The organism is Azospirillum halopraeferens DSM 3675, from assembly GCF_000429625.1.
In the GTDB taxonomy this organism is placed as follows: Bacteria; Pseudomonadota; Alphaproteobacteria; order Azospirillales; family Azospirillaceae; genus Azospirillum; species Azospirillum halopraeferens.
The window spans coordinates 115344-170854 of sequence record NZ_AUCF01000006.1 but is presented as its reverse complement, the minus strand read 5'-3'; the positions used below and the strand labels follow the sequence as shown (position 1 = coordinate 170854).

The following is a 55511-nucleotide window of genomic DNA, read 5'->3' as shown; positions in this document are numbered from 1 at the left end:
TGGTGCAGTACATCACCTACGGCCCCGACGAGGTGCTGCGGCTGGTCGATCTCAGCCGCCGCGGCGTGGTTCCCGAACCCGCACCGTCGGTGCTGTTCGTGCTCGGCCGCTACGGCGGCGGGGCGGACGGGCGGCCCAGCGACCTCTGCCCCTTTCTGACGGCCTGGACGGATGGCGGCGGGGACTGGGCGGTGTGCGCCTTCGGTGCCGAGGAAGCCGCCTGCGCCGGCGCCGCCATAGCCATGGGCGGGCACGCCCGCGTCGGGTTCGAGAACAACCTTCGGCTGCCGGATGGAACGCCGGCGGCCGGCAACGCCGACCTGGTGTCGGTCGTCGCCGGAGCGGCCCGCGCCATCGGGCGGCCGCCGGCCGATGCCGACACCGCCCGGCGCATCCTGGCGCACCACTCCCGGTAGCGCCCAAAACCGCCCGGCGGGCACGCCGCGGGCGGACCATCGACGATCACGGAGGGAGACCACGATGACCATCACGAAACTGTTCGCCGGCGCCGGCCTGGCCGTTGCGCTTGCCGCGGGGACCGCCCTGGTGGCGCCCGAAGCCGTGGCGCAGGATCGGTTCATCACCATCGGCACCGGCGGCGTGACCGGCGTCTATTACCCCGCCGGCGGCGCCATCTGCCGCCTGGTGAACAAGGACCGCCGGGAGCACGGCGTGCGCTGCTCGGCCGAATCCACGGGTGGCTCCATCTACAACCTGAACGCCATCCAGCAGGGCGAGATCGAGTTCGGCGTCGTCCAGTCGGACTGGCAGTATCACGCCTATGAGGGCACCTCGCAGTTCGAGGGCAAGAAGAACGAGAAGCTGCGCGCCGTCTTCTCGCTGCATCCCGAGCCCTACACCGTCGTCGCCCGCGCCGACGCCAACGCCCGCAACTTCGAGGAGCTGCGGGGCAAGCGCGTCAACGTCGGCAACCCCGGTTCCGGCCAGCGCGGCACCACCGAAGTGCTGCTCAGCGCCATGGGCTGGACCATGAGCGACTTCTCCCTGGCCTCGGAGCTGCGGCCGGCCGAGCAGGCGCAGGCGCTGTGCGACAACAAGGTGGACGCCATCGTCTACGCCGTCGGCCATCCCAACGGTTCGATCCAGGAGGCGACGACCGCCTGCGACACCGTGCTGGTCAACGTCGCCAACGACGCGGTGAGCAAGCTGGTGTCGGACAATCCCTACTACGCCGAGGCGACGATCCCCGGCGGCATGTACCGCAACAACCCGGACGATGCGCGGACCTTCGGCGTGCGCGCCACGCTGGTCACGTCGGCCGACACGCCGGAGGAGCACGTCTATGTCCTCACCAAGGCGGTGTTCGAGAACTTCGCCGACTTCCAGCAGCTCCACCCCGCGTTCGCGTCGCTGGACAGGAAGGAGATGACGCAGGCCTCCCTGTCGGTGCCGCTGCATCCCGGCGCCGAGCGCTACTTCCGGGAAGCCGGCCTTCTGAACGGCGCCGCGCAGCAGTGACGCCGACCACCCGCTCCCTCCCCCGGCCACGCCGGGGGAGGGATCCTTTGACGACCGCCCCGGACGCCCCCTATGAGTGACCCCAGGAACGAGGCCGCTTCGCGCGAGGACTTGCAGGATCTGGTGGCCCGGGCCGACACGGGCGCGCGCACGCCTCCGGGCTGGTCGGGAAAGGTGCTGGTGGGCGTGGCGCTGGCCTGGTCGCTGTTCCAGCTCTGGTACGCCTCGCCGCTGCCCTTCGTGTTCAGCGTCTTCATCCTGAACGACACCGAGGCGCGGGCCATCCATCTGGCCTTCGCGGTGTTCCTGGCCTTCACGGCGTTTCCCGCCTTCAAACGCTCGCCGCGCTGGACGGTGCCGGTCATCGACTGGGTGCTGGCGGCGGTTGCCGCCTTCTGCGCCGCCTATCTCTGGCTGTTCTATGCCGAGCTGTCGCGGCGGCCGGGCCTGCCGACCACCATGGACCTGGTGGTCGGCGTCACCGGCATGGTGCTGCTGCTGGAAGCGACCCGCCGTGCGCTCGGGCCCCCGCTGACCATCGTGGCCCTGGTGTTCCTGACCTACACCTTCTTCGGCCCCTGGATGCCCGACGTGATCGCCCACCGCGGCGCTTCGCTGACCAAGGGGGTCACCCATTACTGGCTGACCACCGAAGGCGTGTACGGCGTGGCGCTGGGCGTGTCCACCAGCATGGTGTTCCTGTTCGTGCTGTTCGGCGCGTTGCTGGAGCGGGCGGGGGCCGGCAACTACTTCATCCGTGTGGCGTTCTCGCTGCTCGGCCACATGCGCGGCGGGCCGGCCAAGGCGGCGGTGGTGTCGTCGGCGATGACCGGGCTGATCTCCGGCTCCTCCATCGCCAACGTGGTGACCACCGGCACCTTCACCATCCCGCTGATGAAGAAGGTGGGCTTCCCGGCCGAGAAGGCCGGGGCGGTGGAGGTGGCGTCCTCCACCAACGGCCAGCTCACGCCGCCGGTCATGGGGGCCGCCGCCTTCCTGATGGTGGAGTTCGTCGGCATCTCCTACACAGAGGTCATCAAGCACGCGCTGCTGCCGGCGCTGATCTCCTACGTCGCGCTGATCTACATCGTGCATCTGGAGGCGCTGAAGGCCGGCATGAAGGGCCTGCCGCGCCGCCGCGCCACCACGGTGACGCAAAGCCTGCTGTCGTTCCTGACCGTCTTCCTCGGCCTTCTGGTGGTCACCGCGGTGGTCTATTACGGCGTCGGCTGGATGAAGGACGTGTTCGGCGACAACGCCGCGCCCATCCTGTCCGTGGCGGTGCTGTTCGCCTATCTGGGCCTGCTGTGGTACGCCACCCGCTATCCCGAACTGGAGACGACCGAAGACCTGACCGAACTGCCGGATCCGGGGCCGACCGTCAAGGCGGGGCTCTATTTCCTGCTGCCGGTGGCGGTGCTGGTGTGGTCGCTGACGGTGGAGCGGCTGTCGCCCGGCCTGTCGGCCTTCTGGGCGGCGGTGTTCATGATGGCGATCGTGGTCACCCACCGGCCGCTGAAGGCGCTGATGCGCGGCCGCGCCGACGCCGGGCACGAACTGACCGCGGGTTTTCGCGACCTGTTCGACGGGCTGGTCACCGGTGCCCGCAACATGATCGGCATCGGCGTCGCCACGGCCGCCGCCGGCATCGTCGTGGGAACCGTCACCCTGACCGGAATCGGCCTGGTGATGACCGATTTCGTGGAGTTCATCTCCGGCGGCAACCTCATGCTGCTGCTGATCTTCACCGCCATCATCAGCCTGATCCTCGGCATGGGGCTGCCGACCACCGCGAACTACATCGTGGTGTCGACCCTGATGGCGCCGGTGATCGTCAACGTGGGCGCCGAGGCCGGGTTGATCGTGCCGCTGATCGCGGTCCATCTCTTCGTCTTCTATTTCGGCATCCTGGCCGACGACACGCCGCCGGTGGGGTTGGCCGCCTTTGCCGCCGCCGCCATCGCCGGAGGCGACCCGATCCGCACGGGCATCCAGGGATTCATGTACGACATCCGCACGGCCATCCTGCCGTTCCTGTTCATCTTCAACACCGAGTTGCTGCTGATCGGCGTCGACAGCGTGTGGATGGCGATGTTCATCTTCGCCGCCGCGCTGATCGCCATGCTGGCCTTCGCCGCGGCCACCCAGGGCTGGTTCCTCATCCGCACCCGCTGGTGGGAGGTGGTGCTCCTGCTGCTGGCCGCCTTCACCCTGTTCCGCCCCGGATTCTGGATGGACATGGTGATCCCGCAGTACGAGACGGTGCCTGGGGCGCAGGTGTTCGAGATCGCGGAGCGGGTGCCGGAGCGGGGACGCCTGCGCCTGAACGTCACCGGTGAGACATTGGAGGGCCGGGCGGTCGACCGGGTGGCGGTGCTGACCCTGGGCTCGCCGGGGCCGGGGCGCCAGCGCCTGGAGCAGGCCGGCCTGTTCCTGGCCGAAGAGCCGGACGGCACCGTGGTGGTCGACCGCATCGGCTTCGGCAGTCAGGCGGAGCGGGCGGGCATCGATTTCGACTTTGTGGTGCAGGGCATCGTCGTGGAGGCGCAGCGCCCGCCCAAGCACATCTTCTACGCTCCGGCCCTGGTGGTGCTGGGGATCGTCATCTGGTCCCAGCGTCGCCGCATGCGCACGCAGCCCGCGCCCGAAGCCCGTTACGCCGCACGAGGAGGAACGCCATGAAGGACATCCTGGTGGCCGTCGACGTGGACGCCGACGTCGACTGGACCGCCACCCTGCCGGCCGCCGTCCGCCAGGCACAGGCCATGGACGCGCGGCTGCACGTGATGACCGTCATGCCCGATTTCGGCATGAGCATCGTCGGCCAGTTCTTTCCGCGCGGTTACGAAAAGGATGTGGCGGACAGGATCATGAAGCGGCTGCACGAACGGGTGGCCGCCGTGGTCCCGGCGGGAATGGCGGTGCAGCACATCGTGGCGGAGGGCACCGTCTACGAATCGATCCTGAAGATGGCCGAGCGCACCCGGGCCGACCTTATCGTCCTGGGTGCCCACCGGCCGGAACTCAGCGACTATCTGCTGGGCCCCAACGCCGCGCGCGTGGTGCGGCACGCCCGCTGCTCCGTGCTGGTGGTGCGGGAGCGGGACGACGACCGCTCCCCCTGATGGCCGGCCGCGCCGCCGTCAGGGGAACGGGCAGCGGTCGGCCGTCACCTCGACGAAGGAGCGGGGGCCGGCGGCGATGGTGAAGCGGTGCTCGGTCTGGTCGATCACCACCGCGTGGTGCAGCGGCAGCCGCCCGGTCGTCACCTCCTCCACGCCGCCGTGGGCGGTGATGCGCAGGGTCACCGGCTCGTTGGGATCGAACCAGGCTTCCGGCGCCCCCTGGGCGTTGCGGGCCGATTCGCCCTCGCCGGTCACCGTGACGGCGCCGCCGGCGAAGGAGGCGGAGCGGTTGCCCGTCTTGACCAGCGGGGTGGTGATGACGAAGCGCTTGGTCTCCGCCGCCTGACAGTTGCGCGGGTTCTGCGCGTTCTCGATGACGAAGGCCAGGCGCTGCGGCGCCAGTCCGTCCGACAGCCGCTTGCGCACGAGGCCGGCGAGCGCCGCCAGGTCGCCGGTCGGCACCTCGCGGGCGAGGCGGGCCTCCAGGTCGTGGACGCGCCCCTCGGCGGCGCGGGCGGCGTGCTGCATCTGGCCGGCCAGCAGTTCCAGCTCCGCCTTCTGGCGGGACAGGCTGGCCACCTCCTCGCGCAGGGCGACGTCGCGGCCCTTGAGCTGCTCGATTCCCATCTGGTAGGCGAACAGGCCGGTGCCCAGCAGGATCACGGCGAAGAACGCCAGCTTGCCGAACCCGCTCCAGAAGCGGCGGCGGTAGCGGCGGTCGTAGTCGTAGCGGCCAAGGCCCATGGCGATCCGGTCGGTGTCTCGGGGTGGGGAGTGTGCGGGTGGGGTAATGGCTAACGGCATCGGCCGCCGGTTTCAACCCCAAGCGACCGACGGGCTGTGCTAAGACGTGGCCGTTCCCCACACTTGTCATCGCCCGAGGACCCCCATGCCGGAGAAGGCCCTGCTGCTCGACCGTGACGGCGTCGTCAATCTCGATCACGGCTACGTGTGCAGCGTCGAGCGGTTCACCTTCGTCGACGGCATCTTCGCGCTGGCCCGCCGGGCGGTCGACCGCGGCTATCGCGTCGTCGTGGTCACCAACCAGTCGGGCATCGCCCGCGGCTTTTATGACGAGGCGGAGTTCCGCGCGCTCACCGCATGGATGGCTGGGGCGTTCGAGGCACAGGGCGTGGCGCTGGCCGGGGTCTTCCATTGTCCCTGCCATCGCGACGGCACGGTGGCGCGCTACAGCCGCGACAGCTTCTGGCGCAAGCCGGCGCCGGGCATGATCCTGGAAGCGCAGCGCCGGCTCGGCCTCGACCTCGGCCGCTCGCTGTTCGTCGGCGATCAGCCCACCGACATGGCCGCGGCGCGGGCCGCCGGGATCCCCGCCCGCGTCCTGCTGGCGCCGCCCGGCACCCCGCCGGGCGATGCCACGCGGGTGGTGACGCGGCTGGACGAGGTGGAAGCCTTGCTGTGACGGCCGCCCGCCATCAGTCCCGTTGCGAGCCGCCGCCGATGAAGCCGGTGCTGATGCCGGGGGTGCGGACCTCGCCGATGTTTTTGAACACCAGGCGGAACAGGATCGTGCTGCCCTCGTTGACGTCGTCGCCGGGGACATCGGTGAAGTCGCGCCGGGCGATGGTCTCGAAGGTGAAGCACTCGTCCTGATAGGTCAGCACCAGGGCGGCCGAGCGCGGCCCCGGATCCGGTTCGAACGCCTGGATGTAGCCGGCGCTGAGCGTCCACAGCGGCGACAGGCGGGAATGGAAGCCGAACGACGCCTGCTCGATCTCGTTGCGCTGCACGGCGTTGCGGTCGGTGGTCTGATCCACGTAGGTGTAGGAGGTGAAGGCCCGGAACTGCGGCACGCCGGCCGATGCCGTCAAATTGTGGCGGCGCGGGCGCAGCCCGTCCTGGTCCAGGCGGAAGCCGTAGTTGACGTCCAGCCAGGGGGCAGGCGCCAGGTCGAGTCGGCCGACGTAGTCGGACAGGCGCTCCTCCAGGCCGGAACCGGCGGCGAAATCCGCCTCCTTGGTCAGGCGGTAGCTCTGACCGATGAACAGGCTGGCCGAGCCGGTGCGATAGCCGTAGATGCCGGTCCGGAAGCCGTAGGTGACGCGCGAGCCCCCCTCCAGCCGGTCGATGCCGGTGAAGCGGTTGGGGCGGAACAGCACCGTCTCGTCGAACTCGACGTCACGGCTGTCCTCGTTGGGTATGTCGTCGTTGTCGATGTTGGGCGCCGCCGTGAAGGCGACCAGCGGCTCGATGAGCTGGCTGGAGCTTTCGCCGTAGCGCACGAACGGATAGCGGAACATCGCCTGCACCTGCGGGAACAGGCGGAACCGGTTGGACGAGTCGTCGCCGGTCATGTAGTCGGGCGCCCGGCCGGCCCGCTCGGTGTGGTAGCCGGCGACCAGCACGCTGGCGTCGATGGTGGTGACCAGGCCGAAGGACGAGACCATCTCCCGCCGCCAGCCGGGCTGCACCGCGATGCGCTGGGTGGTGCGCCCGTCCTTGCGGTAGAGACCCAGCACGCTGGCGTCCACCGACCAGCGCCCGCCGAAGGTGGCGTTGGGCTGGCCCAGGGCGCGGTACTGCGCCAGGGGCAGCACCAGCGGCTCCTCCGTGGTGTTGCCGTAGCGCAGATCCTGGAAGGCGTAGGCGTTGAGTGCCGCGTAGTTGCGGCCGCGGAACCCTTCGACGAAGGCGCGGCTGACCAGGAAGTCCTCGCGGACGTCGTAGTAGCGGCGCAGGTACGTCTCGTCGCTGGCGCGGTTGACGTCGAAGCCCCAGCGCCAGGTCGGGTCGATGTCGAACAGGCCGCGCGCCGCGATGTGGCCGCGCCAGTCGTCGCGCCGCTCCGAAGGGACGGCGGAGGGAAGCTCGCTGCGGGTGACGCTGCCGTTGAGTTGCAGCGTGCCGTTCTCGAAGCGCTTGCGGTACTCGCCGCCCAGCAGCAGCCCTTCCTTGGAGAAGACGCCGACCTCCACCGTGGCGTCCTGGTCGGGGGCGATGTCCACATAGTAGCGGCTGCGCAGGAACAGGCCGAGGTCGGAGCTGTTGCCGAACGTCGGGGTCAGGAACCCGGTCTTGCGGTCCACCGTGGGGTCGGGGTGCGACAGGTAAGGCGTGTAGGCCACCGGCACCCCGAACATCTCCAGCACGGCGTCCTTGTAGCGGACCTCCTTCTCCTCGGTGTCGTGCACCACGCGCACGGCACGGATCTGCCACAGGGGCGGCCGGGTGCGGTCGGTGGGGCACAGTTCGCAGGGGCTGTAGACGGCCCGGTTGACCCTGGTGAGGACGCCGCCGCGCCGTTCCGCCTCCGTGCCGGCCATGCGGCCGTCATCGGTCATCAGCATGCGGATGTTGTTGATGAAGGCGTTGCGCAGGTCGTCGGTCAGTTCCGCGTAGTCGGCGAACAGGATGTCGCCCGACGGCTCCACCAGCCGGATGTTGCCGGTGGCCGTGACCACCCGGGTGCGCTGGTTGTACACGATGGAGTCCGCGCGCACGGTGCGCAGGCCCTGCGACAGCTCCACGTTGCCCCGGGCGGTGACGATGCCGCCCTCCTCGTCGAAGGTCACCTGATCGGCGACCAGCAGCACCGGCGACTGGTCGCGGGTCGGTGCCTGGGCGCGCGACGGTGCCGCGGCGGCCACGCTGACGGCGACCGTCAGGGCGATCAGACCGGTGCGCAGCGCCAGCGGGCGGCGGGAGCGTCGGGACCCGTGACGCCCCTTGCGGCGCGGGCGGGAGGGCGGCGTGGAATGCTGTGCCATGCCCGAACGTTTGAGGTAACACCGCTGTCAAGTCAACGGTTTCGCGGGTCCCCGCCGTGCGTCGGCGTGCGGGTGCGTCCGGCATGCCGCACGCCGCAAGGGGGGCGCCCGGCGCCCCGCGGCGGACCCGTGCCGACGGGCCGTCAGGCGAACGCTTTGAAGGCGATCAGGGTGAAGGTGTCACGCACGCCGGGAAGGGTCTGGATGTTCTCGGTCACGAATCGGCCGATGTCCGTGTCCTGCGCCAGGTAACACTTCATCAGGAGGTCGTACTGGCCGGAGATGGAGTGCACCTCCGACACCGGTTCGATCCCCTGCACGGCGGCGTCCGCCACCGTGTATGCCTTGCCGAGTTCGCACTTGACCATCACGAAGATCGTCTGCACGGGCTCAGCCCTCCTGGTTGGACTCGGACTCCGGGGCCGACCGCATGCGCGTCGGGGCCAGCATGAAAGCCGGCAGATGGTCGCCGAAGCCGATCACCGGCGAGTCGTCGTCGTCGTCCTCGTCGCGGCGGCGACGGCGGTCGCGTTCACGCCGCGGCGGCCCCTCGCTGCGGGGCGGCAGAGCCGTCTCGGCCTCGGGGCGTTCCCGCTCCGGTCCCCGTTCCGCACGCTCGCGTTCCGGACGCTCCCGCTCGCTGCGGTCCCGCTCGCCGCGGCTGCGCGACGGCCGCGCCTCGCGCGATTCGCGGGCCTCGTCCTTGGGCTTGCCGCGTCCGCGGCCGCGACGGCTGCGTACGGTGTCCTCATCCTCGAACCCCGGAGTCTCCAGGCCGTCGATGGCGATCAAGGGGATCTCCCGGCCGATCAGGCGGGCGATGGCGCCGACCAGCTTCCCGTCCTCCGGCGTTGCGATGGTGAAGGCGCGGCCGCTGCGGCCGGCCCGTCCGGTACGGCCGATCCGGTGGACATAGTCCTCGGCGTTGATCGGCACGTCGAAGTTGAAGACGTGGCTCAGCCCCTGCACGTCGAGGCCGCGGGCCGCCACGTCGGAGCAGACCAGCAGGGTGATCTTGCCCTGTTTGAACTCCTCCAGCGTCTCGGTCCGCTTGGATTGGACCATGTCGCCGTGCAGCGCGCCGGCGTTGAAGCCGTGCCGCTCCAGCGACTTCTGCAGGACGCCGATATCGCGCTTGCGGTTGCAGAAGATGAAGGCGTTCCTGACATCCTCGGTGCGCAGCAGGTGGCGCAGGGCGTTGCGCTTGTCCTCGGGATGGACGATGCACAGCGCCTGGGTCACCGTCTCCGCCGGCGAGGCCGGCGGGGCGACCGTCACTTCCTTCGGGTTCATCAGGAAGGCGTCCGCCAGACGGCGGATTTCCGGCGGCATGGTGGCCGAGAAGAACAGCGTCTGGCGGATCTTCGGCAGCTTGGCGACGATGCGCTCGATGTCGGGGATGAACCCCATGTCGAGCATGCGGTCCGCCTCGTCAATCACGAAGACCTTGATGTCGTTCAGCATGATGTTGCCGCGCTCGAACAGGTCGAGCAGGCGGCCGGGCGTGGCGATCAGCACGTCGACCCCGCGGTCGAGACGCTTCACCTGTTCGGTGAAGGTTTCGCCGCCGATCAGCAGCGCCATGCTCAGCTTGTGATAGCGCCCGTAGGTTTCGAAGCTCTCCGCCACCTGTGCCGCCAGCTCGCGCGTCGGCTCCAGGATCAGGGAGCGCGGCATGCGTGCCCTCGCCCGGCCCGCGGCCAGGATGTCGATCATCGGCAGGGTGAACGATGCCGTCTTGCCGGTGCCGGTCTGTGCGCAGCCCAGCACGTCCCGACCCCGCAGAACCCAGGGGATCGCCTGTTCCTGAATGGGGGTGGGTTGGGTGTAACCCTTGTCTTCGATGGCGCGCAGGACGTCAGGTCCGAGCCCAATTTCCGAGAATAGCATCCAGTTGGTTTCTGGTTGGAGAACGAAAAGCCGGCCCTTCGGCCCGCCTTTAGATGGCATCGCAGAATAGGAAGTCAAACCCGACTGTCAATACGCCAATGACGTCTGAGGTGAAAACGGTGCCGATTTTCTCGCCGGGCATCGTCCCGGTGGCGGGGTGGCGGCGGAGCGCCGCATCGGTTAGGGTTGGCGGACACCGCGAGGGGAATGGCGTCATGTTGCTGTCGAGCGAACGATCCGTGCTGCTTCTGATCGACATCCAGGAGAAGCTGGCCCCCGCCGTCAGCGGGGCCGACGCGGTGGTGCGCAACGCCGGCATCCTTCTGGACGCCGCCGCCGCCGTCGCCGTCCCGGTGCTGGCGAGCGAGCACTATCCCAAGGGAATCGGTGTCACTGTGTCCGCCCTGCGGGAGCGGCTGGCGCCGGAGTCGGTGTTCGAGAAGATCCATTTTTCGTGCTGCGGCGAGGCCGGCTTCCTCGACCGGCTCGACGCCACCGGCCGCGACCAGATCGTCATCATGGGGACCGAGGCGCACGTCTGCGTCCTGCAGACGGCCCTGGCCCTGGCGGGGCAAGGCCGCAACGTCTTTCTCGTCGCCGACGCCGTCGGCTCGCGCGATCCGCGCAACGCCGAACTGGCGGTGGCGCGCATGCGCGCGGCGGGCATCACCATCGTGTCCACCGAGATGGTGGTGTTCGAGTGGGCGCAGCGCGGAGGCACGCCGGTGTTCAAGTCCCTGTTGTCCCTGATCCGCTGACGAGGGGAGTCTCCGCCATGGACCGTCCCGCCCTGATCCTGCTGCCTGGCATGCCGCTGGACGCTGCCCTGTGGGAGCACCAGACCCGCCACCTGGCGGAGATCGCCGACGTGAGCGTCGGGGACCTGACCGGCGCCGACTCCATGGCGGGGCTGGCCGCCGCCGTGCTGGCCGCGGCACCGCCGCGCTTCGCCCTGGCCGGCCTGTCGCTGGGCGGCTACGTGGCCATGGAGATCCTGCGCCGCGCGCCCGACAGGGTGGAGCGCGTGGCCCTGCTCGACACCAACCCCTACGCCGACACGGCGGAACAGAGCGCCAATCGCCGCGCCGCCGCTGAACTGGCCGGCCGCGGCCGCTTGCGCCAGGTCGTGGCCGGCCATCTTCCCCGGCTGGTCCATCCCGACCGTCTCGGAGACCGGCCGCTGGTCGAGTCCGTGTACGCCCAGGCCGAGCGCATCGGTGCGGACGCGTACGCGCGCCAGCAGGCCGCCATCATCGGCCGACCGGACAGCCGGGCCTCTCTGAAGGCCGTCTCCTGTCCGGCGCTGGTGGTGTGCGGGCGCCAGGACGCTCTGTCCCCGGTGGAGGTGCACGCGGAGATGGCCGGGTTGATCCCCGGCGCCCGCCTCGCCGTGGTGGAGGACTGCGGCCATCTCGCGGCCATGGAGCAGCCGCAGGCGGTCACCGCGCTGCTGCGCCTGTGGATGCTCTACGACTGATCGGCGGTTCGGGCCGGTCAGCAGTTGGCGCCGACGCAGATGTTGGTATCGCTGTCGCGATAGGCCGGGAACAGGGCGAAGGTGATGTCGCCGATCAGACCGCGGAACTCCGGGTCGTCCGGGCCCGCGGAGGACTCCAGGGTGCCGCGGGCCGCCGTCAGCGCGCCGCCGCCGCGGCAGAACGCCGCCTCCACCACCAGGCCGCCACCGGCGGCGGCCGGGGCGCGCGTCGGCACGGGGCCGGAGGCGCACAGCGCGGAGGACAGCAGCGGCTCCACCGGATTGAACGCCATCACCACCCGGTAGTCGGGCCGGGCGGACTCGCCGGGCGTGGTGGTGAAGTTGGTCCGCACACCCATGATCCGTCCCTGCATGGCCGCGGTGACCGCGGGGCCGAGCGTTGCCGGATCGGTGCCCGGCGGGGCGCCGTGCAGCACCACGGCCAGGTCGCGGTCGGACGCGGCGTACGCCACCTCGCCGGGGGTGTAGGCGGGGGCGGGGTGATCGGCGACCACGCGTCCTCCGGCACAGCCCCACAGGGTGATGGCGCACAGGGCGGGCAAGACGAGGGCGGCGGGGACGCAGCGGCGACGGGTGGTCATGGCGGGCTTCGCATGGTGAGCACCTCCGCAAGGATGGAGCGCCGGCCCTCCCGCGGCAAGGGGGGCCGCGATTGTCCCGTACGCCCGCCGGGTGACGAAACCGGCGCGGGGCTGTTGACCATGGGGACACCGCGACGACCATGCCCCTAATCCTGGGGCCCCTCATCCCGGGGACGGAGGTGCGCCATGCTGACGCTCGACCGCCGGACGCTGCTCGCCGGAGCCGCGGGAGCCGGCCTTCTGGGGGCCATGCCGGCCGGCCGGTCCATCGCACAGACCATGCCGCCGGCGCCGATGCGATTCGTGATCCGGGTCGACGGCTCCGAATCGGGTGAACATACCTTGCGCTTCGTGCGCACGCCCGCCGGTTTCGACGCCTTCGGGACCACCAGTATCCGCGTGCGGATCGCGTTCATCAACGCCTACCGCTTCTCCCAGAACACCGAGGAGCGGTGGGAGAACGGCACCTGGACGCAGTACCGCAGCACCGGCGCCGAGAACGGCAACGGCTATGAGGTGCAGGCACGCAACACGCCGCAGGGGGCGCTGTTGCAGGGGCGCCCGGTGCGGGCACGGGACCTGATGCCCGCCAGTTTCTGGACGCCGCGGGTACTCGACAGCGGCAGCGTGATCGACCCGGTGAAGGGGACCGTGGTCAGTCAGTCGGTTCAGCCGCGCGGGCGCGATTCCCTGACCCTCGGCGGGCAACGGGTCGCTGCGACGGCCTATGCCGTCGATAACTTTCTCGGGGGCACGATCTGGTATTCCCCCGAGGGGCGGTGGCTGGCGGCGACCTTCGACCGGCGCGGCCATGCGGTGGAGTACATCCGCACGGCCTGACCGGAACCGACATCAATCCTCGCGCAGCCAGTGGGTGGCGCGGGCGATGAGGTCGGGGTAGTCGGGCACCTCCGCGGGACCGATCAGCGGCAGGCGCGTGGCCGCCACGGCGTCGGCGACGGACGCGTGATCGATCGGCCTGCCCGCTTTGCGGGCGTGGCGGGCGATCACCATCTCCTGCCCCCAGAAATAGACCCGCCGCGCTCCGGTGTTGGCCTGCATGCGCCGCACCTGCTCCACCCGCTCGTCGCCGTTCAGCGGCAGCCAGATGTCGGCCAGCAGCGTCTCGGCCGGGGCGTCGGGCACGTACTCCATGGCGTCGCCCGCCACCACCGTGACCTTGGCCCGTTCGGCTTCGGGAAGCTGCTCGATGATGCCCTGGGCGGCGATCATGGAGCGCACCTCGTCATCCATCTCGACCACGGTGACGCGGTCCACCGCCGGGTTGACCGCGGCGTTGACCGTTGCCCACCCCATACCCAGCCCCATGACGACGGTGTGGCCCGAGGCGAACCGGCAGCCGATCTCCTGGCTTTCGATCTCCATGGGGGTGATGGACATCCAGGTCCGGCGGGCGCCCCGATCGTCGGTCCGCGTCAGCACGGCCATATCGGTGATCATCATCGGACCGCTCCAGTACCCGCGGCTGAGTAGGTATGGAACCACCTGAAGGCGCCAGCGCTCGCCGGCCATCGCCCGGTAGGTGGGGCGGAAACCGGCCTTGTCGAAGCGCCCGAGCACCTCTTCCAGCGTTCCGGCGATCTGCGCGTCCGTCATGGGACTCCCTTCTCTGAAGCGGCGGCCGGAGTGTCTGCCGGACACGCAACGGATGCAAGGGGAAGTGGATGGGCCGCCGCTGGTCCCGTTGCCGCTGCCGTGGTCCGCTGGTACCATGGCGGTGACGACGCATCGTGGACTGCTGCCAGAGGAGGCGGGCGATGATCGGGGGCGTCACCTCCGGGTCGACGTTCCGGCCGATTCCCCTGCGGACCAGCCGGGCCGAAGGCGTGACGGCGGCCGACGCCGCACCGGAAGAGGCGGTCGCGTCCGCGGCGCGGGGATTCCCCGGTTCCGGCGCCGAACGTTCCCCCGAAGAACAGGACGTGATCCGCAAGCTGCAGAAGGCGGATACGGATGTGCGCCGGCACGAGGCGGCGCACCAGTCGGCCGGTGGGCCGTACGCGGGGGCCGCCTCCTTCACGTTCCAGAAGGGGCCGGACGGCCGTGCCTACGCGGTGGCCGGCGAGGTGTCCATCGACATCAGCCGCGAATCGACGCCGGCCGCCACCGTGACCAAGATGGAGACGGTCAAGCGGGCGGCCCTGGCGCCCGCCGACCCGTCGCCCCAGGACCTCCGCGTCGCCGCGCAGGCCGACGCCATCAAGGCGCAGGCCAAAGCGGAGATGCGCAAGGACGGTGAGGACGCCGGGGCCGAGGGCGGCACGGGCGGCGCTGCGTCCGAAGCGTCCGGTGCACCCTCGTCCGCGCTGGCCGCCCGCGCCGCCGCCGCCTACCGCACCGCGGCGGCTTCGGGCGGCGGGCGCACGGCGGCGGCGGCGATCATCGCCTGATCGTCACCGGCGTGCCGGCGTCGATCCGTCCAGGGTGAGGAGCGGACCGTACAGGTCCGGCCGGCGGTCGCGGAACACGCCCCAGGAGGCGCGTTGCGCGGCCAGGGCGTCCAGATCGAAGGTGGCGGTCAGCACCGCCTCGCCCTCGCGACCGGCGGCGGCCACCAGTTCGCCCTGCGGCCCGGCGATGAAGGACGAGCCGTAGAAGGTGATCCCGCAGGTCTCTCCCTCCTCGCGGCCGAAGCGGTTGGACGCCACCAGCGGCATCAGGTTGGCGCCGGCGTGTCCCTGCATGACGCGCGTCCAGTGGCCCTGACTGTCGATCCCGGCGTCCTGCGGCTCCGAGCCGATGGCGGTGGGGTAGAGCAACACCTCCGCCCCCTGAAGCGCGAGAATCCGCGCGGTCTCGGGAAACCACTGGTCCCAGCACACCGCGGCGCCGATGGTGGCGTAGCGCGTCCTGTAGACCCGGAAACCGGTGTCGCCGGGGTTGAAGTAGTACTTCTCCTGGTAACCGGGGCCGTCGGGGATGTGGGACTTGCGATAGACGCCGAGCATCGCGCCGTCGGCATCGATGATCGCCAGGGAGTTGTAGTAGGCGGTGTTGGCGCGTTCGAAGAAGCTGACGGGGATGACCACCTCCAGCTCCCGGGCCAGCCGGCTCATGCGCTCGATGACGGGATGGCCGTCGGCGGGGGCGGCGAGGGCGAACAGGTCTTGCTTCTGGTCCTTGCAGAAATAGGGCGTCTCGAACAGTTCCTGCGGCAGGATGATGCGCGCACCCTGCGCCGCGGCCGCGCGCACCAGCGCCTCGATCCGGTCGACGTTGGCGGCCCGATCCCACGTGCAGAAGGTCTGGGTGGCGGCGACGGTGACGGTCCTCATGGGATAAGCGCTCCTCTCTGGTCGGTCGTGGCGCTGCGGTCGCAGGCTATGTGATACGGCCGGAAAATGCTCACTTCCATCAGTTTCCGGCCGGCGCAGGCAAGCGCGCTCCCGGCGAAGCGGTGCCTGCTCCGCATTCGGGTATAAATTTAATAGTAACTATAACTATCCACCAGCGTTTGCCGGGAAAACATACCCGGATATGGACGTGCACCGTGTGTAGATCGATGACGGAAAGGCAAGGATCAGGGCACCGCAGCGGATCTCAAATACTTTGTTTGCGGATAGTTGAACATATTGTCGCATGCGATTGCAAAGGCCGACAAATTTTATTTGTCAGTCCGCTACCATCTAGATATGATCCGGGAAATAGCCAAACAAGCATGGAGCCGGCCGGGATGCCGCGCCGGCCGATCACCGAACGGTTGCCGAAAGATCGTTTCGATGCATGCATGTTTCAAGAGGCGGACGGAGAATGTCGATTTGATGAAGGGGTGTGACAACAGGGCTGACGTCGATGCCGGGGAAACTCTTTCGTTTGTGATTCGCGACGTTCATCGTTCCTTTTCGCGCGCGTTGCAGGCCAGGGCCGGCGGGCATGGCGTCAGCATGGCGCAATGGTACTTCCTGCGCGCCCTATGGGAGGAAGACGGGCTGACCCAGCGGGAGCTGAGCCAGCGGGTCGGCATGATGGAACCGACCACCGTCGCCGCGGTCAACGCGATGGAGCGGCGGGGCTTCGTCCGGCGCGTGCGCAACGAGTATGATCGGCGCAAGGTCAACATCCACCTGACGGCCAAGGGACGGTCTCTGCGCCCGGCGCTGACCGTGGCCGCTGCCGAACTGAACGGCCATGCCGTGGCCGGAATCGACCCGGTGGAGGTGGAGCGCGCGGTCGGCGTGCTGAACCGCGTCGTCGCCAACCTGGCCTCCCTGTCGGATTCGGGGGCGGCCGAGTCGCCGCTCGAAGACCGTGCGGGCGACGAGCCGATCTGAAGCGCCGGCCGGCTTCAGACCAGGCGGCCGCGCGTGCGCAGGACCAGGGCCAGGAAGAAGGGCGCGCCGACCAGCGCCGTGGCGACGCCCAGCTTGAGTTCGCCCGACGGCCCCGGCAGGCGGACCGCCACGTCGGCGGCCAGGGTCAGCGCGGCACCGCCCAGCGCGCTCGGCAACAGCAGCCGGCCCGGCTGCCAGCCCACCAGCGGGCGCAGCAGGTGCGGCACTACCAGCCCGACGAATCCGATGGTGCCGCTGACCGCCACCGCCGCCCCCACGGCCAGCGCGGTGCCGAGGATGACGCGCAGCCGCGCCCCCCGCAGGTCGACCCCCATGGAGCGCGCGGTCAGTTCCCCCAGGCTCAGGGCGTCGAGTGCCCGGCCGGTGGAGCCCAGCAGCAGCCAACCCGCGGCCATGAACGGAAAGGCGATGGCCACGTGTTGCAGGCTGCGGTCGCTGAGCGAGCCCAGCAGCCAAAACACGATCTCCGCCAGCGCGAAGGGGTTGGGCGACAGGCTGAGCGCCAGGGAGGTCATTGCGCCGGCCAGGCTGGACAGGGCGATGCCGGCCAGCACCAGCGTCAGCACCCCGGCCGTCCGCCCGGCCAGGGCGTAGAGCAGGGCCACGGCCAGCAGCGCCCCGGCGATGCCGCCGATCGGCAGGGCCAGGGGGACCGTCTGCGCCCAGCCGCCGTAGAAGGCCACGACCGCCCCCAGCGCGGCGAACGGCGAGACGCCGACCACCCCCGGCTCGGCCAGCGGATTGCGCAGCAGCCCCTGCAACGCCGCCCCCGCCAGCCCCAGGGTGGCCCCGACGCCGACCCCCAGCAGGGCGCGGGGCAGGCGGATCTCGGCCAGGATCACCGCCGCTGTGGTGTCGGCACCGGCCCAGAGGTCGGCCAGCGCGGTGGCCGGGGACACCGCGGCGGGGCCCACGCTCAGCGACAGGGCGAACAGCAGGACGACCGCCGCCGCCAGCGCCGCCACCATCAGGCGTTCCCGCGCCATCATGGCGCCGCCGCGGCCTGCCGCAGCAGGCGCACCGCCTCGGCCGTGAAGGGGGCGCCGCAGGACAGCAGCGGCGGCGGGATGTCCACCCGCCGCCCCACGGCACCCGACCGCGCCAGCGCCGGGTGCATCAGCAGGGCCTGGCGCAGGGACGGCCGGTCGGGCATGGCCGTCTCGGCGATCAGCAGGTCGGGGCGCCCGGCCACCACCGTCTCCAGCGCCAGATAGCCGTACCCGGTGAGGCCGCTGCGGGTCGCCAGATTGTCGAGCCCGGCGGCGTCCAGCACGGCGTCCGGCAGGGTGCCCGCCCCGGCCGTGAAGCCGCCGGCCTGCAGCGTCACCGCCACCGGCCGCCGGCCGCGGGGTCCGGCGTCGACCCCTTCCGCCCCTTCCGACAGGGTGCGGTCCATGGCAGCCAGCAGGTCCTCCGCCCGCGGCTCCGCCCCCAGCGCCTGCGCGACCCGGCGGACCTGGTCGCGGATCGCCGCGAAGTCGCGGGGAATGTCGAGGAGGAGCACCGGCACCCCCTTGGCACGCAGCAGCGCCACGGCGGGCTTGGCCGTGTAGCGGCCGGCCATCACCAGATCGGGGCGCAGGGGCAGCACCTCTTCCGCCGTCCCGGCGGTGCGGGGAATGCCGGCCACCCGGTCGGCCACATAGGACAAAGATGGGGAATCGGCCAGCTCGGACAGAGCCGCGATGCGCTCCCGCTCCACCAGCAGGACGACGAGCTGGTCGGCGCACAGATTCAGCGACACGATGCGCTGTGGTGCCGCCTCCGGCGCGGCGGCGGATGCCGCACCCGCCCACAGGGCGATCCATAGGACCGCCGCCGGAACGGCGATGCGAAAGGCGGCGAAGCACGCCATGGGCCGATGGCACTCCCGATGGAACCGGCGCTTGCGGCGGCGCGGAGCGGACAGTACGGGACGGCCGCGCACCCTGGCAAGCGGTGCCGCATCCCTCTATGCTGCACCGCCGCAGGCGGGCGTGGCGGGATCAGGCAAAGGGGGCGGGCAATGCGCATCGGGCTGACGGGCAGCGCCGGCACCGGCAAGACCACGCTGGCGCTCACCATGGCCGGGACGCTCGGCGTTCCCGTTCTGCACGAACGCATGCGCGAGCGCCTGCGGGCCGGCTTCAGCCTGCACGCCCTGACCCGCGCCGAACACCGGGCCCTGCTGCGCGACGACGCGGAGGATCTGGAGGCCCGCGCCGCCGCCGCCCCCGCCGGCTTCGTCGCCGACCGCACGCCTCTGGACTTCCTGGCGTTCTGGCTGTGCAACGGCTACGCCGCCGACGACCCCGCCGGCACCGACGCCTTCGCCGCGCAGGCGCGCGCCGCCGTGGCCGCCTGGGATCTCATCGTCGTTCTGCCCTGGGGGAGCCTGCCTCTGGAGGATGACGGAATACGCTACGCCAACCCCTGGCACCAGCTCCACGCCCAAACGGTGATCGAGGGGCTGTGCCGCCGCTGGGTGGCGGCGGACCGCCTGGCCTTCCTGCCCGACACCGTGCGCGAGCCCGACGGCCGCTGCGCCTGGGTGCTGCGCCGGGCGCAGGCGCGGTAGGCGGATCAATCGTCCGGATCGGGCGGCGGCGGCAGGCTGGCGCCGGTGAGGTTGGCGCCGGCGAATCGCGTGTCGCGGATGTTCGCGTCGGTCAGCACGGCGCCGGACAGGTCGGCCCCGGAGAAGTCCGCACCCGCCAGGTTGGCCCCGCGCAGATTGGCGCGCACCAGCGACGCGCCGGCGAAACGGCAGCCCGTCAGGTTGGCGGCCCATAACCGGCCGGTGGGTTTGCCGTCCGGCCCCTTGATGTCGACCCAGCCGAGGCCGGCGCCGTCCAGCCGGGCGCCGGAGAGGTCGGCGCCGCGCAGGCTGGCCCCGTCGAGGATGGCGCCGGTGAAATCGGCGTCGCGCAGATCGGCCTCCGCCATCTCGCACATGATCAGCAGGCTGTCGCGCATCTTGGCGCCGACGAGCTGCACCCCCCGCAGGGAGGCACCGCTGAGGTTCACCCCGTGCAGGTCGATATGGGACATGTCGGCGCCGTTCAGTTCGGCCCGCCCGCCCATGGCGCCGTTGGTGTTGATCCAGGTGTAGTGGCTGTGCAGGGCATCCTGGATGCGGGTCGAGAAATTCTCGGCGGAGCGGGCGAGGTTGGCGCCGGTGGTGTCGGCGCCGGCCAGGTCCACGCCCTCCAGCTTGGCGCCGTGCAGGTCGGCGTTGCGCAGGTTGGCGCCGGCCAGCACCGCGCCGGTCAGATTCGCGTCGCGCAGGACCGCGCCTTGCAGGTTCACGCCCGACAGGTTGCAGCCCCGGAGGTCGGCCCGCACCAGGTTGCAGTTCTTCATGGCCGCGCGCATCAGTGTCGCACCGGTCAGCAGCGCCCCTTCACAGTCGGCGCCGTTCATCGACACGTCGGTCAGGTCGGCGCCGGCCAGGTTGGCGTTGGCCAGGGACGCGTCGTCGAAGTCGCTGCCCGTCAGGTCGGAGCGCACGAAGTCGAGCCCGCTGCCGCCCTGGTTGCCGCCGTACAGCAGGGCGCCGCCGCGCAGGTCCGCCTCTTTCAGGATGGCGCGCTTCAGCTTGGCCCCGCGCATGCGCGCACCGCGCAGATCCGCCCGGTAGAGGTTGCAGCCGGACAGGTCGGCCTTGGTCAGGTGGGCGGCGAACAGGTCGGCGTGGCTGAGGTCGGCGTTGGTGAAGTCGCAATGGGCCAGCTTGGCGCCCGACAGCTTGCCCGACGTGAGGTTGACGCCGGAGAGGTTCGCCCCCTCCAGATTGGCCATGGTCAGGTTGGCGCGGCTTCCGCCCTGCCTGTTCTTCAGCCAGCGCTCGTGCTTTTCCAGCACGGCGACCAATTCATGCGGCGTCATGCATCCCGCCCGGCCCCGATTCCCGTCCCGTGCGGGGCACGGGGCGATTCTTCCACCCGCCCCGTGCGGGGCACGGGGCGATCCTTCCAATGGTGGACTAGTTTCTTAAAACAATCTGCTTTAATCGTTAAGGCGTTTCCCGGCGGCAGGGCTGAAGACGAGGAGCAGGGGATGACTGGCGGTCACACCGTGGTGGCGTTCGACGCCGAAATGCGACGCCTTCATGGCACGGTCGAACGCATGGGACGCCTGGCGGAAGAGCAGCTGGCCACGGCCCTGCGCGCCATCGCCGGCGTCGATGCCGACCTGGCGGCGGAGGTGATCCGGCGCGATCCGGAGATCGACCGCATGGAGGCGGAGGTCGAAAGCCTGGCGATCCGCCTGCTGGCCCTGCGCCAGCCCATGGCCCGCGACCTGCGTGAGATCGTCGCGGCGTTCAAGGTTGCATCCAACATCGAGCGGATCGGCGATTTCGCCGCCTCGGTGGCCAAGCGGACGGTGACGCTGAGCGGGCTGCCGGGCGCCGCCCCGGTGCAGTCGCTGGCCCCCATCGGCGAGATGGTGGTGGCCATGGTCCGCGATGTGGTCACGGCGTATGTGGACCAGGACGCGACCCTGGCCCTGGACGTGCGCAACCGCGACACCCGTGTCGACCACGCCTACACGGCCCTGTTCCGCGAGTTCCTCACCTACATGATGGAATCGCCGCAGCACATCACCGGCTGTACCCATCTGCTGTTCGTCGCCAAGTCGATCGAGCGCATCGGCGACCACGCCACCAACGTGGCGGAGAACGTGTGTTTCCTGGTGCAGGGCCATGCCCCGGCCGACGAGCGCGACAAGGACGACCGCAGCAGCTTCGTCATGCCGGAGCCGCCCGACACGACCCCCTGAAAAGGCGGGGAACCGCCGGGCGCGACGCCGGTTCTCCTCCCGTGAAGGTGCAGACGGGATGGTCGTTCCATGATCGCGCAACTGTTCGAATCCGACCACCTCGCGGGGCAGGAGGTGTTCAGCGTCGTCGGCAACGCCACTCAACCCGCCTGGGACGAGCGGGCCGGAGAGATGAGCGGCCTGGCGGAGCTGTGGCGGGCCCACGGCGCCATGCTGGACCGGGTCGTGGTGCCGGCCCTTCACCGCTGCGGCGTCGCCGCCGCCGACCTGGAGGAGGTGGGTGCGCTCCAGCGCCGGGTGGCGGAGTTGGCCGGTGACCTGGCGGCGCGCGCCGGTCGCGGCGGCGACGCCGGCTGGATCACCGATTTCGAACGGCTGAAAAGCCTGTTCGATGCCCAGTGCCTGCACGAGAGCAGCGGGCTGATGACCCTGATCGCCGGGCGGCTGCCCCCCGACGCCATCGCCGAGGCCACTCGTGCCGCCCGCGCCCTGCGCGGCCTGGCACCCCGGGCCGATGCGGCGGGCGTGGGGGTGGGGGCCGGGGAGGCCGGGCAGCACCGTTCCTGAAACGGGGCGGCGCCCCCGGTGCTCAGGGCGCCGCCGCCTTCTCCGCGTCGATCAGATCGACGATCCGCTTCAGCGCCGCGGCGTCCAGCGGGCTGTCCATGTCCAGGTCGTTGGCGAACTTGCGGATCTGGCCGATGGCGCGGCGCTTGGCGATGCGGGCGGCATCACCGTCGCGTTCCGGCTCCACGAACGGGCCCTTGTAGAAGGACCCGCGGAAGCTCCACTGCCGTTTGCCGTCCGCTCGCCATTCCGAGCCGTCCGACAGCTCCATGCGGCGGCCGTCGTGGGTGAACCGGGCGACCGTCGCCAGCGCCTGCGGGCCGCCCTGGGAGGTGTGCACGGTAACGCGGTCGCCGACCTTGAATTCGCTCATTCGGCAAACAGCCCTTCGGGATTTGGGGGTGGCGGGGAACATGGCGCAAGCCGGGGCGAACGTCCAGTAAAGGGCACCGCCGACAGGCGGTGCGCGATGCACCATGCGAAAGGAGGTCCCATGCCGGCCATACCGCGGGACGACCGTCCGGACAGCACGTGGGCGCTGCTGTCCGAGGGCTATCCCTTCATCATGAACCGCTGCCGCCGCTTCGGCTCGGACCTGTTCACGGCGCGGCTGATGTTCACCCCCGCCATCTGCATGTCCGGACCGGAGGCCGCACGGGTCTTCTACGAGCCCGGGCGCTTCACCCGCAACGGTGCCCTCCCGACCACTGCCCTGCGGGCGCTCCAGGACAAGGGCAGCGTGCAGACTCTGGACGGAGACGCGCACCGCCGGCGCAAAGCCATGTTCATGGAACTGATGACACCCCCGGCCATCGCCCGGCTGCAGGATCTGGTGGCCGCGGAGTGGGCCGCCGCGGCGGAGCGCTGGCACGGGGCGCCCAACGGCGTGGTTCTTCTGGCGGAGGCGCGGGGTGTCCTGTGCCGCGCCGCCGGCCGCTGGATCGGGCTGCCCCTGACCGACGCGGAAGCCGACCGCCGCACGGCGGAGATCGGCGCCATGATCGACGGCGCCGCCTCGGTCGGGCCGCGCAACTGGCGGGCCCTGTGGCTGCGCCGGCGCACCGAGCGGTGGCTGCGCGCCGTGGTCGCCGAGGTCCGCGCCGGTCGCCGGGCGGCGGAGCCGGACGGCGCGCTGGCCGTCGTCGCCGCGTACCGGGAGCCCGACGGCCGCCCGTTGGACCTGCCGGTGGCGGCGGTGGAGCTGCTCAACGTCCTGCGGCCCATCGTGGCGGTGGCCCGCTTCATCGTCTTCGCCGCCCTGGCGCTGCACGAACACCCGCACTGGCGGGACCGCATCCGCGACGGCGACGGCGACGGCGACAGCGACGCGACCGAGTGGTTCGTCCAGGAGGTGCGCCGGCTGGCTCCCTTCTTCCCCATGGTCGGCGGACGGGTGCGCGAGCCGTTCGCATGGCACGGCCATGACTTCGCCCCCGGGACGTGGGTGCTGCTGGACCTCTTCGGCACCAACCGCGACCCCCGCGCCTGGGAGGACCCGGAGGCGTTCCGGCCCGAGCGGTTCCGCGATCGCGCCATCAGCGCCTACGAGATGATTCCCCAGGGCGGCGGCGGCTTCGAAACCGGCCACCGCTGCCCCGGTGAATGGATCACCATCGCGCTGATGAAGACGTCGGTGCGCGTGCTGGCCGCCGGGCTGGACTACCGTGTGCCCGACCAGGACCTCAGCGTCGACCTCACCCGCATGCCCGCGGCGCCGCGCAGCCGCTTCATCATCGCCGATGTCCGCCGCCGGCTTACGGTGTGACGGCGATATCGGTGCGCAGGATCACCAGGTCGAAGTCGCCGATCCGCACGTCCAGGCGCAGCGACCAGGTGCCGGGAAGGGGCAATGTCAGGTCGGCGGTGTAGCCCCCGGCCTCCTGCCGGTCCAGCGGACGGGCCAGCGGCTCCACACCCGCCTCGGGCAGGGACAGGGCGGCGTCGACCGCGGCGGCGTCGACGGGGACGCCCGCGGCGTCGGTCAGGGTCACCCCCAGCCGGTTGGGGCCGACACGACCGGGGTGCATGCGCACCGCGGCCGTGACGCCCTGCGCCGTCGCCGTCAATGCAACGCCGGCGGGTGCCGCGGCCTCCGTCGCCCGCGGCGGCTCCGTCTGGGTGAGCCAGCCGGTGGCGGCGAGGATGCCGGCGACCAGCGCCAGTTCCGCCGCGATGCTGCGGCGCAGGGCGCCGGCCCCGGCTCCGGGGGGCCGGGTGAGCCGCGGCGTCAGGACGACCCGATTGAGCACCGCCAGGGTCAGCAGCACCGCGACGAGGCCGACCTTGACCAGCCAGACCCCGCCATAGCCGGTGCCGGGAAAGGCGGCGATGGCGCCGGCCTGCATGACCGTCAGCGCCGCGCCCGCCGCCACCAGAACCCCGACCGCGCCGACCGCCAGGGCGGAGAACCGCCCCACGACCGCCGCGTCCGCGGGAAGCCGCGCCAGCGCCATCGCCAGGGGCGGGAGCGCGCCCACCCAGAACGCCGCCGCCGCGGTGTGCAGGAGGATCGCCGGAACCGCCGCCCACGCCGGCGGTGCGGAGGCGGCGTGGCCGGTCATGGCGAAGGCGGCGACGCACAGGCCGGCACCGCCGGCCAGGGCCGCGGCGGCGCGGTCCGGTCGGATGGCGCCGGCCGCGATCGCCGCCAGTCCGGCCAGGGTCACCGCCAGACTGCGGGCCGGCGGCCCAGCCAACACGGCGCGCCAGACCTCCGGGCCGCCGAGACGGACGCCATGGAGGATCAGCGCGGCGACTCCGGCCACCGCCGCCACCGCCGCGGCGGCGAGCAGGACCGGCGCCACCCGGCCGGCCAGGGGATGACTGCGCCCCGGCACGAGCAGCACGAACAGGGCGCCGCCCGCCGCCGCCAGCACGCCGCCGACGTGGAAGGCGCGCAGCACCGCGGCGAGCGGGCGCAGCGGTGCCGCCTCCGCGGCGCCCGCCGGGGTGACCGGTGCGGTGCCGATGCCGAAGGCCAGGGACCCGCCCACCGGGTGGCCATCGGCCGACGTCACCCGGTAGCTGACCAGATAGCCGCCGTCCGCGGCGCCGGCGGGCAGGGCGAACCGCACCACCGTGCCGTCCGGTCCCGGCTCCGCGGTTCCGGGCAGCGGTTGGCCGTCCGGCGCGATGACCCGCAGGGCGATGAGATGCACGGGTTCGTTGAAGCGCAGCGTGACCGCCGCCGGCGGGGCCGTCAGCACGGCTCCGTCGGCGGGGATCGCCTCGACCGGCACGGCGTGCGCCCGTGCGCCGGCGCACAGGGCCAGCAGCAGGGCACACGCCAGGGCGAGGCGCAGCGGCAGGGATGCCACGGCGCCCCTGCGGGTCAGGGCTTGGGCATCAGCACGACGGCGGGGGCCGGCTCGTCATGGTCGGCCGCCGTCTTCCCCGGTTCGGGAATGGCGATCCAGCGGTGGGCGCCGGTTTCGCAGTCCTGGACCACGGGGAAATGGATGGCGGTGCCGGGAGCCCCGTCGGGCAGGCGGGCGCGGAACACGAACTCGTCATACCAGGCGTCGGGCAGCGGGCCGCCGGTCCAGGTGATCTCGGTGATCCCCCGGGTGACCGTGCGGCCGTGTTCCGTGTAGCTGCCGGAATAGGGGCCTTCGGTGGTCTGCAGCGTCCAGCCGGGCTTGGGCATCGGCTTGACGGCGATGACGCCCTCGGGGATGCGGACGCGGATGGCTGTGGTGGGTGACCCCTTGCAGCCATGGCCGACTCGCAGGACGGCCTTGTAGGTGCTGCCGGCCGGAGCCTTGGCGGTTTCCAGGGTGACGTGGGCGTGCGCGGCGGCGGATGCCGCGATCAGGGCGGCGGCAACGGCGGCCGCAGCGGACAGGCGCATGTTCGGCGCTCCGATGAACGGGTAGGACCGGGCGCGGGCAGGAAGCCCGCGCCATGGAAAAGGGGTGGTCAAACCGTGATCGGTGGAGCGCGCGAGCGGTAGGCGGCCGGCCGGACGGTGGCGCGGATGCTCTGCGCGACGGCTGCGACCGATTCCGACCGTGCCGACGGCAGCGGCGCGGCGACGGCGTCGGGCGGCAGCAGCAGCGACCCGGCGGCGGCCTGGCAGATCAGGCAGCGGGCATGGCCGGCGTGGTCGCGATCCTCGCCGTGCCCCGGTGCCCCGGCGTCGGGAACGGCATCGGGGTGGGCGGTGCAGATCGACGCGGCGTCGAACCCGGCGGGGCCGGCGTGGCCAACCGCCATCCGCAGGGCCAGCGGGCCGACCAGAACGGCCTGCAGCACCAGCGCCAGGACCGCCAGCCAGGCGACCGGACGCGTGGCGCACGGGGTGCGCGGCGGGCGGGTCGGTCGTCCGGACGGGGTGGCCATGGCGCCACCTTAGCCGTGAATGCGACCTGTTCGCAACGTGCCGCCGTTCCGCGCTGCGGAATTCCGCCGGGGATCAGGCGGCGCCGGTGCGCGAGCGGCCGAAGACGACCGCCGTCGCCGCGGCGAGACCGGCGGCCAGATAGATCGCCCCCATGGGCACCCACATGATCAGCCCGGCCAGTTGCTGGTCCTCCAGCGGCGTCAGGCCCCAGGCGGCGGTGCGGTCGGCGAAGACCGGGTACCAGGGGCTGGGCGCGAAGGTGAGCAGGGCGCCCAGCACCCCGGTCTGAATCAGCGCGCAGAGGATGGCGATCACCGCCGCACCGGGCGCCGCGGCGCCGGCGTCCGGCCGCACGGCACCACCGATGGCCGCGTACCAGAACAGCGCGCTGACCGCCAGCAGGCCGAACACCAGCAGCACATGGGCGGTCGCCCCGTCCAGCGCCCCCTGGTAGACCACCGGCGCGTGCGCGCCCCAGATGGCCACGGCGTACAGGGCGCCGGCGGCCAGCGGCCCGCAACGGGGCAGCCGCCGGTGCGCCGGCAAGGCCAGCAGCGCGCCGATGACCAGCAGAGGCGGCGCCAGGGCCACCAGAATGACGTGCTGCACCATGTGCGCCCACGCCAGCGCCGCTGCCATGCGGCACAGCGGCGACACCAGCGCGAGCGCCACGAGCGTCCAGCCCGTCAGAAAACACGCCGGGCCCGCGGCGGAGCCGCGCCCGCTCTGCCCGTGCCCGCGGACCAGCACCCCGAGGTAGGCGGCGAGCATCAGCACCAGCGGACCGACGACCGCGGGGGCGAAGCTCCACGCCTGCCATAGGGTCTGCGGGGTCACCGCCGGGCGGGTGGCCAGACACAGCGACAGCAGCGCGAAATCGTCGGGGGGCAGCATGGTGTCGGTACTCCCTGGCCGGAAAGGGGCCTGCCGGGCGCGGCGCCGCCCGCACCGGTGCAACGGCGCACGCCGTGATCGGTTCCGCCGTCCGGTGCAGCTTGCCCCCCGCGGGTTGTCGGGGATAAAAGCGATCCGGCCGGTCCGACAGGCCGGCGGCGGGGCAGGGCGCGGGGGAACGGTCCGGGATGGCGGTTGACACGACGCTGGCGCGCCGCGCCTCGCTGGTGATCGCGGCGACCGTCTGCCTGGCGGTGGTCCTCACCCTGGTGCTCGCTTACTACAAATTCCAGCGGACCCTGATCGAGGTCGCCACCTCCCGCCTGACGGTGGTGGTGGAGGAGGTCCGCCGCAAGACCGAGTACGGCCTGACGCTGGGTCTCGACCTGGCCGAGCTGGAGGATGCCCGCGCCCTGCTGGACCGTGCCGCGGCCACCGCGCCGGAGGTGGTGGGGCTGGTCATCGTCGCCGAAGACGGCAGCGTGCTGTTCGCCACGGACGACGGGCGCAGCGAAACGCAGGCTGCGGCGGGCGGCGGCCCATCGGTCACCATCGACGGGGACTCCGCCCGCCTGTCCGCGGACATCCGCAACAGCTTCGGCCAGGTGGTCGGGGCCGTCGTTCTGCACGCCACGCTCGCCACCCTGCGCGCCGAGGTAGCCGGCGTGCGCGACCGGCTGGTGCAGGTCGGGCTGGGCCTGCTGGCCCTGGGGGGACTGGTGACGCTGGTGGCGGTGCGGGTCCTGCTGGGGCGGGCGCGGTTCGACGGTGTGGAGGGGCAGGGTGAACGCCTCGCCGCCGCCGTGCGCGAGGCGGAGGAGTCGATGGACGAGGCCGAGCGCCTGCTCGACCGGGCGCAGCGGTCATGAACGCACGGACGCGCGATCCGGTCCGGGCGCTGGTCTACCGCCTGACGGTGGCGACGCTGGCGGTGCTGCTGGTGATGGCGGGGCTCGCCTCGTGGGCGGCGCTCGACCGGTTCGAGCGGGTGTTCGCGCCGGAACTGGAGCGCAAGGCGCACACCGTGGGCGAGGTCCTGGCGGCCCAGATCAACCGGGCGCTGGGCTTCGGCATCCCGCTGGACCGGCTGCCCGGCATCCATGACGCGCTGGAGGCCGAGATCGGCGCCCACGCGGACATCGCCTACGCCGCGGTGACCGACGCTGACGGCCGGGTCATCGCCGCCGCCGGCCGCCCCGCCGCGGTGGGCGACCGACTGTCCGCCACCGCCGGGTCGGAGGTGTATCCCGGATTTGTCGACGTGGCGGTACCGCTGGGCGACGCGGACGGGACGGCGGAGGCGCGGCTGCACGTGGGCGTCGACCGGGCGTACCTGGCCAAGGCATCGGTCGACCTGATGCTGGACGTGCTGTCGGTGCTGCTCGTCTCGGTGCTGCTGACGTTCGAGGTGCTGCTGGTGGTGGTCAATCTGGCCATGCGCCGCACCACCGCCCGCCTGCGCCTGATCGAACTGGCGGAGGCCGGGGATTTCCGCGGCGATCCGGCGGTGGCGTTGCGGGCGCACGCGGCGATCCTGGCCGGGGTCAACGCACGCTTCGCCGAACTGTCGCGCCGGGCCGCGGCGGCCGGCGGCCGGGCCGCGGCGGAGGCGGCGGAGCGGCTGCACGCGCTGGGCCGGCGCTTCGTGTTCCGCACCCCCGGCACGCCGCCGGTGCCGTCCGCCAACCTCGTCTATCTCCGCCTGCCCGTCTTCCTGTTCTGCCTGTCGGAGGAGCTGTCGCGCCCCTTCCTGCCGGCGTACGCCCGCAGCTTCGCCTCGTCCGCGCCGTGGCTGACGCCCGACATGGTGGTCGGGCTGCCGATCACCCTGTTCATGCTGGTGTGGGCCCTGTCGCAGCCCAGCGGGGCCGCCTGGTCGGAACGGTGGGGGCGGCGGCGCGCCTTCGTGGCGGGCGCGCTGCTCGGCTCCGTCAGTCTGGCCATGACCGCCTTCGCGGCCACCCTGTGGGACCTGCTGCTGTGGCGCTGCCTGACCGCGCTCGGCTACGGGCTGGTGCTGATCACCGCCCAGGGCATCGTCATCGACCGCACCACCCGCGACAACCGCGCCATGGGCATGGCCATGTTCATCGGCGGGCTGTTGGCCGCGGGGGTGTGCGGGCCGCTGACCGGCGGCATCATCGCCGATCAGGTCGGCCCGCGCGCCACCTTCCTGGTGGGGGCGGCGCTGGCGCTGGTGTCGGGAATCGCCATCGTCGCGGCGTTCGGACGTACGGAGCGTACGCCCGAAGCGGCACCCGTACGCCTGTCCCTGGTCGGCTCCGCCGCGGTGCTGGCGCGCACGCCCCGCTTCGCCATCCTGATGCTGCTGAGCGCCATCCCCACGAAGATCGCCGCCACCGGCGTCCTGTTCTGCCTGGTGCCGCTGATGCTGGCCGCCGACGGCGCCAGCAAGGCCGAGGTCGGGCGGGCGCAGATGATGTATTTCGTCGCCTTCATCCTGGTGTCGCCCCTGGCCGCAGCCCTGTCCGACCGCTGGCAGGCGCGGCGGGAGTTCGTCGCGCTGGGCGGGCTGGGCACGCTGCTCAGCGCGGTGCCGCTCCTGATGAGCCACGGGGCGTGGGCCGCGCCGGCCGCCGTCGCCCTGTTCGGCCTGTCGCAGGCGTTCATCGGCGCGCCGCAACTTACGCTGGTGTCGCAGGTGGCCCGCGACGCGGGTATCGCGGAGACCGCGGCCATCGGCTGGTTTCGCATGTTCGAACGCATGGGTGGCGCCATCGGACCTATGGTTGCCGTGGCGTTGTCCGTGCTGTACTCCTATCGCGAGGCCATGGTCGCCGTCAGCCTGCTGTGCGGCGCCGCAGCCGTGCTGTTCTGGCTGGCCTTCCGTCCCCGCCCGCCGCGACCGCATCCGCACGTCCAGGAGGCTTGAGAGCATGGCGCCCGCCCCCATGGCATCCCTCGATCGCCGCCGCGTGCTCAAGGCCGTGCTGGCCGGCGCAGCGGGCGCCGTGCCGCTGGGCGGTGCGCTGGCGGCGCCGGTGCCCGACCGAACCTACCGCATCTTCATGGTGCTGGGCCGCGGCGAGAGCGACAACGAGTTCGGCTTCAAGGACTATCTGGCCCGCCGCGGCCTCCGGGTGGAATACACGATCCGCAACGCCGGCGGCGATCCGGCGCGGCTGCCGGCCATCGTCGACGAGATCCGCGAGCAGCGCCCCGATCTCATCTATTCCTGGGGAACGCCGCAGACCCGTGGCCTGGTGGGTCCCTACGACGAGCCGGATCCCGGCCGCTACATCACCGACATCCCCGTCGTCTTCACCTTCGTCGCGGCGCCGCTCGACGCCCGCATCGTACCGGATCTGGCACGTCCCGGACGCAACGTCACCGGCACCGTCCACATCGCGCCGATTCCGGTGCAGATGAACACCATCCAGGCCTACCGGCCGATCCGCCGCCTGGGAGTCGTCTTCAATCCCGCCGAGCGCAACTCCGTCCTGACCGTCGAGGATCTGCGTGCCGAGGCGGCCGGGCGCGGCGTGGAGCTGCTGGAGGAGCCGGTGCCCCTGCTGGCCGAAGGCAAGCCGGACGCCGACGCGGTGCCCGGCCTGGTCGCCCGACTGGCCGACCGCGGGGCGGAGATGCTGTACATCGGCCCGGACACCTTCATCGCCTTCCACAACCGATCGGTTGTGGCGCGCACGGCGCTGGAGCGGCGCCTGCCCACCTTCTCGGTGACCGAACTGATCGTGCGCACCGACCGCGCCATGCTGGCGCTGGCCAGTTCCAGCTATGGCATCGGGCGCTTCACCGCCTATAAGGCCACGCAGATCCTGCTGGACGGCCTGTCGCCGGGAACGATCCCGGTGGAAACGCTCAAGCGCTTCTCGATCATCATCAACATGCCCGTGGTGCGGGAGCTGGAGTTCTATCCCCCCATCAGCCTGCTCAACTTCGCCGAGGTCATCGATTCATGATGGTTCCCGAGAGCGGGCTCCTCGCCGGTCTCAGCCGGCAGGCCGCCGCACGCGCGCTTGAATCGCTGGGACTGCTGGCCGACGGGCTGCCCGCCGGCCTCACCTGCCGGCTGCTCGGCCCCGGCGACGCCGATGCCATGCGGCGCCTGCGCGCCGACGTCATCGCCGGCCTGACCGACCCCGACCATTACCGTGTCGCCGGCGAGGTGGGCGATTTCGTCGCCGATCACCTCGGGCGCTGCGGCATGACCGCCGGCCTGTTCGCCGGGGGGGATCTGGTCGCCTACGGGTCGCTGGGCCTGCCGGGGCCGGGCGACGCCAACCGCGGCCGCGACCTGCCCCTTCCCGAGGCGGAGCTGCCCCTGGTCGCCCACATGGCGTCGTGCATGATCCGCGCCGACCACCGCGGCCTCGGCCTGCACCACCGGCTGATCGGCTGGCGGCTGGCGCTGGCCGACGGGCTGGGCCGGCGGCATGTGCTGACCACCGTGTCGCCGCGCAATCATCAGAGCTGGGCGCATCTCGCCGCCCATGGCATCCTGGCCAAGCGGGTGGTGATCGTCGCCGGCGGGCTGGCCCGCCTGCTGGTCCACCGCGACGGCGCGGCGGACCCGCTGCCCGATCCGCGGACGCTGGAACTCTGCGCGCCCGGCGATCTGGCCGCCGCCGACGGGCCGCCGGCGCGCGGCGGCTGGGTGTGGGCGCGCGGCCGGATCGACGATGCGGCGGGTACCCGCTACCTGGCCATCTGCGCGCGCCCGCGCGACGTTGGCGTCTAGGCGGGGAGGGGCGGCATGCCGGCCATCGGCTTCACCGGGCGTCTGGTCGCCGCCGTACTGGCCGGGGTGGTGCTGACCGCCGCCGGCACGGTGTGGCTGTGGACGCTGGAGCAGCGCCGCCTGGTCGGCGACGCGGTGGCCGGCCATGTGGGGTTCGTCCTCTACGAACTGAAGGGGGACCTGGAGGCGCGCCTCAACCTGGGGCTCGCCCTGGCCGATCTGCCGCTGGTGGACCCGCTGCTGCTCCAGGCCCGTGGCGAGTATCCGGACATCCGCTCCATCGCCGTGGCCGACGACACGGGCGTGATCGTCTTCGCCACCGATGCGGTCGAACTGGGGGAGCGGATGGCCGAACCGGTCCCCGCCGGCCCGGCACTGGCGACCGGACGCAGCGGCGACGAGCTGACCTACGGCCTGGGGCTGACCACCGCGTTCGAGACCCACGCCGGCGCCGTCGTCGCGCGCCTTCCGGCCGCGGTGGTGGACCGGCGGGTGCAGGACTATGCGCTGACCCTGGCGCTGGGTGGCGGTGCGGTCACCGGGGGCGTGGCGCTGCTGGCCCTGGTGGCCACCGTCGCCCTGGCCCGGCCGACCCGCCTGGCGGCGGAGACACTGGCCGATTCCCTGGCACCCGACACCGGACCGGCACCGACCACTGCCGACCCGCTGGGCCTGCCGGTGTCCGCCTTCGGGGCGGCGGTCGGGCAGCGGACCGCCACCCTCGACGCCGCCGGGCGTGAGGTCGCCCGGCTCGACGAGATGGCGTAAGGAACCGCCCATGACGCCACCGCACCGGACACCCTCATCACCCGCCGCGACGCTGGCCCGGCGGCTGCCCCTTCTGGGCGCCGCCGCGGCCGCCATCGCCGCGCTCGGCATATCGCTGCTGGCGGTGGCGGAGGCGGACCGTCATCTGACCGAGGCGCGCCTCGGCAAGGCGGCGGCGGTGGCCAGGGCGGTGGGCAACGACGTGGACCGGGCGCTCGGCTACGGCATCCCGCTGGACCGGATCGAGGGCATGGGCGCGTATCTGGATTCGGTGTCCGAACGCAATCCCGACATCCGCTTCCTGGCGGTGCTCGACGGCGGCGGGACGCTCCTCCACCGCGGCGGCGCCGGTGAGGAAGCGGCCGCCGTCATGGTCCGCGAGCCCCTCGACGGCGGCACCGGCGGCAGCGTGGTGGTGGCGGTGCAGCCGACCCGGGTGCCCGGCGATCTGCTGGACGGCCTGCCGAGGCTGCTGTGCGGGGGGCTGGCCCTGCTGCTGCTGGCCTGGCATCTGGCGGCGGCGGCGGCGGACCGGGCGGTGACCACGCCGCTGCGCCGGCTGGAGCGCGCATTGCGCGCCGCCGCCGCCGGCGATTTCTCGGCGCTGATCGGCGGGCGCCCGCGCGACGAGTTCGGGCGGGCCATGCTGGCCTACAACGCCGTGGTCTGGCGGTTGCACGAGGCGCGCCAGCGCTTCGCCCTGCACGCCGACGAGGTGCGGGCCGCCGTCTTCGACGCGGACGTCGCGCGGGCCGTGGAACGGTCACGCGACGACACCGTCGCGCGGTTGGGAGCCGGACTGGACCGGCCGCCGGAACGGCGCACCGCCGCCCGCGCCGCCGACGCCCGCCTGTACGCCCTGCTCGGCCCCGCCGCCGCGCTGATGGCGCTGCCGGTGGTCCTCGGCGGCATGGCGGCGGTGCCGGCGCTGGCCGCCGCCGCCGCGGCCGCCGCGGGGATGGCCCTGCTCGGCTGGCGCCGGACGCCGCACCGGCGGTCCGCGGCCGTGGCGGCGGCGGCACCGCTGGCGGTGCTGCTGGCGCTCGGCCCGGGCGACGTCTCGGAGGCGGCGGGCTGGCTGGCCGCCGTGCTGGCCGGCGGGGCGGGCGGGTTTGCTGCCGGTCTGGCGGCCCGCCATGTGCTGGCGGCACCCGATGCGCGCCCGGCCGCCCTGGCCGGCACCCTGGCCGGCGGTCCTGTCCTCGCCGGGCTGGCCCTCGCCGCGCTGGGGGTCGGCCCCGGCCCGGCGGGCGTCGCCGCGGCGCTGACTGCGGCCGGGGCGCTGGCCGCGGCGTTCCTGCTGGCCGACGGCGAACGGTAGGAAGGGGCGCACGGTACCATGCTGCAAACCCGCATCATCCTCCTGGTCCTGCTGACGGTGGCGGCGGTGTCGGCCCTGCTGCTGGCCTTCGCCGACCTGCGCGAGTCGGCGGTGGAGCGCCGGGCCCGTGACCTGGAGCTGGCGCGGCTGCAGACCGCCTGGGACCTGGCGGTGGCCGAGACGGCGGGGCGTGTCGATTCCGCCCTGGGCCGCGTCGCCGGCGATGCCGGCGTGGTGCGGCAGGTCGCCGACGGCGACCGCATGGGGCTGGCCATCGCGGCCCTGCGCATCGCCGGCACCCTGGGCAGCGGCGTGGTCGAGGCCAACCTGCTGGCGGCCAACGGCGACCTGCTGCTGGCCACCGGGGCCGACCCGTCCTTCGACCAGCAGCCCCTTCTGGGCGGGGCCCGTCTGGCGCGGCTGATGGCCGGTGAGGGGCCGGTGCGCGGCACCCGGGCCGCCGGCGACCGGCTGCTGGTGGTGGCGGGAACACCGCTCTACGACGGACCCGAGCCGGTGGGCGCCGCGGTGGCCGCGGTTCCCCTGGACGAGGCGCTGGAGGCCCTGGAACGGCTGCTGGGCGAACGGGTGTTCGCGCTGGGCCGCGGCGGCGACGCGGTGCGCGGTGCCGGGGATCCCCTGTGGGCCGCGGTGGCGGCGCGGGTGGACAGCGGGCGGGACGTCACCGCCGTCGTCCATGGCGGGCGCCATTACGCCCTGGCCGGCATTCCCGTGGCCGATCTGGCCGGCGGGCGCATGGCCACCGTGTTCGTCGCGTCCGACGTGACCCGGGCGGCGGGCGAGCTGCGGCTGTGGAACCTCGCCTACGCCGGTGCCATCGCGGCGGTGCTGGCGGCGGCGCTGGGGCTGCTGTTCGTGTTCCTTCGCCGTTCCTTCGCGACGCTGGATGCGGCGGTGGGGGCGTTGCAGACTCTGTCCGGCGGCCAGACCGCCACCTATGTGGAACTGCCCGCCGGCAACGACGAGATCGGCCGAATCGCCGGGGCGGTGGAGGTGTTCCGCGAGGTCATGCGCGACATCGAGCGCTCGGCCGGTCAGCGCGAGCGGCGCCTGCGCCGTCAGCAGCGTTTCATCCGCAAGCAGATGGAGGCGCTGGCCACCACCCTGGAGGAGGACGCCCGCCAGGCCCTGCTGGACGAGCTGGCCCACATCGAGCAGGAGGCGCGCGACGGCCAGTCGGCCCAGTCCAAGGGCGTGAGCGACGAGCTGGGGCTGCTGGCGCTGGGCTTCAGCCGGCTGGCGACGCGGGTGAGCCTGCAGCAGGTGCAGCTCGTCCAGCATGTGCGCGATCTGCGCGAGGCGCTGGAGGACAAGCGCCGCCTCATCAGCCTGCAGCAGGAGCTTGAGATCGCGCGCACCATGCAGCTCTCCATCCTGCCCCAGTCCTTCCCGGAGATGGCGGAACTGGAGCTGGCGGCCCGCATGGTGCCGGCCAAGGAGGTGGGCGGCGACTTCTACGACGTCTTCCCCGTGGGCGAGCGCAAGCTGGGGATCGCCGTCGCCGACGTGTCGGGCAAGGGCATTCCCGCCGCCTTCTTCATGTTGATCACCCGCACCATGCTGCGCGCCATCGCGGTGGACGGCCACGGCCCGGCCGAGACGCTGACGCGCCTCAACAACCTGTTGAGCGCCGAGAACGAGCAGATGATGTTCGTCACGACGCTGTACGGCGAGATCGACCTGGACACCGGTGTGTTCACCTACTGCAACGCCGGCCATAACCCACCCTACCGGGTGGACCCCGCCGGCACCGTGCGGGCGCTGGAGAAGACGCCGGGGCTGGCCCTGGCGGTGATGGGCGACATGGATTTCGGCCAGAAGTCCCTGACCCTGACCCCCGGCGAGGTGGTGCTGCTCTACACCGACGGCGTGTCCGAGGCGTTCGACCCGCATGGGGCCATGTTCGGCGACGAGCGCGTGGTGTCCACGCTGGCCGCCGCCCCCATCGAGACGGCCCGCACCGGCCTGGACCGCATCATGGACGCGGTGGCCGGCTTCAGCGCCGAGGCCCCCCAGTCCGACGACATCACCTGCGTCGTGGTGCACTGGCACGGCACCGCGGCCGGAGCCGCCGCGGCGGCGATGGCCGCCGGTGAGGCGTAGGGATCAGGCCGGCCCCAGCGTCACCTTGACGTCGCAGGGCCGGCCGAAGAACGGCGCGGAGGTCACCAGCACGTCGCAACCGGTGGCAGCATAGGCGGCGGCGTTGGATTCGCTGACACCGCCGGCCGCGGCAACGGCGGGCCGGGGCCGGCCGTCGCGCGCACCATCCGCCATCCCGCCCGCCATCCCGCCCGCCACCGCGGCCACCACCGTGGCCACGTCGGCGGGGGACAGCTTTTCCAGTTGCAGCACGTCGGCACCGGCCGCCGCCATCGCCAGGGCCTCGTCCACCGACGACACCTCCACCACCACCTTGCGCTCGGGCGCGCGGCGCTTCAGGTCCGCCATCCAGGCGGCGGGGCTGCCGGCAAGGAAAGCGCGATGCTCGGCGAACACCAGCAGGGTTTCCGACAGGCCCAGCCGGTGCATGACGGCACCGCCGGCCAGCACCGCCTTGACCGCCACCTCCTTGGTGCCGGGAAAGTTCTTGCGGGTGCAGGCGACGCTGACGCCGGGCGCCGCCTCGACGATCCGCCGCGCCCGCGTGGCGATGCCGGAGGCGTACTCAACCAGCGTCTGCGCCACCTTCCAGCCCCGGTGCAGGCCGCCCGCCGGCCCTTCGGCGACCAGGAACACCGCGCCCGCGGCCAGGGCGGTGCCGTCCGCCTCCGCCCGCTCGACACGGGCGCCGCAGCGTTCCAGCATCCGCGCCGCGGCGTCGGCGGCGCACAGCACCATGGCGTCGCGGGCGGCGAAGGTGATGCGGCCGGGCCGGGCGGCGATGCCCAGGGTCGCGGTGGTCAGGTCGCCGTAGGGCGCATCCTGCGCCAGCAGCGCGTCCAGGACGGCATCGGGCAGGATGTGCATGGCGGTGCTCCTCAGGCCGCCGGGACGTAGGCGGCGAGGTTGCGGCGGATGCGCTCCAGCACCGGTTCGGGCTCGGCCGGCAGGGGGAACGGCTGGCCGGTGATGGTCTCGAACGCACGGATGTAGACGGCGGCGGTGTCGGCGATGAGGTCCGCCGGGATCTCCGGGATGGGGTCCCTGTAGGGATCGCAGCGCCCGCTCACCCAGGTGCGCACGAAATCCTTGTCGAAGCTCAGCGGCCGCTGGCCGGCGGCGACGCGCTCCTCATAGCTGTCCTGCATCCAGTAGCGGCTGCTGTCGGGGGTGTGGATCTCGTCGGCCAGCATGATGGTGCCGGACTCGTCGATGCCGAACTCGTATTTGGTGTCGACCAGGATCAGGCCGTTCTTTGCGGCCAGCTCCCGGCCGCGGGCGAACAGGGCCAGTGCGGCCTGCGACACGGTCGCCCACTGTTCCGCCGTCAGCAGGCCGCGGGCGACGATCTCGTCCGGCGTGATCGGCTCGTCATGGCCGCCCTGGTCGGCCTTGGTGGTGGGGGTCAGCACCGTCCGGGGCAGCTTGCGGTTCTCCTCCAGCCCGTCGGGAAAGCGGATGCCGTACATCTCCCGCCGACCCTGCTTGTACATGGACCAGATCGAGGTGGAGGTGGTGCCCGCCATGTAGTCGCGCACGACGACCTCCACCGGCAGGATGCGCAGGCGGCGGCAGACGACCACGTTGGGGTCCGGATACTCCAGCACATGGTTGGCGATGATGTCCGCGGTCTGCTCGAACCAGTACCGCGCGGTCTGCGTCAGCACCTGGCCCTTGAAGGGAATGGCGGTGAGGATGATGTCGAAGGCGCTGAGGCGGTCGGAGGCGACGATGATGCGCCGCCCGTCGGGCAGGTCGTAGTTGTCGCGCACCTTGCCGCGGTAATGGTTCGGCAGCTCCGGGATCGTGGCGTCCCACAAGGCGTTGCCGAGGTGCGGCAGCAGCGCGCCGCGGTCGATGGTGGACACCGGGAAACCCTCCTCTGACCGTCATGTCGGCGCGGTTTAGCACACGCGCCGGGGGCGTACCAGCCGATGGCCGGGGCGGGGCGCCGCCCGCGGCGCAATCCCGCTATCCCAGCGTGGCGGCGATGTCGCCCATGATCTCCTCCCATTCGTCGTCGCCGATGTCCATCAGCCCGAAGAAGCGCAGCGTGAACACGCCCTCGGTGGCGAAGAAGGCCAGCCGGGCGCGGCGCCCCTCCTCGGTCGTGGCGTCGAGGCCGGCGAGGCGTTCGCGGTACCAGCGCCGGGTGGACTCCAGGTGCTCCGGCGTTTGCAGAAGGACCGTCATCAGGCTCGCCGCCTTGGCGTTGGCCGACGCATCGGAGCGGCGGGTCGCCTCCGCATGGGCCCGCACGGCGGCCACCGGGTCGGGGTGCGGGCCGGCGAGGCGCGCGAACTCCGCATCGTAGCTCTGGCTCCACCGCTTGATCATCGCGTCGATCAGCGCCTGCTTGGTGGCAAAGCTGTACTGCACGCCGCCCTTGGTGATGCCCGCGGCCCTGGCCAGGGCGTCGATGGTCAACGCCGCCGCGCCGCGGGTCGTGACGATCTCCTCCGCCACGTCCAGAAGCGCATCGGGATCGATCGTTTTCCTGCGCCCCATGCGCACCCCTTTCATTTCAATACGGACGTATTTATATAGGTACCGACCGCGGTCCGGCCCGGGCGCTACCCGGAGTCCGCCGCGCAAAACCATTGGTGAGAGCCGTGTTACCGCGTCATCGTTGGCTGGTCCTGGTCATCGTGTCCAGCGCCCTGCTGCTCATCGTCGTCGACATGACGGTCCTGTATCTGGCGCTGCCGAGTCTGACCCACGACCTGCGTGCGTCGGGGGCGGAGAAGCTGTGGATCGTCAACGCCTACGCCCTGACCGTGGCGGGGCTGCTGCCGGCGACGGGGGCACTCGGCGACCGCTTCGGTCACAGGCGGTTCTTCGTGGCGGGCCTGGCGGTGTTCGGCGTCGCCTCGGCGGCGGCGGCGTTCTCGCCGGTGCCCGCGGCGCTCATCGCCAGCCGCGTCGGCCTTGCCGTCGGTGCGGCCATGATGATGCCGGCAACGCTGGCCATCATCCGGCACACCTTCGAGGACGAGAAGGAACGTTCCGTCGCCATCGGCGTGTGGGCGGCCATCGCGTCGGGCGGTGCGGCGCTGGGGCCGGTGGTCGGCGGCACTCTGCTGGAGTTCTTCTGGTGGGGATCCGTGTTCCTCATCAACGTGCCGATCGTCATCGCCGCGTTCGTCCTGGCATTGGTGTTCATTCCCGTCCGCCGGGGTGATCCCGGGCGGCGGTTCGACCCGATCGCCTCGCTGCTGGTCATGATCGCGCTGGTCGCCGTGACCTTCGCCATCAAGGAGGTCGGCCGGCAGGATCCGTCGCCCGCGACGGCCGCCGCCGTGGCCGGCGTCGGCGTGGTCGCTGCCGTCGCCTTTGTGCGCCGGCAGCGGCACTCCGGCGCGCCGATGCTGGACTTCTCCCTGTTCGCCAACCGCATCTTCACGGCGGGGGTGATCGCGGCGCTGGTCGCCTCGGCCGCCCTCATGGGTATGGAACTGGCGATCAGCCAGCGCATGCAGCTCGTCGTCGGGTTGTCGCCCCTGCAGGCCGGCCTGGCGATCCTGCCCATCCCGCTCGCCGCCTTCGTCGCCGGGCCGCTGGCCGGCCGGGTGCTGCCGCGGTTGGGAACCGAGCGGGTGCTGTGGGCGTCCCTGGCCGTCGCCGGGGCGGGCATGCTGTTCTATCTGATCGGCCACGGGGCCGGGCTGCCGGTGCAAATCGCCGCGTTCACCCTCACCGGTGCCGGCCTCGGCGCGGTGATGACGGCGGCGTCGAACGCCATGCTCCTCAACGCCCCCGCCGACAAGGCGGGCATGGTCGCTTCGATCGAGGAGGTGTCCTACGAGCTGGGCGGCTCGTTCGGCATTGCCATTCTCGGCAGCCTGCTGGCGGCGATCTACACCGCGTCGTTCCGCATGCCCGCCGGCGCCGCCGTGCCGGACACCGTGCGCGACAGCATCGACCGGGCGCTGATCGCCGCGGAGGAGGCGCCGGACGCCGTGGCCGCGACGCTCACCGCCCTGGCGCGGGACGCCTTCGACAGCGCGTTCGTCGTGGTGCTGGGTCTTGCCGCCGTGATGCTCGTCGCCGCGTCCGCCGGCATTGCCGTGGCGTTCCGGCGCGGCCGCATCCCCGAAGGGAACCGGGCTTAACCCAGCAGGGGCGCCGCCAGCACCGCCGCCAGCCCGCCCAGGACGACGCAGGCGGCGGTCAGGCGCACGATGCGCTCGCGCAGCAGGTTGCGCTCATCGCACAGGACGGGAAGGCGCCCCTCCAGGGCGGCGGTGCGGGCCTGTGCGGCGCGCAACTCCGCCACCAGGTCGTCCGGCGCCACCTCCGCCAGCGCGTCACGGTCCCGGGTGTCGGCCAGGTCGCCGGCCCGGCGCGCCTCCGGTTCCCACGGGGCGGTTGCGTCGTATTCGGGGTAGTGCGCACCGGCCCAGGCAGCGGCCTGCGCCCGCAGGTAGGCGGCCACGGGCTCCGCCGACGGCGCTTCCTCCATGGTCACCGTGCCGTCCCCGGTGGTCACCAGCACCCGCACCGTGTCGGACGCCCCGTCGAACGCGGCGGGCCGGGCGAAGCCCCCGGTCTCTGCGCCGGTGGTGTCCAGGGGGCGGAACTGCACGCACAGGAAATCCACCCCGCGCTCCCGCCGGCCGGACCAGCGCACCAGGCCGAATTCACCGGTCGCCGCAACGCGGACGATGGTTTCGCGGAACGGAACCGCCCGCCGTTCAAGGCTGGTGCGGCTCGGTAGCGGGTCGAGGGTGCCGGTGTCGGCACGGGATACCATTCGGAGCATGGGGCCGCCCCTGTTGCCTCAGCAGGCCCACACCTACCGGCCGGCCCGCCGCGGAGTCAACGCGGGCAGCCACCCGCCGACCGCGGGGCTGGATTGCTGCGACGCACCGACGCAGCGTCTCCGGGCCGCAGGGGCTTGACAAGAAGCGCCCGGGCCGGCAACGGTAATGAAAATCATTCGCAATGCGCCGATTATTGCACACGCGTCCCGCGCCGGCGGGACACCGTCAGGGAGACCAGACCATGTCGAAGCGCCTCGCCGGACTGTTGGCCACGGCCGCCGTCCTGCTTCCCCTCGCCGCCGGCGCCGCGGCCCCGGCCGTGGCCGTGGCCGGTACCGCCACCGCGCCGCAGGTGGCCGGACTCCAGGTCGCCGCTGTCGCGCCCGGTGCCGAGCAAGTGCTGGCGACCTACGCCGACATCGCCCACGCCGCCTACAGCGACGCGCTGACCGCCGCCAGGGCGCTGAAGACGGCGGTGGATGCGCTGGTCGCCAACCCGACCGAAGAGACGCTGGCCAACGCCCGCAGGGCATGGATCGCCGCCCGCGTGCCTTACCAGCAGACCGAGACGTTCCGCTTCGGCAACCCGCTGGTGGACGAATGGGAGGGCAAGGTCAACGCCTGGCCGCTGGACGAGGGGTTGATCGACTATGTCGACGCCTCCTACGGGGCCGGCGACGAGAACCCCTTCGCCAAGGCCAACGTCATCGCCAACACCGCGATCAAGGCCGGTGACAAGACCATCGACGCCACCACCATCGACAAGAAGCTGCTGGCCGAGGATCTGCACGAGGCCGGCGGGGTGGAGGCCAACGTGGCCACCGGCTACCACGCCATCGAATTCCTGCTGTGGGGCCAGGATCTCAACGGCACCGGCCCCGGTGCCGGCGACCGCAAGGCGACCGATTACGCCCGCGAAGGCTGCACCAACGGCCATTGCGACCGCCGCGCCGCCTACCTTCAGGCCGCCACCGACCTGCTGATCGACGATCTGACCGAGATGGTGGAAGCCTGGGCACCCGGTGGCGCCGCCCGCACCGACATCGCCAGGGCCGGCGAGAAGGACGGCATCGCCCGCATCCTCACCGGCATCGGCAGCCTGAGCTATGGCGAGCTGGCGGGCGAGCGCATGAAGCTCGGCCTCATCCTGCACGATCCGGAGGAGGAGCACGACTGCTTCTCCGACAACACCCACAACTCGCACTACTACAACCAGATCGGCATGGTGAACGTCTACACCGGCCAATACCGCCGTCCGGACGGCAGCGTCGTCCGGGGTCCGTCCCTGTCCGCCTACGTCGCCGCGCGGGCGCCGGAGGAGGATGCCAGGGTGCGCGCGGCCATGACGGAGGCGACTGCGGCGCTGGAGCGCATCAAGACCACCGCCGACAGCGGCGAGATGGCCTACGACCAGATGATCGGTGCCGGCAATGAGAAGGGCAACGCCCTGGTCTCCGAGGGCATCGACCGGCTGGTCGCCCAGAAGAACGCGCTGGAAGGCGTCGTCGCCAAGCTCGGCCTGACCATCCATGTGGAAGGGTCCGACAGCCTCGACAATCCGTCGGCGGTTCAGTGACCGCCTGCCGCGCCGTGTCGCACGGGTCGGCGACGATCCGGTACGCCCGGCTTGCGTCCATCGTCGGTGCGCTGGCCGTGGCCGGCCCGGTGGCCGGCGCGGCGGCGGACGGTTTGGACCCGGCGATGGGGCAGGCGGTGTTCGAGCGGATCTGGGTGCCGGCCCCGGCGTCGACGCAGTCGGCGGACGGGCTGGGCCCGCTGTTCAACGCCCGCTCCTGCGTCGCCTGCCATCCCCGGGCCGGCCGCGGCCGGCCGCCGGAGGCGGGGGTTCCCGATGACCGCGGCGTCGGCTTCGTCCTGCGGCTGGCCGACGACCCCGTGTATGGCCGCCAGATCCAGACGCTGGCGGGCGGCGGACCGGCGCCCGAAGGGAGGGTCGTCCTGACCTGGCGGGACGAGAAGGTGGCCTATGCTGACGGCGGTACGGCGGTGCTGCGCCGCCCGGTGGTGAGCGTCGCCGATCTTGCGTACGGTCCCCTCGCGGTGGACGCGGCGCAGCGGTCGCCGCGCCTGGCGCCGTCGGTGCGCGGGCTGGGGTTGCTGGAACGGGTGCCGGAGGCGGAGATCCTGGCCGCGGCCGATCCCGACGACCGCGACGGCGACGGCATCGCCGGCCGGCCCAACCGCGTGACCGGCCGGGACGGCACCCCGGCGCTCGGCCGATTCGGGTGGAAGGCGGCCCACCCCACCGTCGATTCCCAGAACGCCGAGGCGTTCCACCTCGACCTCGGCATGTCCGGTGCCTATCACCCCGAACCCTGGGGCGACTGCACTCCGGCCCAGACCGCGTGCCGGGAAGCGCCCCACGGTGATTCGCCGCAGTTCGAGGGACTGGAGATTCCCTCCGCCGTGATGGCGATGCTCGGCACCTATGTGCGCGGGCTGCCGCCGGCCGGCGGACTGGAACCCCCGGCCGATGCCGCCGGGGCGGAGCTGTTCGCCGCCACCGGCTGCGCCGCCTGCCACCGACCGACCCTGGTGACCGGTGACGACCCCGCGGCTCCCCGCTTGTCCAACCGCACCCTCTACGCCTACACCGATCTGCTGCTGCACGACATGGGCGAGGATCTCGCCGACGGTGTGGCGGCGGGCGAGGCGACCGGGCGGGACTGGCGGACCGCTCCCTTGTGGGGCTTGCGCGCCGCCGGGGCGGAAGGGGAGATGGCGCTGCTGCACGACGGGCGCGCGCGCGGCGTTGCCGAAGCCGTCCTCTGGCACGGCGGCGAAGCCGCGGCGGCGCGCCAACGCTTCCTGGAGATGCCGGTGGCGGACCGGCAGCGACTCATCCGGTTCGTGGGATCACTTTAGGGCAGCGGATGCGGCAGGCGATGACGGAAGGAACGGGAATGCGACGGCGTACGGTGCTGACTCTCGCCGCGGGGGCCGCTGCCACGGCCCTTGTACCGGTGGCGCGCGCGGCAGCGCCTTCGGACACGGCGTTTCTCGACAGGCTGTTGCGCAGCCACATCCAGCCGCGGCTCGACCGCCTGGCGGCCGCCGCAACGGACCTGGCGCAGCGGCTGGAACGGTTCTGCGCCGCCCCTGACGCCGCCGGGTTCGAGGCGGCGCGGGCCGGCTATCACGGCGCCATGGATGCCTGGGCGGGGGCACAGCATCTGCGCCCCGGCCCCCTGCTGCTGGAGATGCGCGGCGACCGCATCGCCTTCTGGCCGGAACGGCGCGGCATCGTCGCCCGCCAGTTGGCCGCTGTCCTGGCCGCCCGCGACCCCGGGGTGACGGAGCCCGGGGCCGTGCGCAAGCAGAGCGCCGCCGTGCAGGGGCTGACGGCCCTGGAGCGGTTGCTGTTCGACGACGGCGTGGGCCTGTCCGCCTTCACCGACGGCGAGGCCGGGCGCTACCGCTGCGCCCTGGCGGCGGCGGTGGGGGCCAACGTGGCGGCGCTGGCCGGCGAGGTGCGCGACGACTGGACGGCGCTGACGCCCCGCCTGCTGGCGGGCGAGGCGACGTCGGTCGGGGCGACGCCGCGTGCGGCGGTGGAGAACCTCTACGCGTCGCTGGTCACCATGGCGCAGATCGTGGCCGACCAGAAGCTGCGCTTCCCGCTCGGCGACGGTCCGGGTGATGCCAGGCCGACCCTGGCGGAGGCGATGCGCAGCGGCCGCACCCTGCGCTCCATCGCGCTCAACCTGGAGGCCATGAGCGCGATGGTGCTGGGCGAGAACGGCGGTCCGGGCTACGCGGTGCTGCTGCCCGACACGGCGGAGGGAACCGCGGCGCGGACGGCCGCCGTGAATGCCTTCGCCGCCGCCCGTGCCGCCGCTGCCGCGGCACCCGGCCCGTTCGCCGAGGCGATCGCCGACCCCGGCCGCCGCCCCGGCGTGGAGGCGGTGCTGCGGGCGACGCGGAGCGTTCAGACGGTGCTGGTGCAGACCTTCCCCCCTCTCATCGGTGTGGCGCTGGGATTCAATGAACTGGACGGCGATTGATCGGCGCCGGCTGCTCGCCGGGTTCGGCGGGGTGCTGGCCGTGACGGCGCTGCCCCGCAATGTGCGCGGCGGCGGGTCCCTTTTTCTGTCGGCCTATGCGACGGCGGGGAGCGGTGCCGTGACGTTCGGCGTTGCCGCCCTCGACGCCGCGGGCGCGGTCGCCTTCGCCACGCCGCTGCCCGGTCGCGCCCACGCGGTGGTGCCGCACCCGGTGCGTGGCGAGGCCGTGGTGTTCGGCCGGCGCCCCGGGCGCTGGTTCGTGCCGGTGGATCTGGCCGACGGGGAGGCGGCGGCACCCGTCGCGGCACCCGAGGATCGGCGGTTCGCCGGTCACGGGGCCTTCTCGCCCGACGGCCGGCTGCTCTACGCCGTGGAGGACGACGTGCCGCGGGAGACCGGGGCGATCGGCGTCTATGACGCGGCGGACGGCTACCGTCGCCTCGGCGCCATTCCGACCCACGGCGTCGGCCCCCACGACCTGGTGCTGCTGGACGGCGGGCGGGCGGCGGCGGTGGCCAACGGCGGTGTGCTGACCCATCCCGATACCGGCCGGGTCAAGCTGAACCTGGAGGAGATGGAGTCGTCCCTGACCGTGGTGGACACCGCGGACGGCCGGCTGCTGTCCGAGGCGCGGCTGCCCGAGGAGCACGCCAACCTCGGCATCCGTCACCTGGCCGGACGGCCCGACGGGTCCGTGGTGTTCGGGGTGCAGGACGAACGGCCGACGGGTGCCATCCAGCCCCTGGTGGGTCTGCATTCGCCCGGCGGCGACCTGCGCCTGTTCGAGGCGCCGGAAGAGGAGTGGCTGCGCTTCGAAGGCTACATCGGCAGCGTCGCCAGCGACGGCCCGACGGTTGCCGGCAGTTCACCCCGCGGCGGCCGCATCGGCGTCTGGGACGCCGACAGCGGCCGCTGGTTGGGTTCCGCACCTCTGCCCGACGGCTGCGGCCTGGCGGTTGCCGGTGCCGGCGGGGGCTATCTCGCCACCAGCGGCCACGGCGCGGTGGCGCCGATCAGCCCGCACGCGCCGGATCGGGTATCCGGCCACGGCGCAGCCGGATTCCGCTGGGACAATCACCTGACACGGCTGGGATAGGCGCGGCGCCTCAATCCTTGTACATCTGCTCCTGCTGATACGCCTGGAGGCCGATGCGCTGGATCAGGTCGAGCTGCGTCTCGATCCAGTCGATGTGCTCCTCGGTGTCCTCAAGAAGCTCTTCGAACTGCTGGCGCGTCTCGTAGTCGCGGGCCTGCTCGCACGCCGTGATCGCCTCGATCAGGTTGGTACGGGCGGTGTACTCGACCTTCAGATCGTTGTTCAGCATCTCCGGCACGTCCTCGCCGATCATCAGCTTGCCGAGGTCCTGCAGGTTCGGCAGACCCTCCAGGAACAGGATCCGCTCGATGACCTTGTCGGCGTGCTTCATCTCGTCGATGGATTCCTCGTAGATCTTGTGGGCGATCCGCTGCAATCCCCAGTTCTTCAGCATGCGGGCGTGCAGGAAGTACTGGTTGATGGCGGTCAGCTCGCCGGTGAGGATCTTGTTGAGATGCGCAATAATCTGCGGGTCGCCCTTCATCGTCTTCCCTCCGGTCATCAATCAGTGATTGTATCAGCAAAGTCGCTGCTACACATCACGTCTGTGATGACATGAAATAGGGAGCCACGCAATCGCGCAAAGGCCCGATCAAGGAAGACGTGCGAATATTTTCTTGTAAATGATAATGACTTGCAGGACTGATTTGTGGTCATTGATTGGGCAATGACGACGTCTGGCCGGCGACTGATTCCGGCCCCCGGGAACACAACGGGGGCCGGAAGACCGGTCAGCGCAAGTAGAATTGCACCGGCACCACCAATTCGACGCGGTCCTGGCCCACGTCCTGCGGCGGAGCGGGCAGGGGGGAGGCGCGCTCGACCAGGGCGATCGTCTCGTCGTCCAGCAGGCCGTGGCCCGAGGTGCGGTCGAGGCGTACCGACAGGACGGTGCCCTGCCGGTCGATGGTGAAGCGCACATAGGCCACCCCTTCCTGCCGGCGCATCTGCGCCGCGCGGGGATAGCGCTTGTGGCGCTCCAGATGGCCCAGCAGCCGGTCCCGCCACTGCGGCAGCGCCTGGCTCGGCCGGTTCGACGGGGCCGACTGCATGGGCGCCGCGGCCGTCGCGGCGGGGGCCATGGGGGCCGCCGGCGCGGCGGGGGCAGGGGGCGGCGGGGGCGCCTGGCGCGGCGGGCGCGGCTTCTCCGGCTCCTGCCGGACCGGCTTGGGCGGTTTGGGCTTGGGCGGCGGCGGGGGGGGCGTCTGCTCCAGGACCACCTCCGGCTTCACTTCGGGCGGCGGCGGCTCGGGTTCCGGCTCCGGTTCCGGCGGCGGCGGCTCGGGCTCCGGTTCCGGTTCGGGCTCCGGAGGTGGCGGTTCGGGCTCCGGTTCCGGTGGCGGCGGTTCGGGTTCGGGCGGCTGCTCGACGGGCGGCGACGGCTCCGACGGCGCCGATTCCACGGCGGGGGCGCTGGGCAGCGGCGCCAGGTCGATCATCACGGCCGCCATCGGCGGCTCCGGCGGCGGCGGCGCCTGCCAGGCGAGCAGCGCCGCGGCACCGCCCACATGGGCGGTCAGCACGGCCGCCAGGCTGGCGCTCCAGCGCAGAGCCGTCCGCACCGGGCGGTGCTCGGCCCCGGCCGGCGCCGGGCGGGGCGGACGGGTCATGGCGCGGATCCGGCCGCCGGCGTCGCCCCCGTCGGCATGCCCTCCAGGCCGACCAGCGCCACCTTCAGGTAGCCGCTGGCCCGCAGCACGTTCATGACCTCCATCAGCTCGCCGTAATCCACGCTGCGGTCGGCGCGCAGGAAGATGCGCTTGTCCTTGTCGTTGCCCGTGGCGGCGTCGAGGGCCGAACCGAGCCGGGCACGCTCGACCGCGTCGTCGCCGATCACCAGCGACAGGTCGGCCTTGACGCTGAGATAGACGGGCTTGTCCGGGCGGGGCTGCGGTGTGGCGGTGGATGAGGGCAGATCAACGGGCACGTCGACGGTGGCGAGCGGGGCCGCCACCATGAAGATGATCAGCAGCACCAGCATCACGTCGATGAACGGCGTGACGTTGATCTCGTGGTTTTCCGCCAGATCGTCGGACCCGTGGTCCAGCTTGACGCTCATCGCCTACTCCGCCGCCTTGCCGAACGCGACCACCCCGCGGTCGAGGTCGCGCGAGACCAGCCGCAGCACCTCCGCCGAGGCGTCGCCCAGCAGCGCCCGATAGCCGGAGATGGAGCGGGCGAACACGTTGTAGATGACCACCGCGGGGATGGCGGCGACCAGGCCCAGGGCAGTGGCCAGCAACGCCTCGGCGATGCCCGGTGCCACCACGGCCAGATTGGTGGTCTGCGCCCTGGAGATGCCGATGAAGGCGTTCATGATGCCCCATACCGTGCCGAACAGGCCGATGAAGGGGGCGGTCGAGCCGATGGTGGCGAGGACGCCGGTGCCGGCCGTCATGCGCCGTCCGGCCGCCGCCTCGATTCGCTCCAGGCGCGAGGCCACCCGTTCCTTCAGGCCGTCCTTGTCGGCGGCATCCATGGACAGGTGCAGTTCGTTGGCGGCGGCGCGCACCAGGTCGCCTTCGACCGACCGGGTGAAGCCCAGCGCCTCGGCCGCGTCGCTCAGCGTGCGCGACCCGCCCAGTTCACGCAGGGCCCGCCGCACCCGGCGCTTGGCGGCGGCCAGCTCCACGCTCTTGGCCAGCCAGACCGTCCAGGTCAGCACGGAGGCCAGCGCCAGCCCGATCATCACCGACTGCACCACGATGTCGGCGGCCATGAACATGCCCATGGGCGACAGATCGTGGGGCAGGGGCCCGGAATCGACCGCGGTCAGGGATTCCGTGTCAGCCGGCGGGGGTGCGAAGGGGTGCGGCCCCTCCGCCGCCGGCGGTGCGTCCATCCCGGCGGGCGGCGCCTGCGAAGCCGTCGCGTCGGCGTTGACCGGAAGGTCGGCCGGCGGGAGGACCGACGGCGGCGGAGCCGCGGTATCGGGAAGGCCGGTCTCAGCCATGATGGAAACTCCTTCGGTGCCGGGCGCGCGAACAGGCCAGTTGTGCGAATGCGAATGACCCGCAATTCCTAAGGCAATGACCGTTGGCCTGCAACGGTCTTCTCGCATGGCACGGGAGTTTTGCGCAATCCGCCGGGCCGGGCCGCCGGGGCATGGCACCCCGGCGGCGCGCCGGCTCAGGCCGCTCCGGGCCCTCCGGCGGGACGGGGCGTGCCGGTCCGGGCGCGCGCCCGTTGGGCGGCCGTGGCGCGGCGGGCGCGGCGTTTGAGCAGCCACATGGCGACCCCGGTCACCGCGAACAGCGGCGGCAGGGCGCCGGACAGGAAGACGAGGATCTTCCAGACCCATCCCAGCCCCTGGCCGGCGTGCAGGGGGCGTTGCCAGGCCGCGATCGTCTCGCCCACCGAATAGGTGCGCGGATCCAGCACCTCGACCGCCCGGCCGCGCCAGGGATCGACGAAGACGCTGACCAGCGGCGCCCCGTGCTCATGGCCCGGCAGGGCGATCCCGATGCGGTAGGGCTGGTCGGGACGGGCGGGCAGGCCGACGGATTGCACGGTGCCGTCGGGCACGCTTGCCGTGGCGATCGCCGTGGCCGCTTCCGGTGTCAGCCTCTGCGCACCCGGCAACGGCTCGACACGGACCGCCGCCGCCGCGGCGCGCAGGTCGCGCCCCGGAAAGACCGCGCCGACCGTCTGGGGAAAGGCGAGATAGACGCCGCTGAAGGTGACGACGATGAAGACCACCAGCGACCAGATGCCCACCGCGCCGTGAACCTCCCGGTGCAGCCGCACGCCGCGGGCGCCGCGCGCCACCGTGAAGGCGGCCGCCACGCGGCCCGGCCGCGGCCACCACAGGACCAGCCCGGACAGCCCCAGCCCCAGCATCGCCACGCCCAGCCAGCCCACCGCCTCGCGGCCGCTGCGGTCGGGCACCAGCAGATTGGCGTGCAGAAGGAAGATCCGGCGCATCAGGCCGGGGGCCGGGTCGGACCACGCGACGTCAAGGGTTACCGGGTCGACCAGCGCCGTCCGTCCGCCGGGGCCGGGCCGCCCGCCCTGCGCAAGGCGGGCCGTCACCGGATCGCCCGGCTCCGCGGGGAGCTGGAGCAGCGACACGGCGAAACCGTCCGGCGCGCCCGCCTCCACCGCGGCGACCAGGGCGGACAGCGGCTGCGCGGCGCCGGCAGCCGTGGCGGGACGTGCGGGCCCGCCGGTGAAGAGATCCTCCAGTTCGTGTTCGAACACCAGGATGCTGCCGGTGATTCCCAGCACCACCAGGGGAACGCACAGGATGATGCCGCACCACAGATGGAACTGCTGCAGCACGCGGTACCAGGTGCGTTGGGATCGGGACGCGGCGGTATGGTGGGCCCGCGCCGCCGGCGGGGCTTCGTATCGGTCCATCGTTGGTGCCTTTCAGAAAAATCCACGCAAGAGAGGGCGTGAAGCGCGATGCGAAGAAGGGCCGGTGACGCCGTTCGCCGGCCGCAACCGTCAATCGGACGCCAGCGCCACCACGGGATCCAGGTCCGCGGCCTTGCGGGCGGGCAGGAAGCCGAACAGGAGGCCGGTGGCGAAGGCGCAGCCGAAGGCCAGGATCACCGGGCCGGGGGTCACCAGGATCGGCCGGCCGAAGGCACCCAGCGCCCAGCTCGCCCCCAGGCCGACGGCGACGCCGACGATTCCGCCCAGGGTGCAGATCGCCAGCGCCTCGCCGTTGAACTGCAGCATGATGTTGATGCGGCGCGCGCCGGTGGCCATGCGCACGCCGATCTCGCGGGTGCGCTCGGTCACGCTGACCAGCATGATGTTCATCACGCCGATGCCGCCCACCAGCAGCGAGATCACGGCGATGGAGCCGAGCAGCAGGGTCATGGTGTCCTGCGTCTCCATGGCGGTCTGCAGGATCGCCGCCATGTTGCGGATCTGGAAATCCTCGGCCCGGTGGCGGGCGATGAGAAGCTGGCGAATTTCCTCCTGCGTCGCGGCGATGGCCGAGACGTCGGCGACCTGCACGGTGATGGAGCGCACGTAGCGTTGGCCGAACAGGCGCAGCCCGCCGGTGCTGAGCGGCACATAGGCGACGTCGTCCATGTCGCTGCCACCCGGCGAGGCGCCCTTGGCGCCCATTACGCCGATGACCTGGAAGGGCACGTTGTTGAACAGGACGTAGGCGCCCACCGGATCGCGGCCGTCGGGGAACAGGGCCTGCGCCACCGTGCGCCCCAGCACCGCCACGGGGGCGTAGCGGCGGACGTCGTCGGCGGTGAAGAAGATGCCCGAGTCCACCGGCCACGCCCGCGCCACCGGGAAGTCGGCCGAGGTGGCGACGACCGAGGTGGCGTAGTCCCGGTTGCCGATGCGCAGCGTCGCCTGTCCGGGGTATTCGGGCACCGCCGCCGCCACGTTGGGCAGGCCGGCGATGGCGTCGGCGTCCTCGGCCACCAGGGTGGCGGTGACCCCGCCCGACGGCCGCAGATTGGGTGCCCCCGGCCGGATCAGCAGCAGGTCGGTGCCCATGGACGAGATGCGGTTCATCACCTGCTCGCGCGCGCCGTCGCCGATGGCCAGCATGGCCACCACCGACGCCACGCCGATGATGATGCCCAGCAGCGTCAGCAGGGTGCGCAGCAGGTTGTGGCGCAGCGCCTGCAGCGCCATCCGTCCGGCCTCGGCCACGTCGCGCGCGGTGACGGCACGCCGATCGCCGGTCGCCGGACGGACGGGTTCGGCAGTGGCAGAGTCCGCCGCATCGCCGGCGTCGGTGCGGGTGCGGTCGTCGGCGACGATGCGGCCGTCGCGGATCTCCACGACCCGGTCGGCCTGGCGGGCGACCGCCGGGTCGTGGGTGATGAGCAGCACCGTGTGGCCCTGCCGGTTCAGGTCGCGCAACAACCGCATCACCTCGGCGCCGCTGCGGCTGTCGAGGGCTCCCGTCGGCTCGTCGGCCAGGATCACCGCGCCGCCGTTCATCAGGGCGCGCGCGATGGAGACACGCTGCTGCTGGCCGCCCGAGAGCTGGCTCGGCCGGTGGTCCATGCGCTCCCCCAGGCCGAGCGCGGTCAGCAGCTCCGCCGCCCGCGCCTGGCGCTCCGGCGCGGTGCGGCCGGCGTAGACGGCGGGCATGGCGACGTTGTCCAGGGCGCTGGCGGAGGGCAGCAGGTTGTACTGCTGGAAGATGAAGCCGAACGCCTCGCGCCGCAGCACCGCGCGCCGGTCGGCGTCCAGGTCCGCCACCTCCCGGCCGTCGAACCGGTAACTGCCGCCGGTGGGCCGGTCGAGCAGGCCGATCAGGTTCATCAGCGTCGACTTGCCGGAGCCCGAGGCGCCCATGATCGCCACGAACTCCCCGGCGTGGACGTCCAGCGAGATCCCGTGCAGCACCGGTACCGTCTCGTCGCCGCGCCGGAAGCTGCGCGTGATGTCGCGCAGGGTGATGAGGGGCGGCGCGCTCACGGCTGCGGCCCCCGCGGGAAGCCGCCGCCGGGCGGTCCGCCGAATCCGCCACCGGGGCCGCCGGCCGGCCGGCCGCCGGCCGGCGGCCCGGCCACGACGACCCGGTCGCCCACCGTGACGCCCGAGCGCACCTGGGCCAGCACGCGGTTGCTCGCACCCAGCTCGACCGGGCGCTCCACCGGACGGCCGTCTTCCAGCACGCGGACGGTCTGCTTGCCGCCGGCCGCCGGGCTCAGCGCCGACACCGGCACCACCGGCACGTCGCGCGCCTCGGCCACCACGAAGAAGACCTGGGCGCTCATCTGCGGCAACAGGTCGTGGTTGGGGTTCTCCACGTCGAACAGGGCGCCGTAGAGGACGACGTTGTTGACCACCTCGGGCGTCGGCAGGATCTGGCGCAGCACACCCCGGCGCCGGCGGTCGGGCTGGCCCAGCGTGGTGAAGTAGGCGGGCATGCCGATGGTCAGCCGCGGGACGTCGGCCTCCGACACCTGCGTGTGCACGGTCATGGTGTCCAGTTCGGCGATCCGCAGAACGATGGGTGCCTGCTGGTTGGCGTTGAGCGTCTGCCCCTCGCGCGCCGTGACGTCGACGACGATCCCGGTCATGGGGGCATAGATCTTGGTATAGCCAAGATTGGCCACATTGCCCTTCAGGGACGATTCGGTCTGGCGGATCTGCGCCTCGGTCGCGGCGATCTGGGCGGCCAGGGTGCGCCGATTGGCGTCGGCGGTTTCCAGGGCGGTTTCGCTGGTCGTGCGCGAGGCGTAGAGGCGCCGCTGGCGCTCGTACTGCTTTTCCGCCAGTTCGAGCTGCACCGCGCGCTCCGCCAGTTGGGCGCGCTGCATCTGAAGCTGCGCCTGGTCGGCGGCGACCCGCGCCTCGTACACGGTGGGATCGATCTCGGCCAGAAGCTCACCGCGCTCCACCGCCTGGCCGATCTCCGCATGGATGCGGCGGAGCTGGCCGGACACCTGCGTGCCCACATCGACATAGGTGCGCGGCTGAACCGTGCCGACGGCCGACACCGTGTCCTCCACCGTCCCCAGCACCACCGTGCGGGTGGGCAGGTCCGGCGGCGTGGCGGCCCGCGCGTTCAGCAGCCACCACGATCCGCCGCCCGCCACCATCGCGACGGTCAGCACCGCCGCCATCGTCCGTCTTGCCGTCATCGCCCGTCCACCGCTGTCGATCCGGCCCCGAGGCCGGCTGCGTCTTACCATATGGATGCAGTGTCGGATCGCCGCTTTGCCGCAATGTGTCCGGCGGGCGGGTTTCGTGTAACAGAGTGTAACGAGTGCACTGCGGCAATGCGCCGCGGTTGAAATCCGAAAAAAACGGTTGATCCGGGGCGTGCGACGAAACGGGCCTTGAGAATCGGGCGCTGCGGGCTTAAATTTTTTAACATGCAGTTAAATCCGCTCATAGCCACCCAGTTGGTGAAATCGCCGCCGCCGGTCACGCCGACGGTCCAGGCGGTCATCGCCCCGGCGGCCGTGGCGGCACAGCAGACAACCGCCCAGACGCGCACCCAGACGCTGGCGGCCCCGCAGGCGGCGGGCAAGGCGGACAACAGCCGCGACACCCGCAACAGCACCCAGACCGGCCAGCAGATCGACACGCAGGCACGGGCCATCCACGCCCGCACCAACGGCACCTACGGGCATAGCCGCGGCTCGCTGCTCGACGTGCGCGTGTGACGGGCACACGGTTTAATCTGCGCGTCTGACACCCCCTCCTCTCCACGCCCCCCGGCTGCACGGTAAACTTGCGCTGGATCAATGCCGTGCGGCATTCGGTCGCCGCATGGTCGGTGCCGTCGCCGCCGCTCCGCCGGCGCGATAGACTTGCGCACGTTGCGACCACTGACTGCCGAATGGGTCGGCAGTCGGTTCGTCGCGCATTCGGCTCGGGGGCCCTATGTCGCTGATCGCCTGGGATGACAAGTTTTCCGTTGGCATCCGCGAGTTCGATGACGCCCACAAGCGGCTGATGGAGTTGCTGAACCAGCTCTGGGACGCCAACGAGGCGCGCCACGGCGCCGAGGTGCTGGGCCGCATCCTGGATGAGCTGATCACCTACACCGCCGGCCATTTTGCCGAGGAGGAGGCGCTGTTCCGCGCCTGGAACTATCCCGTCCTCCACCGGCACCACGACCTGCACGAGAAGCTGAAGGCCACCGTCCTGGACCTGAAGGGCAAGTTCGGGCGCGACGGTGCCGCCGTCATTTCTGACGAAGCGTTCGACTTCCTGCGCGACTGGCTGGTCAAGCACATCCTCGGCGAGGATATGCTGTACAAGAGCTATTTCAACTCGCTGGGCATCCACAGCGTGCGCGACGCGCCGGCCGCGGCGGCCCACCAACGCGGCGGCAGCGGCCGCGTGTTGCCCGCGGCGACCGCAGCGGCGCTGGCCGGCGGGCTGGCGCTGGGCACCGCCGGCGCCCTGACCGGGGGAACCGCTCTGACGTGGGGCGGGCTCGGCCTGACGGCGGCGGGGCTGGGGCTGTTCGTGATGTTCGCGGTGGGACTCCTGGGGCCGCTGGCGCAGTTGACGGAGATCCTGGGGCGCCTGGCGCTGGGCGACCTGGAGGTGGAGGTGCCGCAGGGCGGTGCCGGGCCGATCGGCCGGATCGCGCGCCTGCTGCGGGTGCTGAAGGCCAACACCGGAGAGTTGCGCCGCCAGACCCGCGAGATCGATTCCCTGATGCGCAAGGCCGAGGCCGAGCGGCGCCAGAGCCTGCTGGAGATGTCGGACACCCTGGAATCCGTGGTCGGCGAGTCGGTCACCGAGATCATCGGGCGCGCCAACCAGATGCGCGAGAGTGCGCGCAGCATGCACACCCAGGCCGACGACGTGCGGTTGCGCAGTGACGCCGTCGCCGGGGACGCCGGGGACGCCACCGAGAGCGTGCGCACCGTTGCGGCGTCTGCCGAAGACCTGTCGCGGTCCATTCACGCGATCGAGCGGCAGGTGATGGAATCGAGCGGCATTGCCGCCTCGGCGGTGGAGGAGGCGACGCGCACCGGCGACATCGTCCGGGCCCTGTCGGAATCGTCGGAGCGGATCAGCCAGGTGGTGCAGCTCATCAACTCCATTGCCGGC

At 72.0% G+C, this 55511-nt stretch carries 54 protein-coding genes (2 of these 54 cut by a window edge); 28 read left to right on the top strand and 26 right to left on the bottom strand.

Annotation, left to right across the window (positions count from 1 at the left end; all coding sequences use genetic code 11):
• From G472_RS0108660 to G472_RS0108645, 4 genes are all read left to right on the top strand, one after another.
• Window positions 1-416: the final stretch of a beta-keto acid cleavage family enzyme gene (locus tag G472_RS0108660; RefSeq protein WP_029008061.1), read on the top strand. The gene continues 433 nt to the left of window position 1, outside the view; only the last 416 of its 849 coding nucleotides appear in the window; its start codon lies beyond the left edge, outside the window; its stop codon occupies window positions 414-416.
• A gap of 64 nt (window positions 417-480) precedes the next feature.
• Window positions 481-1479, top strand: a complete 999-nt coding sequence (locus G472_RS0108655) for a TAXI family TRAP transporter solute-binding subunit (RefSeq protein WP_029008060.1) — start codon at window positions 481-483, stop codon at window positions 1477-1479.
• 72 nt (window positions 1480-1551) lie between these two features.
• Window positions 1552-4161, top strand: a complete 2610-nt coding sequence (locus G472_RS32070) for a TRAP transporter permease (protein WP_051340591.1) — start codon at window positions 1552-1554, stop codon at window positions 4159-4161.
• Complete coding sequence (locus tag G472_RS0108645) at window positions 4158-4604, top strand: universal stress protein (RefSeq protein WP_029008059.1); 447 nt, start codon at window positions 4158-4160, stop codon at window positions 4602-4604. Before G472_RS32070 ends, G472_RS0108645 begins: the two co-directional genes overlap by 4 nt.
• An 18-nt stretch (window positions 4605-4622) precedes the next feature.
• Here G472_RS0108645 and G472_RS0108640 read toward each other — a convergent pair whose 3' ends face one another.
• Window positions 4623-5348 (bottom strand): hypothetical protein, encoded by a 726-nt coding sequence (locus G472_RS0108640; protein ID WP_029008058.1) that lies wholly within the window; start codon window positions 5346-5348, stop codon window positions 4623-4625.
• A gap of 145 nt (window positions 5349-5493) precedes the next feature.
• Here G472_RS0108640 and G472_RS0108635 point away from each other — a divergent pair, with 145 nt between their 5' ends.
• Entirely contained in the window at window positions 5494-6027 is a 534-nt protein-coding gene (locus G472_RS0108635) for a D-glycero-alpha-D-manno-heptose-1,7-bisphosphate 7-phosphatase (protein WP_029008057.1), read from the top strand.
• A 13-nt stretch (window positions 6028-6040) separates the two neighbouring features.
• On the opposite strand, the gene G472_RS0108630 is transcribed toward G472_RS0108635, so the two are convergent.
• The 3 genes from G472_RS0108630 to G472_RS0108620 form a co-directional block, all read right to left on the bottom strand.
• A complete protein-coding gene (locus G472_RS0108630; RefSeq protein ID WP_029008056.1) occupies window positions 6041-8332 on the bottom strand; it encodes an LPS-assembly protein LptD in 2292 nt (763 codons plus the stop codon).
• A 143-nt stretch (window positions 8333-8475) separates the two neighbouring features.
• Window positions 8476-8718 carry an Lrp/AsnC ligand binding domain-containing protein gene (locus tag G472_RS0108625; RefSeq protein WP_029008055.1) on the bottom strand — a complete coding sequence of 81 codons (243 nt, stop codon included), beginning with the start codon at window positions 8716-8718 and terminating at the stop codon, window positions 8476-8478.
• Between the two features lie 4 nt (window positions 8719-8722).
• Window positions 8723-10222, bottom strand: a complete 1500-nt coding sequence (locus G472_RS0108620) for a DEAD/DEAH box helicase (RefSeq protein ID WP_029008054.1) — start codon at window positions 10220-10222, stop codon at window positions 8723-8725.
• Between the two features lie 215 nt (window positions 10223-10437).
• Here G472_RS0108620 and G472_RS0108610 point away from each other — a divergent pair, with 215 nt between their 5' ends.
• Together G472_RS0108610 and G472_RS0108605 are read left to right on the top strand one after the other, a co-directional pair.
• Window positions 10438-10980, top strand: coding sequence for an isochorismatase family protein (locus tag G472_RS0108610; RefSeq protein ID WP_029008053.1), 543 nt, complete (start codon window positions 10438-10440; stop codon window positions 10978-10980).
• A gap of 17 nt (window positions 10981-10997) precedes the next feature.
• Window positions 10998-11699, top strand: coding sequence for an alpha/beta fold hydrolase (locus tag G472_RS0108605; protein WP_029008052.1), 702 nt, complete (start codon window positions 10998-11000; stop codon window positions 11697-11699).
• Window positions 11700-11716: 17 nt separating this feature from the next.
• Here G472_RS0108605 and G472_RS0108600 read toward each other — a convergent pair whose 3' ends face one another.
• Complete coding sequence (locus tag G472_RS0108600; RefSeq protein ID WP_029008051.1) at window positions 11717-12301, bottom strand: hypothetical protein; 585 nt, start codon at window positions 12299-12301, stop codon at window positions 11717-11719.
• Between the two features lie 186 nt (window positions 12302-12487).
• On the opposite strand from G472_RS0108600, the gene G472_RS0108595 reads away from it, so the two are divergent.
• The gene (locus G472_RS0108595; RefSeq protein WP_029008050.1) at window positions 12488-13141 is read left to right on the top strand and encodes a DUF6134 family protein; all 654 of its coding nucleotides are present in this window, start codon (window positions 12488-12490) and stop codon (window positions 13139-13141) included.
• A 12-nt stretch (window positions 13142-13153) separates the two neighbouring features.
• On the opposite strand, the gene G472_RS0108590 is transcribed toward G472_RS0108595, so the two are convergent.
• Window positions 13154-13918 carry a hypothetical protein gene (locus G472_RS0108590; protein WP_245593435.1) on the bottom strand — a complete coding sequence of 255 codons (765 nt, stop codon included), beginning with the start codon at window positions 13916-13918 and terminating at the stop codon, window positions 13154-13156.
• Between the two features lie 161 nt (window positions 13919-14079).
• Between G472_RS0108590 and G472_RS36915 the strand changes: the two genes are divergently transcribed.
• Window positions 14080-14712, top strand: a complete 633-nt coding sequence (locus G472_RS36915) for a putative metalloprotease CJM1_0395 family protein (RefSeq protein ID WP_051340590.1) — start codon at window positions 14080-14082, stop codon at window positions 14710-14712.
• 3 nt (window positions 14713-14715) lie between these two features.
• Here the strand turns inward: G472_RS36915 and aguB are convergent, their stop codons facing one another.
• Window positions 14716-15597: an N-carbamoylputrescine amidase gene (aguB, locus tag G472_RS0108580; protein WP_029008048.1), complete on the bottom strand. Its 882-nt coding sequence runs from the start codon at window positions 15595-15597 to the stop codon at window positions 14716-14718.
• Between the two features lie 540 nt (window positions 15598-16137).
• On the opposite strand from aguB, the gene G472_RS32060 reads away from it, so the two are divergent.
• Window positions 16138-16593, top strand: coding sequence for a MarR family winged helix-turn-helix transcriptional regulator (locus tag G472_RS32060; RefSeq protein WP_245593434.1), 456 nt, complete (start codon window positions 16138-16140; stop codon window positions 16591-16593).
• A gap of 14 nt (window positions 16594-16607) precedes the next feature.
• On the opposite strand, the gene G472_RS0108570 is transcribed toward G472_RS32060, so the two are convergent.
• A complete protein-coding gene (locus G472_RS0108570) occupies window positions 16608-17600 on the bottom strand; it encodes a FecCD family ABC transporter permease (protein WP_035691737.1) in 993 nt (330 codons plus the stop codon).
• Window positions 17600-18469, bottom strand: coding sequence for an ABC transporter substrate-binding protein (locus G472_RS32055; protein ID WP_035691734.1), 870 nt, complete (start codon window positions 18467-18469; stop codon window positions 17600-17602). Before G472_RS32055 ends, G472_RS0108570 begins: the two co-directional genes overlap by 1 nt.
• Before the next feature lie 150 nt (window positions 18470-18619).
• On the opposite strand from G472_RS32055, the gene G472_RS0108560 reads away from it, so the two are divergent.
• On the top strand, window positions 18620-19171 hold the full coding sequence (locus tag G472_RS0108560; RefSeq protein WP_029008046.1) for an AAA family ATPase: 552 nt from the start codon (window positions 18620-18622) through the stop codon (window positions 19169-19171).
• Window positions 19172-19176: 5 nt separating this feature from the next.
• Here the strand turns inward: G472_RS0108560 and G472_RS0108555 are convergent, their stop codons facing one another.
• On the bottom strand, window positions 19177-20481 hold the full coding sequence (locus G472_RS0108555) for a pentapeptide repeat-containing protein (protein WP_029008045.1): 1305 nt from the start codon (window positions 20479-20481) through the stop codon (window positions 19177-19179).
• Window positions 20482-20652: 171 nt separating this feature from the next.
• Here G472_RS0108555 and phoU point away from each other — a divergent pair, with 171 nt between their 5' ends.
• On the top strand, window positions 20653-21375 hold the full coding sequence (phoU, locus tag G472_RS0108550; protein ID WP_029008044.1) for a phosphate signaling complex protein PhoU: 723 nt from the start codon (window positions 20653-20655) through the stop codon (window positions 21373-21375).
• A 69-nt stretch (window positions 21376-21444) separates the two neighbouring features.
• On the top strand, window positions 21445-21942 hold the full coding sequence (locus tag G472_RS0108545; protein WP_029008043.1) for a hypothetical protein: 498 nt from the start codon (window positions 21445-21447) through the stop codon (window positions 21940-21942).
• A gap of 22 nt (window positions 21943-21964) precedes the next feature.
• On the opposite strand, the gene G472_RS0108540 is transcribed toward G472_RS0108545, so the two are convergent.
• Complete coding sequence (locus tag G472_RS0108540) at window positions 21965-22315, bottom strand: hypothetical protein (RefSeq protein ID WP_029008042.1); 351 nt, start codon at window positions 22313-22315, stop codon at window positions 21965-21967.
• A gap of 120 nt (window positions 22316-22435) precedes the next feature.
• On the opposite strand from G472_RS0108540, the gene G472_RS0108535 reads away from it, so the two are divergent.
• Complete coding sequence (locus G472_RS0108535; RefSeq protein ID WP_029008041.1) at window positions 22436-23707, top strand: cytochrome P450; 1272 nt, start codon at window positions 22436-22438, stop codon at window positions 23705-23707.
• Here the strand turns inward: G472_RS0108535 and G472_RS0108530 are convergent.
• From G472_RS0108530 to G472_RS32050, 4 genes are all read right to left on the bottom strand, one after another.
• Entirely contained in the window at window positions 23697-25259 is a 1563-nt protein-coding gene (locus G472_RS0108530; protein WP_051340587.1) for a copper resistance CopC/CopD family protein, read from the bottom strand. The two genes, G472_RS0108535 and G472_RS0108530, sit on opposite strands and share 11 nt — an antisense overlap.
• 14 nt (window positions 25260-25273) lie before the next feature.
• Window positions 25274-25792, bottom strand: coding sequence for a YcnI family copper-binding membrane protein (locus G472_RS0108525; protein WP_029008039.1), 519 nt, complete (start codon window positions 25790-25792; stop codon window positions 25274-25276).
• Window positions 25793-25860: 68 nt separating this feature from the next.
• The gene (locus G472_RS0108520; RefSeq protein WP_029008038.1) at window positions 25861-26283 is read right to left on the bottom strand and encodes a DUF2946 family protein; all 423 of its coding nucleotides are present in this window, start codon (window positions 26281-26283) and stop codon (window positions 25861-25863) included.
• Window positions 26284-26356: 73 nt separating this feature from the next.
• Window positions 26357-27178 (bottom strand): cytochrome c oxidase assembly protein, encoded by an 822-nt coding sequence (locus tag G472_RS32050; protein WP_051340586.1) that lies wholly within the window; start codon window positions 27176-27178, stop codon window positions 26357-26359.
• Between the two features lie 188 nt (window positions 27179-27366).
• On the opposite strand from G472_RS32050, the gene G472_RS32045 reads away from it, so the two are divergent.
• The 7 genes from G472_RS32045 to G472_RS0108480 are packed head-to-tail and all read left to right on the top strand — an operon-like array spanning window position 27367 to window position 36111.
• On the top strand, window positions 27367-28047 hold the full coding sequence (locus tag G472_RS32045; protein ID WP_035691641.1) for a hypothetical protein: 681 nt from the start codon (window positions 27367-27369) through the stop codon (window positions 28045-28047).
• Window positions 28044-30071, top strand: a complete 2028-nt coding sequence (locus G472_RS0108505; RefSeq protein WP_029008037.1) for an MFS transporter — start codon at window positions 28044-28046, stop codon at window positions 30069-30071. The genes G472_RS32045 and G472_RS0108505 overlap by 4 nt, the downstream gene beginning before the upstream one ends.
• Before the next feature lie 4 nt (window positions 30072-30075).
• Window positions 30076-31119 (top strand): ABC transporter substrate-binding protein, encoded by a 1044-nt coding sequence (locus tag G472_RS0108500; RefSeq protein ID WP_029008036.1) that lies wholly within the window; start codon window positions 30076-30078, stop codon window positions 31117-31119.
• Complete coding sequence (locus tag G472_RS32040; RefSeq protein WP_084536529.1) at window positions 31116-31898, top strand: hypothetical protein; 783 nt, start codon at window positions 31116-31118, stop codon at window positions 31896-31898. The genes G472_RS0108500 and G472_RS32040 overlap by 4 nt, the downstream gene beginning before the upstream one ends.
• A 15-nt stretch (window positions 31899-31913) precedes the next feature.
• Entirely contained in the window at window positions 31914-32666 is a 753-nt protein-coding gene (locus G472_RS0108490; RefSeq protein WP_029008035.1) for a hypothetical protein, read from the top strand.
• Between the two features lie 10 nt (window positions 32667-32676).
• Window positions 32677-33987 (top strand): HAMP domain-containing protein, encoded by a 1311-nt coding sequence (locus tag G472_RS39735; protein ID WP_051340584.1) that lies wholly within the window; start codon window positions 32677-32679, stop codon window positions 33985-33987.
• An 18-nt stretch (window positions 33988-34005) separates the two neighbouring features.
• Window positions 34006-36111: a SpoIIE family protein phosphatase gene (locus tag G472_RS0108480; protein ID WP_029008034.1), complete on the top strand. Its 2106-nt coding sequence runs from the start codon at window positions 34006-34008 to the stop codon at window positions 36109-36111.
• 3 nt (window positions 36112-36114) lie between these two features.
• Here G472_RS0108480 and modD read toward each other — a convergent pair whose 3' ends face one another.
• The 3 genes from modD to G472_RS0108465 form a co-directional block, all read right to left on the bottom strand.
• On the bottom strand, window positions 36115-36978 hold the full coding sequence (modD, locus tag G472_RS0108475) for a ModD protein (protein ID WP_029008033.1): 864 nt from the start codon (window positions 36976-36978) through the stop codon (window positions 36115-36117).
• Window positions 36979-36989: 11 nt separating this feature from the next.
• Window positions 36990-37979, bottom strand: a complete 990-nt coding sequence (locus G472_RS0108470; protein ID WP_425387976.1) for a phosphoribosylaminoimidazolesuccinocarboxamide synthase — start codon at window positions 37977-37979, stop codon at window positions 36990-36992.
• A 103-nt stretch (window positions 37980-38082) separates the two neighbouring features.
• Window positions 38083-38619, bottom strand: a complete 537-nt coding sequence (locus G472_RS0108465; protein WP_029008031.1) for a TetR/AcrR family transcriptional regulator — start codon at window positions 38617-38619, stop codon at window positions 38083-38085.
• Window positions 38620-38723: 104 nt separating this feature from the next.
• Here G472_RS0108465 and G472_RS0108460 point away from each other — a divergent pair, with 104 nt between their 5' ends.
• On the top strand, window positions 38724-40223 hold the full coding sequence (locus G472_RS0108460) for an MFS transporter (RefSeq protein ID WP_029008030.1): 1500 nt from the start codon (window positions 38724-38726) through the stop codon (window positions 40221-40223).
• Here G472_RS0108460 and G472_RS0108455 read toward each other — a convergent pair.
• Window positions 40220-40873 (bottom strand): hypothetical protein, encoded by a 654-nt coding sequence (locus G472_RS0108455; RefSeq protein ID WP_156927046.1) that lies wholly within the window; start codon window positions 40871-40873, stop codon window positions 40220-40222. The two genes, G472_RS0108460 and G472_RS0108455, sit on opposite strands and share 4 nt — an antisense overlap.
• 242 nt (window positions 40874-41115) lie before the next feature.
• Between G472_RS0108455 and G472_RS0108450 the strand changes: the two genes are divergently transcribed.
• From G472_RS0108450 to G472_RS0108435, 4 genes are read left to right on the top strand one after another with little or no spacing between them, the layout of a single operon-like run.
• Window positions 41116-42450 (top strand): imelysin family protein, encoded by a 1335-nt coding sequence (locus tag G472_RS0108450; RefSeq protein ID WP_029008028.1) that lies wholly within the window; start codon window positions 41116-41118, stop codon window positions 42448-42450.
• Window positions 42447-43760 carry a di-heme oxidoredictase family protein gene (locus G472_RS0108445; protein WP_245593433.1) on the top strand — a complete coding sequence of 438 codons (1314 nt, stop codon included), beginning with the start codon at window positions 42447-42449 and terminating at the stop codon, window positions 43758-43760. Before G472_RS0108450 ends, G472_RS0108445 begins: the two co-directional genes overlap by 4 nt.
• 38 nt (window positions 43761-43798) lie before the next feature.
• Entirely contained in the window at window positions 43799-44899 is a 1101-nt protein-coding gene (locus G472_RS0108440) for an imelysin family protein (protein ID WP_035691638.1), read from the top strand.
• Window positions 44880-45995 (top strand): DUF1513 domain-containing protein, encoded by a 1116-nt coding sequence (locus tag G472_RS0108435; RefSeq protein WP_029008025.1) that lies wholly within the window; start codon window positions 44880-44882, stop codon window positions 45993-45995. The genes G472_RS0108440 and G472_RS0108435 overlap by 20 nt, the downstream gene beginning before the upstream one ends.
• 10 nt (window positions 45996-46005) lie before the next feature.
• Here G472_RS0108435 and bfr read toward each other — a convergent pair whose 3' ends face one another.
• The 7 genes from bfr to G472_RS32030 all read right to left on the bottom strand — a co-directional run bounded on the left by bfr (window position 46006) and on the right by G472_RS32030 (window position 53578).
• A complete protein-coding gene (gene bfr / locus G472_RS0108430; protein WP_029008024.1) occupies window positions 46006-46479 on the bottom strand; it encodes a bacterioferritin in 474 nt (157 codons plus the stop codon).
• Between the two features lie 247 nt (window positions 46480-46726).
• A complete protein-coding gene (locus G472_RS0108425) occupies window positions 46727-47605 on the bottom strand; it encodes an energy transducer TonB (RefSeq protein WP_029008023.1) in 879 nt (292 codons plus the stop codon).
• Window positions 47602-48054 (bottom strand): TonB system transport protein ExbD, encoded by a 453-nt coding sequence (gene exbD, locus G472_RS0108420; protein ID WP_029008022.1) that lies wholly within the window; start codon window positions 48052-48054, stop codon window positions 47602-47604. Before exbD ends, G472_RS0108425 begins: the two co-directional genes overlap by 4 nt.
• A 3-nt stretch (window positions 48055-48057) precedes the next feature.
• A complete protein-coding gene (gene exbB / locus G472_RS0108415) occupies window positions 48058-48948 on the bottom strand; it encodes a tonB-system energizer ExbB (protein ID WP_029008021.1) in 891 nt (296 codons plus the stop codon).
• 176 nt (window positions 48949-49124) lie between these two features.
• Window positions 49125-50354 carry a PepSY-associated TM helix domain-containing protein gene (locus tag G472_RS0108410; protein WP_029008020.1) on the bottom strand — a complete coding sequence of 410 codons (1230 nt, stop codon included), beginning with the start codon at window positions 50352-50354 and terminating at the stop codon, window positions 49125-49127.
• Window positions 50355-50444: 90 nt separating this feature from the next.
• Entirely contained in the window at window positions 50445-52406 is a 1962-nt protein-coding gene (locus G472_RS0108405) for a MacB family efflux pump subunit (RefSeq protein WP_245593432.1), read from the bottom strand.
• On the bottom strand, window positions 52403-53578 hold the full coding sequence (locus G472_RS32030; RefSeq protein WP_156927045.1) for an efflux RND transporter periplasmic adaptor subunit: 1176 nt from the start codon (window positions 53576-53578) through the stop codon (window positions 52403-52405). Before G472_RS32030 ends, G472_RS0108405 begins: the two co-directional genes overlap by 4 nt.
• A gap of 234 nt (window positions 53579-53812) precedes the next feature.
• On the opposite strand from G472_RS32030, the gene G472_RS0108395 reads away from it, so the two are divergent.
• Both G472_RS0108395 and G472_RS36910 read left to right on the top strand, forming a co-directional pair.
• A complete protein-coding gene (locus G472_RS0108395; protein WP_035691635.1) occupies window positions 53813-54106 on the top strand; it encodes a hypothetical protein in 294 nt (97 codons plus the stop codon).
• Between the two features lie 220 nt (window positions 54107-54326).
• A protein-coding gene (locus tag G472_RS36910; RefSeq protein WP_051340583.1) for a bacteriohemerythrin crosses the window boundary here: on the top strand, window positions 54327-55511 show its 5' portion. Its footprint extends 798 nt past the window's final position; 1185 of the gene's 1983 nt are visible here — the first part of the coding sequence; its start codon is at window positions 54327-54329; the stop codon falls past the right edge of the window.

Coding starts and splice junctions, on each gene's coding strand:
- G472_RS0108595 (WP_029008050.1), top strand. CDS start 12,488: ATGCTGACGCTCGACCGCCGGACGCTGCTCGCCGGAGCCGCGGGAGCC.
- G472_RS0108605 (WP_029008052.1), top strand. CDS start 10,998: ATGGACCGTCCCGCCCTGATCCTGCTGCCTGGCATGCCGCTGGACGCT.
- G472_RS0108570 (WP_035691737.1), bottom strand. CDS start 17,600: ATGGCGCGGGAACGCCTGATGGTGGCGGCGCTGGCGGCGGCGGTCGTC.
- G472_RS0108450 (WP_029008028.1), top strand. CDS start 41,116: ATGTCGAAGCGCCTCGCCGGACTGTTGGCCACGGCCGCCGTCCTGCTT.
- exbD (WP_029008022.1), bottom strand. CDS start 48,054: ATGAGCGTCAAGCTGGACCACGGGTCCGACGATCTGGCGGAAAACCAC.
- G472_RS0108590 (WP_245593435.1), bottom strand. CDS start 13,918: ATGACGGACGCGCAGATCGCCGGAACGCTGGAAGAGGTGCTCGGGCGC.
- G472_RS0108520 (WP_029008038.1), bottom strand. CDS start 26,283: ATGGCCACCCCGTCCGGACGACCGACCCGCCCGCCGCGCACCCCGTGC.
- G472_RS0108535 (WP_029008041.1), top strand. CDS start 22,436: ATGCCGGCCATACCGCGGGACGACCGTCCGGACAGCACGTGGGCGCTG.
- G472_RS0108410 (WP_029008020.1), bottom strand. CDS start 50,354: ATGGACCGATACGAAGCCCCGCCGGCGGCGCGGGCCCACCATACCGCC.
- G472_RS0108435 (WP_029008025.1), top strand. CDS start 44,880: ATGAACTGGACGGCGATTGATCGGCGCCGGCTGCTCGCCGGGTTCGGC.
- aguB (WP_029008048.1), bottom strand. CDS start 15,597: ATGAGGACCGTCACCGTCGCCGCCACCCAGACCTTCTGCACGTGGGAT.
- G472_RS0108645 (WP_029008059.1), top strand. CDS start 4,158: ATGAAGGACATCCTGGTGGCCGTCGACGTGGACGCCGACGTCGACTGG.
- G472_RS0108395 (WP_035691635.1), top strand. CDS start 53,813: ATGCAGTTAAATCCGCTCATAGCCACCCAGTTGGTGAAATCGCCGCCG.
- G472_RS0108635 (WP_029008057.1), top strand. CDS start 5,494: ATGCCGGAGAAGGCCCTGCTGCTCGACCGTGACGGCGTCGTCAATCTC.
- G472_RS0108465 (WP_029008031.1), bottom strand. CDS start 38,619: ATGGGGCGCAGGAAAACGATCGATCCCGATGCGCTTCTGGACGTGGCG.
- G472_RS32070 (WP_051340591.1), top strand. CDS start 1,552: ATGAGTGACCCCAGGAACGAGGCCGCTTCGCGCGAGGACTTGCAGGAT.
- G472_RS32055 (WP_035691734.1), bottom strand. CDS start 18,469: ATGGCGTGCTTCGCCGCCTTTCGCATCGCCGTTCCGGCGGCGGTCCTA.
- G472_RS0108525 (WP_029008039.1), bottom strand. CDS start 25,792: ATGCGCCTGTCCGCTGCGGCCGCCGTTGCCGCCGCCCTGATCGCGGCA.
- G472_RS0108655 (WP_029008060.1), top strand. CDS start 481: ATGACCATCACGAAACTGTTCGCCGGCGCCGGCCTGGCCGTTGCGCTT.
- G472_RS0108610 (WP_029008053.1), top strand. CDS start 10,438: ATGTTGCTGTCGAGCGAACGATCCGTGCTGCTTCTGATCGACATCCAG.
- G472_RS0108560 (WP_029008046.1), top strand. CDS start 18,620: ATGCGCATCGGGCTGACGGGCAGCGCCGGCACCGGCAAGACCACGCTG.
- G472_RS0108490 (WP_029008035.1), top strand. CDS start 31,914: ATGCCGGCCATCGGCTTCACCGGGCGTCTGGTCGCCGCCGTACTGGCC.
- bfr (WP_029008024.1), bottom strand. CDS start 46,479: ATGAAGGGCGACCCGCAGATTATTGCGCATCTCAACAAGATCCTCACC.
- modD (WP_029008033.1), bottom strand. CDS start 36,978: ATGCACATCCTGCCCGATGCCGTCCTGGACGCGCTGCTGGCGCAGGAT.
- G472_RS32045 (WP_035691641.1), top strand. CDS start 27,367: ATGGCGGTTGACACGACGCTGGCGCGCCGCGCCTCGCTGGTGATCGCG.
- G472_RS0108455 (WP_156927046.1), bottom strand. CDS start 40,873: ATGCTCCGAATGGTATCCCGTGCCGACACCGGCACCCTCGACCCGCTA.
- phoU (WP_029008044.1), top strand. CDS start 20,653: ATGACTGGCGGTCACACCGTGGTGGCGTTCGACGCCGAAATGCGACGC.
- G472_RS0108620 (WP_029008054.1), bottom strand. CDS start 10,222: ATGCTATTCTCGGAAATTGGGCTCGGACCTGACGTCCTGCGCGCCATC.
- G472_RS39735 (WP_051340584.1), top strand. CDS start 32,677: ATGACGCCACCGCACCGGACACCCTCATCACCCGCCGCGACGCTGGCC.
- G472_RS0108640 (WP_029008058.1), bottom strand. CDS start 5,348: ATGGGCCTTGGCCGCTACGACTACGACCGCCGCTACCGCCGCCGCTTC.
- G472_RS0108505 (WP_029008037.1), top strand. CDS start 28,044: ATGAACGCACGGACGCGCGATCCGGTCCGGGCGCTGGTCTACCGCCTG.
- G472_RS0108540 (WP_029008042.1), bottom strand. CDS start 22,315: ATGAGCGAATTCAAGGTCGGCGACCGCGTTACCGTGCACACCTCCCAG.
- G472_RS32030 (WP_156927045.1), bottom strand. CDS start 53,578: ATGACGGCAAGACGGACGATGGCGGCGGTGCTGACCGTCGCGATGGTG.
- G472_RS0108480 (WP_029008034.1), top strand. CDS start 34,006: ATGCTGCAAACCCGCATCATCCTCCTGGTCCTGCTGACGGTGGCGGCG.
- G472_RS0108545 (WP_029008043.1), top strand. CDS start 21,445: ATGATCGCGCAACTGTTCGAATCCGACCACCTCGCGGGGCAGGAGGTG.
- G472_RS32050 (WP_051340586.1), bottom strand. CDS start 27,178: ATGCTGCCCCCCGACGATTTCGCGCTGCTGTCGCTGTGTCTGGCCACC.
- G472_RS0108600 (WP_029008051.1), bottom strand. CDS start 12,301: ATGACCACCCGTCGCCGCTGCGTCCCCGCCGCCCTCGTCTTGCCCGCC.
- G472_RS0108425 (WP_029008023.1), bottom strand. CDS start 47,605: ATGACCCGTCCGCCCCGCCCGGCGCCGGCCGGGGCCGAGCACCGCCCG.
- G472_RS0108500 (WP_029008036.1), top strand. CDS start 30,076: ATGGCGCCCGCCCCCATGGCATCCCTCGATCGCCGCCGCGTGCTCAAG.
- G472_RS0108440 (WP_035691638.1), top strand. CDS start 43,799: ATGCGACGGCGTACGGTGCTGACTCTCGCCGCGGGGGCCGCTGCCACG.
- exbB (WP_029008021.1), bottom strand. CDS start 48,948: ATGGCTGAGACCGGCCTTCCCGATACCGCGGCTCCGCCGCCGTCGGTC.
- G472_RS32040 (WP_084536529.1), top strand. CDS start 31,116: ATGATGGTTCCCGAGAGCGGGCTCCTCGCCGGTCTCAGCCGGCAGGCC.
- G472_RS0108555 (WP_029008045.1), bottom strand. CDS start 20,481: ATGACGCCGCATGAATTGGTCGCCGTGCTGGAAAAGCACGAGCGCTGG.
- G472_RS0108630 (WP_029008056.1), bottom strand. CDS start 8,332: ATGGCACAGCATTCCACGCCGCCCTCCCGCCCGCGCCGCAAGGGGCGT.
- G472_RS36915 (WP_051340590.1), top strand. CDS start 14,080: ATGATCGGGGGCGTCACCTCCGGGTCGACGTTCCGGCCGATTCCCCTG.